Annotated in this window: 46 protein-coding genes (2 of these 46 cut by a window edge); 36 read left to right on the forward strand and 10 right to left on the reverse strand. The window is 50.7% G+C overall.

Annotated features, from left to right (window positions below; all coding sequences use genetic code 11):
• The 3 genes from cydC to MKY64_RS27620 form a co-directional block, all read left to right on the forward strand.
• Positions 1-1331, forward strand: partial view of a thiol reductant ABC exporter subunit CydC gene (cydC, locus tag MKY64_RS27610; RefSeq protein ID WP_036728012.1) — the 3' portion only. 472 nt of this gene lie to the left of the window's left edge; only the last 1331 of its 1803 coding nucleotides appear in the window; the start codon falls outside the window, past its left edge; its stop codon occupies positions 1329-1331.
• Between the two features lie 454 nt (positions 1332-1785).
• Positions 1786-3582 (forward strand): M3 family oligoendopeptidase, encoded by a 1797-nt coding sequence (locus MKY64_RS27615; protein ID WP_340956952.1) that lies wholly within the window; start codon positions 1786-1788, stop codon positions 3580-3582.
• A 102-nt stretch (positions 3583-3684) separates the two neighbouring features.
• Positions 3685-3852: a CxxH/CxxC protein gene (locus MKY64_RS27620; protein ID WP_063829067.1), complete on the forward strand. Its 168-nt coding sequence runs from the start codon at positions 3685-3687 to the stop codon at positions 3850-3852.
• Between the two features lie 89 nt (positions 3853-3941).
• Here the strand turns inward: MKY64_RS27620 and MKY64_RS27625 are convergent, their stop codons facing one another.
• Entirely contained in the window at positions 3942-5354 is a 1413-nt protein-coding gene (locus tag MKY64_RS27625; protein WP_340956954.1) for an MFS transporter, read from the reverse strand.
• Between the two features lie 141 nt (positions 5355-5495).
• On the opposite strand from MKY64_RS27625, the gene MKY64_RS27630 reads away from it, so the two are divergent.
• From MKY64_RS27630 to nikE, 6 genes are all read left to right on the forward strand, one after another.
• Positions 5496-5855, forward strand: coding sequence for an ArsR/SmtB family transcription factor (locus MKY64_RS27630; protein ID WP_036728009.1), 360 nt, complete (start codon positions 5496-5498; stop codon positions 5853-5855).
• Positions 5856-6118: 263 nt separating this feature from the next.
• A complete protein-coding gene (nikA, locus tag MKY64_RS27635) occupies positions 6119-7738 on the forward strand; it encodes a nickel ABC transporter substrate-binding protein (protein ID WP_340956956.1) in 1620 nt (539 codons plus the stop codon).
• Positions 7739-7760: 22 nt separating this feature from the next.
• Complete coding sequence (gene nikB / locus MKY64_RS27640) at positions 7761-8708, forward strand: nickel ABC transporter permease (protein ID WP_036728006.1); 948 nt, start codon at positions 7761-7763, stop codon at positions 8706-8708.
• Positions 8705-9535: a nickel ABC transporter permease subunit NikC gene (nikC, locus tag MKY64_RS27645; protein WP_340956958.1), complete on the forward strand. Its 831-nt coding sequence runs from the start codon at positions 8705-8707 to the stop codon at positions 9533-9535. Before nikB ends, nikC begins: the two co-directional genes overlap by 4 nt.
• Before the next feature lie 19 nt (positions 9536-9554).
• Positions 9555-10379 carry an ABC transporter ATP-binding protein gene (locus MKY64_RS27650; RefSeq protein ID WP_340956960.1) on the forward strand — a complete coding sequence of 275 codons (825 nt, stop codon included), beginning with the start codon at positions 9555-9557 and terminating at the stop codon, positions 10377-10379.
• Between the two features lie 20 nt (positions 10380-10399).
• Positions 10400-11236 (forward strand): nickel import ATP-binding protein NikE, encoded by an 837-nt coding sequence (gene nikE, locus MKY64_RS27655; RefSeq protein WP_051478244.1) that lies wholly within the window; start codon positions 10400-10402, stop codon positions 11234-11236.
• Between the two features lie 435 nt (positions 11237-11671).
• On the opposite strand, the gene MKY64_RS27660 is transcribed toward nikE, so the two are convergent.
• From MKY64_RS27660 to MKY64_RS27675, 4 genes are all read right to left on the reverse strand, one after another.
• Entirely contained in the window at positions 11672-12604 is a 933-nt protein-coding gene (locus MKY64_RS27660) for an IS3 family transposase (RefSeq protein ID WP_340951753.1), read from the reverse strand.
• 5 nt (positions 12605-12609) lie between these two features.
• Positions 12610-12924, reverse strand: coding sequence for a helix-turn-helix domain-containing protein (locus tag MKY64_RS27665; RefSeq protein ID WP_339313306.1), 315 nt, complete (start codon positions 12922-12924; stop codon positions 12610-12612).
• A 178-nt stretch (positions 12925-13102) separates the two neighbouring features.
• Positions 13103-14755: an ABC transporter substrate-binding protein gene (locus MKY64_RS27670; protein WP_340956963.1), complete on the reverse strand. Its 1653-nt coding sequence runs from the start codon at positions 14753-14755 to the stop codon at positions 13103-13105.
• Between the two features lie 12 nt (positions 14756-14767).
• Positions 14768-17128 (reverse strand): helix-turn-helix domain-containing protein, encoded by a 2361-nt coding sequence (locus MKY64_RS27675; RefSeq protein ID WP_340956966.1) that lies wholly within the window; start codon positions 17126-17128, stop codon positions 14768-14770.
• A 208-nt stretch (positions 17129-17336) separates the two neighbouring features.
• Between MKY64_RS27675 and MKY64_RS27680 the strand changes: the two genes are divergently transcribed.
• The 8 genes from MKY64_RS27680 (at position 17337) to MKY64_RS27715 (ending at position 27974) form a co-directional block, all read left to right on the forward strand.
• Entirely contained in the window at positions 17337-19919 is a 2583-nt protein-coding gene (locus MKY64_RS27680) for an S-layer homology domain-containing protein (protein WP_445671709.1), read from the forward strand.
• A gap of 272 nt (positions 19920-20191) precedes the next feature.
• On the forward strand, positions 20192-20599 hold the full coding sequence (locus MKY64_RS27685; RefSeq protein WP_076161349.1) for a BlaI/MecI/CopY family transcriptional regulator: 408 nt from the start codon (positions 20192-20194) through the stop codon (positions 20597-20599).
• A gap of 2 nt (positions 20600-20601) precedes the next feature.
• Positions 20602-22689 (forward strand): M56 family metallopeptidase, encoded by a 2088-nt coding sequence (locus tag MKY64_RS27690; protein WP_340956967.1) that lies wholly within the window; start codon positions 20602-20604, stop codon positions 22687-22689.
• Positions 22690-22731: 42 nt separating this feature from the next.
• On the forward strand, positions 22732-23937 hold the full coding sequence (locus MKY64_RS27695; protein ID WP_340956970.1) for a DUF4179 domain-containing protein: 1206 nt from the start codon (positions 22732-22734) through the stop codon (positions 23935-23937).
• Positions 23938-24096: 159 nt separating this feature from the next.
• A complete protein-coding gene (gene rlmH / locus MKY64_RS27700) occupies positions 24097-24576 on the forward strand; it encodes a 23S rRNA (pseudouridine(1915)-N(3))-methyltransferase RlmH (RefSeq protein WP_340956972.1) in 480 nt (159 codons plus the stop codon).
• A gap of 344 nt (positions 24577-24920) precedes the next feature.
• Complete coding sequence (locus tag MKY64_RS27705; RefSeq protein ID WP_036723044.1) at positions 24921-25850, forward strand: hypothetical protein; 930 nt, start codon at positions 24921-24923, stop codon at positions 25848-25850.
• A gap of 373 nt (positions 25851-26223) precedes the next feature.
• Positions 26224-26949 (forward strand): restriction endonuclease, encoded by a 726-nt coding sequence (locus MKY64_RS27710; RefSeq protein WP_036723043.1) that lies wholly within the window; start codon positions 26224-26226, stop codon positions 26947-26949.
• A gap of 50 nt (positions 26950-26999) precedes the next feature.
• Positions 27000-27974 carry an effector binding domain-containing protein gene (locus MKY64_RS27715; protein WP_268748434.1) on the forward strand — a complete coding sequence of 325 codons (975 nt, stop codon included), beginning with the start codon at positions 27000-27002 and terminating at the stop codon, positions 27972-27974.
• A gap of 61 nt (positions 27975-28035) precedes the next feature.
• On the opposite strand, the gene MKY64_RS27720 is transcribed toward MKY64_RS27715, so the two are convergent.
• Positions 28036-28971 carry an AraC family transcriptional regulator gene (locus MKY64_RS27720; protein WP_036723041.1) on the reverse strand — a complete coding sequence of 312 codons (936 nt, stop codon included), beginning with the start codon at positions 28969-28971 and terminating at the stop codon, positions 28036-28038.
• Positions 28972-29129: 158 nt separating this feature from the next.
• On the opposite strand from MKY64_RS27720, the gene MKY64_RS27725 reads away from it, so the two are divergent.
• A complete protein-coding gene (locus tag MKY64_RS27725) occupies positions 29130-30242 on the forward strand; it encodes a serine hydrolase domain-containing protein (protein ID WP_051477827.1) in 1113 nt (370 codons plus the stop codon).
• Positions 30243-30400: 158 nt separating this feature from the next.
• Here MKY64_RS27725 and MKY64_RS27730 read toward each other — a convergent pair whose 3' ends face one another.
• Entirely contained in the window at positions 30401-30934 is a 534-nt protein-coding gene (locus tag MKY64_RS27730; protein ID WP_036723039.1) for a dihydrofolate reductase family protein, read from the reverse strand.
• A gap of 73 nt (positions 30935-31007) precedes the next feature.
• Here MKY64_RS27730 and MKY64_RS27735 point away from each other — a divergent pair, with 73 nt between their 5' ends.
• From MKY64_RS27735 to MKY64_RS33485, 7 genes are all read left to right on the forward strand, one after another.
• Positions 31008-31913, forward strand: a complete 906-nt coding sequence (locus MKY64_RS27735) for a WYL domain-containing protein (RefSeq protein WP_155991249.1) — start codon at positions 31008-31010, stop codon at positions 31911-31913.
• A gap of 156 nt (positions 31914-32069) precedes the next feature.
• Positions 32070-32615 (forward strand): MarR family winged helix-turn-helix transcriptional regulator, encoded by a 546-nt coding sequence (locus MKY64_RS27740; protein ID WP_340956981.1) that lies wholly within the window; start codon positions 32070-32072, stop codon positions 32613-32615.
• 127 nt (positions 32616-32742) lie between these two features.
• Positions 32743-33252 carry a hypothetical protein gene (locus MKY64_RS27745; RefSeq protein WP_200869511.1) on the forward strand — a complete coding sequence of 170 codons (510 nt, stop codon included), beginning with the start codon at positions 32743-32745 and terminating at the stop codon, positions 33250-33252.
• Positions 33249-34115 (forward strand): SDR family oxidoreductase, encoded by an 867-nt coding sequence (locus MKY64_RS27750; RefSeq protein ID WP_036723035.1) that lies wholly within the window; start codon positions 33249-33251, stop codon positions 34113-34115. Before MKY64_RS27745 ends, MKY64_RS27750 begins: the two co-directional genes overlap by 4 nt.
• Positions 34116-34461: 346 nt before the next feature.
• A complete protein-coding gene (locus MKY64_RS27755) occupies positions 34462-34872 on the forward strand; it encodes a hypothetical protein (protein WP_036723034.1) in 411 nt (136 codons plus the stop codon).
• Between the two features lie 204 nt (positions 34873-35076).
• Positions 35077-35781, forward strand: a complete 705-nt coding sequence (locus tag MKY64_RS27760; RefSeq protein WP_340956985.1) for a hypothetical protein — start codon at positions 35077-35079, stop codon at positions 35779-35781.
• A gap of 11 nt (positions 35782-35792) precedes the next feature.
• A complete protein-coding gene (locus tag MKY64_RS33485; protein WP_063830878.1) occupies positions 35793-36479 on the forward strand; it encodes a CD3324 family protein in 687 nt (228 codons plus the stop codon).
• A gap of 106 nt (positions 36480-36585) precedes the next feature.
• Here MKY64_RS33485 and MKY64_RS27770 read toward each other — a convergent pair whose 3' ends face one another.
• Together MKY64_RS27770 and MKY64_RS27775 are read right to left on the reverse strand one after the other, a co-directional pair.
• Positions 36586-37119: a serine hydrolase domain-containing protein gene (locus tag MKY64_RS27770; RefSeq protein ID WP_340958182.1), complete on the reverse strand. Its 534-nt coding sequence runs from the start codon at positions 37117-37119 to the stop codon at positions 36586-36588.
• Positions 37120-37291: 172 nt separating this feature from the next.
• Entirely contained in the window at positions 37292-38134 is an 843-nt protein-coding gene (locus tag MKY64_RS27775; RefSeq protein WP_340956988.1) for a sialate O-acetylesterase, read from the reverse strand.
• A gap of 689 nt (positions 38135-38823) precedes the next feature.
• Between MKY64_RS27775 and MKY64_RS27780 the strand changes: the two genes are divergently transcribed.
• The 8 genes from MKY64_RS27780 (at position 38824) to MKY64_RS27815 (ending at position 54254) form a co-directional block, all read left to right on the forward strand.
• Positions 38824-44928, forward strand: a complete 6105-nt coding sequence (locus MKY64_RS27780) for an NHL domain-containing protein (protein ID WP_340956990.1) — start codon at positions 38824-38826, stop codon at positions 44926-44928.
• Positions 44929-45271: 343 nt separating this feature from the next.
• Positions 45272-45955, forward strand: coding sequence for a response regulator transcription factor (locus MKY64_RS27785; RefSeq protein WP_340956991.1), 684 nt, complete (start codon positions 45272-45274; stop codon positions 45953-45955).
• Complete coding sequence (locus MKY64_RS27790; protein WP_036723024.1) at positions 45956-46957, forward strand: sensor histidine kinase; 1002 nt, start codon at positions 45956-45958, stop codon at positions 46955-46957. It begins immediately after the preceding gene.
• Between the two features lie 107 nt (positions 46958-47064).
• A complete protein-coding gene (locus MKY64_RS27795; RefSeq protein ID WP_340958185.1) occupies positions 47065-48003 on the forward strand; it encodes a VanZ family protein in 939 nt (312 codons plus the stop codon).
• A 24-nt stretch (positions 48004-48027) separates the two neighbouring features.
• Positions 48028-48711, forward strand: a complete 684-nt coding sequence (locus MKY64_RS27800; RefSeq protein WP_036723022.1) for an ABC transporter ATP-binding protein — start codon at positions 48028-48030, stop codon at positions 48709-48711.
• A complete protein-coding gene (locus tag MKY64_RS27805) occupies positions 48708-51299 on the forward strand; it encodes an FtsX-like permease family protein (RefSeq protein WP_340956993.1) in 2592 nt (863 codons plus the stop codon). The genes MKY64_RS27800 and MKY64_RS27805 overlap by 4 nt, the downstream gene beginning before the upstream one ends.
• Before the next feature lie 171 nt (positions 51300-51470).
• Positions 51471-51842 carry an alpha/beta fold hydrolase gene (locus MKY64_RS27810; RefSeq protein WP_340956995.1) on the forward strand — a complete coding sequence of 124 codons (372 nt, stop codon included), beginning with the start codon at positions 51471-51473 and terminating at the stop codon, positions 51840-51842.
• 168 nt (positions 51843-52010) lie between these two features.
• Complete coding sequence (locus MKY64_RS27815) at positions 52011-54254, forward strand: U32 family peptidase (protein ID WP_340956997.1); 2244 nt, start codon at positions 52011-52013, stop codon at positions 54252-54254.
• A gap of 138 nt (positions 54255-54392) precedes the next feature.
• Here the strand turns inward: MKY64_RS27815 and MKY64_RS27820 are convergent, their stop codons facing one another.
• On the reverse strand, positions 54393-54806 hold the full coding sequence (locus MKY64_RS27820; RefSeq protein WP_340957000.1) for a MerR family transcriptional regulator: 414 nt from the start codon (positions 54804-54806) through the stop codon (positions 54393-54395).
• Positions 54807-54958: 152 nt separating this feature from the next.
• Between MKY64_RS27820 and MKY64_RS27825 the strand changes: the two genes are divergently transcribed.
• The 3 genes from MKY64_RS27825 to MKY64_RS27835 all read left to right on the forward strand — a co-directional run.
• Positions 54959-55903 (forward strand): MBL fold metallo-hydrolase, encoded by a 945-nt coding sequence (locus MKY64_RS27825; RefSeq protein WP_340957002.1) that lies wholly within the window; start codon positions 54959-54961, stop codon positions 55901-55903.
• Positions 55904-56119: 216 nt separating this feature from the next.
• On the forward strand, positions 56120-56899 hold the full coding sequence (locus tag MKY64_RS27830; RefSeq protein WP_036723014.1) for a hypothetical protein: 780 nt from the start codon (positions 56120-56122) through the stop codon (positions 56897-56899).
• Between the two features lie 265 nt (positions 56900-57164).
• Positions 57165-57671, forward strand: the 5' portion of a protein-coding gene (locus MKY64_RS27835) for an APH(3') family aminoglycoside O-phosphotransferase (RefSeq protein ID WP_036723013.1). It continues 291 nt past the right edge of the window; 507 of the gene's 798 nt are visible here — the first part of the coding sequence; its start codon is at positions 57165-57167; the stop codon falls past the right edge of the window.

Raw genomic sequence — 57671 nt, forward strand, 5'->3', positions numbered from 1 at the left:
CCTTTGCTCTGCTTATGGGACTCTATATGCTGGTGCTGGTAGTCGTATTACCGCTGATCTCCCTCTTGTTGACCCAGAAGCGTCAGCGTCAGGTGAAGCAGGAGCGGAACCGGTTGTATCAAAAGCTGACCGATGCTGTCCTCGGCTTAAGCGACTGGGTTATCAGCGGGCGGCAGAGCCAGTTCGTCGATACGTACGAAGCGGACGAGCAGGCGGTTGCCCGCATAGACGGTTCGCTGCGGCGCTGGGCACGGCTGCGTATGTTCATCGGGCAGGCCGTTGTTGGCCTGGCCGTGTTGTCTTTGTTATACTGGGCGGCTGGACAGTATGCTGAAGGGGCGATTGCCGGAACGCTCATTGCGGCGTTCGTGCTGGTGGTCTTCCCGGTGGCAGATGCCTTCCTGCCCGTATCCGAGGCTGTGGAGAAAATTCCGCAATACCGGAATTCACTGGAGCGGCTGGAGGGCGTGGAAGCCGCAGCGGGAGATGCACCGCTTAGCGCGGGAACTGCTGCTGGGAGTACCGGAGCGGAAGCTCAGGCTGCCGCTGCGCTGCAGGCGGCTAAGGCCAGCGGACAGGTTCAGATTGAACTGAAGTCGGCGGGCTACCGCTATGCGGCAGGTGACGACTTCTCTGTTCAGCAATTGGACCTTGCGCTGCCGCAGGGGCGGAAGGTTGCAGTGATCGGCCGCAGCGGAGCCGGTAAATCGACACTGCTCAAGCTGGTGCAGGGCGTGATTGCGCCCACCATCGGCTCCGTGACGATTAACGGGATCGATGCTGCGGCTTACGGTGAGCGGATTCCGCAGCTCATCGCGGTGCTGAACCAGAGCCCGCATCTGTTCGACACCACGGTGGCGAACAATATCCGGCTCGGGGACCCGGGGGCTTCGGAGGCAGCGGTCCAGCAGGCGGCAGCCCTGGCGAAGCTGGATACGCTGATCTCTTCGCTGCCGGAGGGCTATGATACTCCGGTACGCGAGGCGGGGCAGCGCTTCTCCGGCGGAGAGCGCCAGCGGATGGCCTTGGCCCGTATTCTGCTGCAGAATACGCCGGTGGTTGTGCTGGATGAGCCAACCGTTGGCCTCGACCCGCGCACGGAGCGCGAGCTGCTGGCCACGATGTTCGAGGCAATGGCCGGCAAGACGCTGATCTGGGTCACGCATCATCTGGTGGGCGCCGAGCAGATGGACGAGGTCATTTTCATGGAGAACGGCCAAGTGGAGATGCGCGGCACCCATGCCGAGCTGATGGAGCGGCAGCCGCGTTACCGCAAGCTTTATGAGCTGGACCGCCCGGGTCAATATCTGAATGGGGCAGATGGTGTGTAGAGGCTAGGATTAGAGCCGAGGTAAGTGTGTGAGTACAAAGGTAAAAGCTCTTCCTGTCCCGCTGGGGGCAGGAAGAGCTTTTTTTGCACGTGCGCCCAATGTAATCGGAAAACCGATCACATTGGGCGAGTGCTGGGTGTTCGGGCGGGATGTAATCGGAAAACCGATCACATTGGGCGAGTGCTGGGTGTTCGGGCGGGATGTAATCGGAAAACCGATCACATTGGGCGAGTGCTGGGGTGTGCGGGTCGGATGTAATCGGAAAACCGATCACATTGGGCGAAAGTGCTGGGTGTTCTGGCCGGATGTAATCGTGTCCATGCCCGGTGAATAGGACAAACCCCGGAAATTAAGGTACACTTAACTGGATGATCCTGTCAGGTTCAATTAGAACGGGGTGGAAGCATGTGATAACGGAGGGCTCCTGCGATTATAAATAAGGAGAGATTAATCAATGGAATCAACAACATGCGAATTAACATGGAATCTGGACCGGATCTATCCCTCGTTCGAGTCGGAGGGATTTCAGCAGGACCGCCGGCAGGTGGAGAGCCTTGCCGGGGAGCTGAATACATGGTCGGCCTCGCAGCCCGTTAGCGGGCAGGCTCCTGCAGAACTGATGGAAGAGTTCCTTAAACAATATAATGCGTATCAACAGCTATATTTGCGTCTGTTCAGCTACGCGGAGCTGCGATTCAGTGCGGACAGCCAGTGTGAGGAAGCCGTCAATCTGATGGACGAGCTGGAAGAGGTGACCAGCGGGGCGGGTGAAGCTCTGGTCCGCTTCAGCAAATGGCTGGCAGGGGTAAGCGCGGATGAACTGGAGCGGAGTCTCCGTTTCAGCGCTTATCTGGAGCAGCATAGCTTCTATCTGCGCGGATTACAGGGGAAATCGCAGCATATGCTCAGCGCAGAAGGCGAAGCGGTGATTGCCCGGATGCAGAATACAGGCTCCAAAGCGTGGGAGCGGCTGTACATGCAGACGCTGTCTACACTGCGGACCGATCTGGAGCTGGCCGGAGTGACCCGCAGTGTGACACTGGCGGAGCTGCGGAATCTGGTCTACGACCCCGATCCTGCGGTACGGCGGGCGGCGGCTGAAGCAGAGCATGAGGCTTGCCGCAGCGTAGCGGAGCAGAGCGCCGCCTGTATCAATGCTGTCTCCGGTGAGGCGGCAGCCATCTATGAGCTGAGGGGCTATGCTTCCCCGCTGCATAAGGTGCTGGAAGCAGCGCGGATGGATGAGGAGACACTGGAGGTGATGCTTCAGGCCATCCGGGAGAGCCTGCCGGTCTTCCGGGAGTATTATGCCGAGAAGGCTGGGCGGCTGGGGCATTCGGGGGGACAGCTGCCGTTCTGGGATGTTTTTGCGCCCATTGGCACGGAATCTTCAATCCGCGTCACCTATGCTGAGGCCCAGGCGATGATTATCGCAGGGTTCAGCAGATTCAGCCCCGAGCTGGGCGGGTTCGCCCGCAAGGTGTTCGGGGAGCGCTGGATTGATGCCGAGCCGCGCAGCGGGAAAGGCAATTTCGGGATGTGTGTCGATATCGTTCCGATTGGAGAGAGCCGGATCATAACAAGCTTCCACGGCCAATATATAGATGTGAGTGTGCTGGCTCACGAGATTGGGCATGCATATCATACCAGCCGCCTCGCAGGACATACGATGGTCAATATGGATTATCCGGTGCCGATTGCGGAGACGGCGTCGATTTTTTGCGAGAGTCTGATTCATGTTGAACTCCTGAACTCGCTGCCTGCGGAGGAAGCGGATGCGATCCTGGAACGTAGTCTCTCGGATGCGGGGTATTATATTGTCGATTTCTATGCCAGGTACTGCTTCGAGAGCGCGCTCTATGCCCGCCGGTTATCCGGTCCCCTCCCATTAGAGGAACTGAACGCACTGATGCTGGAGTCGATGGCTGCCGCTTACGGGGATAGTGTGCTGCCCGGGTCCATTCACCCTTACCAGTGGATTAGCAAGGCCGGGTATTATATGGCAGGCAATGAGTTCCTGAACTTCCCGTATTCCTTCGGGCTGCTGTTCTCCAAGGGGCTGTATGCCCAGTACCAAAAGCAGGGGCAGGCGTTCGTGAGCCGCTATGAACAGTTCCTCTCAGCGACCAGTACCCGGAGCATCGCAGACGCTGCGAAGCTGATGGATATTGATGTGCATTCCCTGGATTTCTGGCAGGAGGCGCTCGGATTCATTGCCGGGGATGTCCGGAAGTTTGCGGGGCGGGAATAAGAGTGTATTTTGCGCTGCGTGAGGTTCCTTTTTGCAGGGAAGTGTGGTAGAACAGTAGTATAAGTCTACGCCGCAGCGGCACAGAAAGGGATGCTTGATTGAATGTATGTAGTCTGTAAGGAACACGTAGAGCTGGCCATCGACAAATTTGTGGACGAGTACGAGGATGCACCAGATGTAGTCGATCTGAAGGAGACGGAGTTCTCGGACTGGGACCCGCCGGCGAAATGTGCGGAATGTGAACGAAATGCGGAATATCTGGTCGTCTGAGGACGGTTGGAATAAGAAACACCCTGTGGCCGTGAAGGCTGCAGGGTGTTTTGGCGTGCGGTGTATGCGTGAATGGTGCAGTTGCGGATTTAGCAGTCTGCGGCTTTCGCCATCTCGGCCAGCGGGCTGCGCTGACTGCTCCGCAGGTAGATGAAGGCGGAGCCGATCGCCACGATTGCTGCAACTGACAATCCCCAGTAGATGTTGGAGTAAGCGGACTGAAGCGGCAGGCTGCGCTGCCATTCCAGGGCGCTGGCGGCCATCGCGACGCTGAAGGCACCGCTGAAGAACTGCAGCAGCTGGAAGAGCCCCATCCCGGAGCCGATCTGCGAAGCAGGCAGGATACGCGAGATTTCATTCGATACACTGCTCGACAGTACAGTGAATGACAGGCTCATAATCATGTAGACGAGCATGACGGCGATCCAGGATTGTCCGGCGAATAGGGCGAACAATACGGTGGCGGCCAGAACGAGCAGCGGTGCGAAGCGCAGAATTCCGGTGTTGCCGTAGCGGTCGATCATCCGTCCGACCAGGCGGGAGACGAAAATGGCCAGCAGTGAGCCCGGGAAGATGACAAGCCCGGCATGGCTGGCGCTGAAGCCGAAGCGGTGAGTCAGAATCTGCGGCAGCAGGAACAGGGTAGCGAAGCTGCACAGGTAGGAGGCAACCCCGATCAGCGCCAGTACCAGATATGGCCGGTTGCTGAACAGCGCTGGCAGCACGAATGGATCAGGGGTCGTGCGGATACGCCCTACAAATAAGGCAATCGCGGCGACGCCGGCGATCAGCGCGATCCACAGTCCACTGGTCAGGAACAGCAGCAGACCGGTGGTACCCACGCCGAGGAAGATCCCGCCCAGAACGTCGAATGAGCCGCGAGCCGGAACTTCCTTGGGCAGCAGAATCAGGAACAGCGGCACCAGCAGCAGAATGGCGGCAGTGACTGCGAACAGCCAGGTCCAGCCGAGGTATTCCACAATGGAGCCGCCGGCTACCGGACCCAGACCCAGTCCCAGGGAGACGGCCGACATAATCGTCGCCATGGCTTTGCCGCGCCGGGCCTGCGGAATGTAGCGGGTGAACAGGACAAGGGACAGCGACATCACGGCGCCTGCCCCCGAGGCTTGCAGAATACGCACAATCAGCAGGAAAATGAAGCTGGTGCTGAAGAATCCGGCCACAGCAGCAAGCCCTAAGGTGAGCAGCCCGATAACCAGCAGCCGGCGGATCGGCAGGAAGTCCGAGAGCCGGCTGTATGTGATTGAGGCAATAGAGAACATGATGGAATACCCGGTTACAATCCAGGAGGCGGACGCTGCGGTGATGCCGAAGGTCTCGGTTACATCAGGCAGGGCCAGATTGAACATCGCTGTGTTCATAATAACGAGGACGACAGCAACGCTGAATAGCAGAGTTAACAGTCCTTCCCGTGGAAGAGCCGCTTGCGGAGCAGCCATTGAATGCTCTTGATCGCCCTCAGAAGCAGGTGATGAGGTCATGAGAAAGCCACTCCTTCATTCTTTTATTGTATTGTTCGATTACTTACGAACTATTGAAATATAGCATGCGCTAATGTAAAATGCAATTAGGAAATCATCGTGAAAAGAAGTACTATTATATACTCTGAAGGAGTCTTATTCATGAAGCAGCTCCATCATCCGGACCGCAAGGACATTCAGCTCGCCTCGGTGCTCTATGCGCTTAGCGACCCGATCCGTCTATATGTAGTGTCGGAGATCTGTAACCACGGCCCGCAGTCCTGCAACAGCTTCAAGGTGCCGATTGCCAAGTCCACGCTAACCCACCATGCCCGGACGCTGCGCGAAGCGGGTGTCATTCATACCCGGGTGCAGGGTACCCAGCGCATTCTGTCCCTGCGGACGGAAGATCTGGACGAGCGGTTCCCCGGACTGCTGGATTCCGTATTGCAGGCTTACGTCAGACCCGGGCCGGATGAGGGATTCGGGGAGCCGGAAGAGGAAGGGCAAGAGCAGGGATAAACAATCATATACCGTATGACATCATCGCCACTCCAGATTCTGGGGTGGTTTTTTGAAAATATAAGAATGTATATGTTTCACGCTATACATTATCCTTCTATTTCTCGCCGAAACGGTACCGTCCTTTAAAAGGACGGCAAAGCCGTTTCCACTTGTATGTACAGAGCATACAACCGTTACCATTGACAGAATTGTGTCAGGTGCAGTAACATTTTAAATTGTAATGATAATCATTCTCGATTAGAAAAGAGGAAGTCAACGCTATGTTCGCATCTAAAGGTAAGAGGCTGCTGCAAGGCCTGCTCGTATTGTTGGTTATATCCATGGTCGCTGCAGGCTGTTCATCGAATACTACGGAGAAATCATCGGCTGCCGGAGACGCACAAGCTGCGAAGACCCTTACAATGGCGTGGCCCCGGGATATCGGACCGATGAATCCGCATTTATATAATCCGTCCCAGCTGTTAGCCCAGTCTATGATCTATGAGCCGCTTGTCAGTTATCAGGACGGGAAGCTTGTTCCGGCTCTGGCTGAATCCTGGACATTGTCGCAGGATGGCAAGGTATACACGTTCAAGATCCGCAGCAACGTCAAGTTCTCGGACGGAACGGCTTTTACCGCACAGCTGGTGAAGAAGAATATGGATGCGGTCTTACATAATAAGAAGCTGCACACATGGCTGGGCATGATCCCGCTGATTGAGAAGACAGAAGCGGTTGATGACACTACGTTCCGTCTCACACTGACAGAGTCATATTATCCGGCACTGTACGATCTTGCGGTGGTGCGGCCGGTACGCTTCCTTGGCGAGGCGGGCTTCCCCGAGGATGGCGATACGTCCAAGGGCATTCGTAGCCCGATTGGAACCGGACCTTGGGTGCTAAGCGAGTATAAGAAGGATGAATCGGCAACCTTTACACCGAATCCTTACTACTGGGGCGAGAAGCCGAAGGTGGACAAGGTGGTGGTGAAGGTGATCCCGGATGCGGAGACCCGTGTACTGTCTTTTGAAAAAGGGGATCTGGACCTGATCTACGGCGAAGGTCTCATCAGCTATGACGCTTACAAGGAGCTTGAGAGCACCGGGGAGTACGTCACTAAGCTGTCTGAGCCGATCGCAACCCGCAATCTGGTGCTGAATACCATGAACGCGAAGCTCGCTGATCTTAAGGTCCGTCAGGCGCTTAGCATGGGCTTCAATAAGGAAGCGATGGTCGAAGGGGTGACGCTGGGGCTGGAGGAGAAGGCGGACAATATCCTGCCTCCGAATCTGCCTTATGCCAATATCAAGGTGAGCCCGGTGAAATATGATGTGGAGCAGGCGAATGCGCTGCTGGATGAAGCGGGCTGGAAGCTTCCTTCAGGTGTGGGCGTGCGGGAGAAGGATGGACAGAAGCTTGAGCTGGAGCTGATGTATGATAAGGCGGATCTGACGATGAAGTCCATGGCGGAGACTCTGCAAGCTGAATGGGCGGGGATCGGTGTGAATCTGAAAATCACCGGCGTCGAGCTGACCGTCTACATCCAGCGCAGAAAGGCCAATGAGTTCGACATGAATTTCTACTCGACGTTTGGTGCGCCGTATGACCCGCATTCCTTCATGACTGCCGTTGTACAGCCGGGCTACGGGGTCTCGGATACTCTGGCGGCCTTGCCGATGAAGGCTGAGATCGACAAGAAGATTAAGGAAGGTATGGCTACCACAGATGACAAAGCCCGTACCGGGCTGTTCGGCTCTGTGCTCACTACGCTGCAGGAGCAGTCTTCGATCCTTCCGATCTCCTACATCAAGCAGATGGCAGTGTACCGGGACAATGTGGCTGAATTCAAGTTCCCGTCCAACCGGGATGAATACCCGCTTCATGGTATTGAGAAGAAGTAGTAGTCACGCAGGAGGGTTCTAAGTGGGCGTATATATCGGAAAAAGAGTGCTGGCGATCATCCCCATCATTCTGTTCTCCTCATTGCTGATGTTCGTGATGATCCGGGTGGGGCCGGTGGACCCGGCTGAAGCCTATCTGGCAGCGGCCCATATCCAGCCGGATGATGAAGTGCTGGCCGCCAAGCGGCATGAATTCGGGCTGGACCAGCCGCTATTGACGCAATATGTTCAATCGGTAGGCCGGCTGCTCCGGCTGGATTTCGGCCATTCCTACCTGTCCAATATGCCCGTATGGGGAGAGGTTGCCCAGAAGCTGCCCGCAACGCTTCAGCTTGCGTCCGCCAGTATCGTGCTGGCGCTGGTGGTTAGCATCCCGCTTGGGGTGCTAGCGGCGATTTACAAAAACCGGCTGTTGGATCATGTGATCCGGGTATTCGCCTATATCGGCGCCTGTGTTCCGGTCTTCTGGATCGGCTATCTGCTGATGTTCTTCATCTCGGTTAAGCTGGAATGGCTGCCTGTGGAGGGCAGAGGGTCTGTGCAGCACCTGATTCTTCCGTCTATTACCCTGGCACTCTGGCTGATTGCCATCTACGCGCGCCTGCTGCGGACGACCGTTCTGGAGGAGCTGAAGGAGGCTTATGTCCGGTATGCCCGGGCAAGAGGGATTAAGGAACGTGTGATTCTGTATAAATACGTGCTGAGAATTGCCATAGCACCGCTTATTACAGGACTGGGCATCAATCTGGGGAAGCTGCTGACAGGAGCGATTATCGTAGAGCAGGTATTCTCCTGGCCGGGCTTCGGCCGGTACTTCATTGAAGCGATCATTAACCGTGACATTCCGGTGATTCAATGCTATGTCATGCTCTCGGTCTGTGTGATTGCCGGGAGCAATCTGATAGCCGATCTGCTGCAGCTGTTCCTGGACCCGCGAATTGCGCGTAAAGGGAGGGCCAGCCAAGGATGAATAACTTAAGCAGCCGTTTAAAAGGCAAGAGAGTGATCATGATCTGCTGCAGCCTGCTGATCCTGTTTGGTCTTGCTGGCCTGTTGGCCCCGTGGATCTCACCGCATGACCCGATACGGGTGAACCTGGCAGCGAAGCTCAGTCCGCCCTCGTGGGAATATCTTCTGGGGACAGATCAGCTGGGCCGGGACAATCTATCCAGGCTGCTGTATGGAACACGGATCTCGCTGGGCTTTGCCTCGCTTATTTTTGCCGCTTCCTTAGGGGTGGGATTGCTCGCAGGAGTGGTTTCGGGGTACAGCGGCGGGTGGCTGGATGCTGCGCTGATGCGGTTGTGCGATGGCATTATGTCTTTTCCCAGTATGATTCTGGTCTTCGGTCTGATCGGGATCCTGGGGCCGGGCCTGTCTCAATTGGTTATTGCTCTGATGCTGGTGCAGTGGGTGTACTTCGCCCGGATGTTCCGGAATATGATTGTCAGCCTGAAGGAGCGGAATTTCATCACGGCAGCGCGGATCAGCGGCTCTTCCCCCTGGCAGATCATGAGCAGGCACCTTATTCCCAATATTCTGCCGTCGATTGTGGTGATTGGGACACTTGAGATGGGCTGGGCGATTATGGATATCTCCGCGATGTCCTTCCTGGGCCTGGGCGTCCAGGCGCCTACACCGGAATGGGGGGCGATGCTGAACGAAGGGAAATCCTTCATCCGCAATCATCCCGAGCTGATGCTCTATCCGGGCCTGATGATTATTATGGTTGTAGCTTCGTTTAATCTGCTGGGCGAGGCGCTGTCTGAACGGTACGGGATCAAACGAGGCTCCTGAAAGAAGGAATGAGCGAATCATGGAACAAGCGGAATATGTGCTGCAGGTGAAGGATCTGAAGGTATCTGTGGAGACAGCGGCAGGATATCTGCCCCTCATAGAGGATGTTAACCTGGAGCTGAAGCCGGGGCGTGTGCTGGGTCTTGTGGGAGGCAGCGGCAGCGGAAAAACCGTAACATCGCTGGCGCTCCTCCAGATGCTGGACCGGCAGACGAGTGTGATCGAAGGCAGTATCCGGCTGCATACCCGTGAGCTGAACGGACTCCCGGAGAAGGACATGCGTAGGCTTCGCGGCAGTAGTCTTGCCCTGATTATGCAGAATCCGATGACAGCCTTCTCTCCGGTGTACACCATCGGCGTGCAATTCGTGGAGTCGATCCGTACACATGTGAAGCTGGGGAAAAAAGAAGCCAGAGCCTGCGCGATCCGCTCCCTGGCTGATGTGAATCTGCCCGATCCCGCAGCGCTGCTGGGAAAGTATCCGTATGAGCTGAGCGGCGGGATGCTCCAGCGGGTGATGCTGGCGCTCACCTTGTGCCTGAAGCCCTCCGTGATCATTGCCGATGAGCCTACTACGGCTCTGGATGTGACCAATCAGCTCCAGGTGCTGCGGCAGCTGGATCGGATGCGGCAGGAGCATGGGACCGCTATTCTGCTGATCTCCCATGATCTCGGCGTCATTGCGGAGCTGGCTGATGAAGTTGCGGTTATGCACCACGGGCGGATTGTTGAGACCGCCGATGTATTCGAATTATTCGATCATCCCCGGCATGAATACACCCGGGAGCTGCTGGCAGCAAGGCCGCTGCTTCAGCTTAGTCCGCAGTTAGGGGGCCAGCTATGACTGGAATAGCGGCAGAATACATGCTTGAGGTCAGGGAAGTTACCCATACCTATGCTGCATCCCGCCGGTGGAGGCGTCCTGCGAAGCAGGATAATGTGTTGTCCGGCGTGTCTCTTCATATAGAGGAGGGAACCTGCCTGGGGCTGCTGGGATCAAGCGGAGCCGGTAAAAGCACACTGGGCCGGGTTATTCTCGGGCTGGAGCCGCCCCGCGCGGGCCAAGTTCTGATTCAGGGACAGGATCTGTATAAGCTGAGCCCGCAGGCGCGCAGGACCATCCGCCGCGATCTGCAGGTGGTCTTCCAGGATTGTTATTCTGCCGTGAACCCCCGGATGACAGCAGAGCAGATTATTGGTGAGCCGCTGTCCAATTACGAGTCCTTGAGCGTTCAGGAGCAGAAGCGGGCGGTAGGTGAGCTGCTGGAGTGTGTCGGACTAAGCGCGGAAGACATGCAGAAGCAGCCCTACCAGTTCAGCGGAGGACAGCTGCAGCGGATCAATATCGCCAGAGCGATTGCGCTGAAGCCGAAGCTCATCGTATTGGACGAGGCGGTTAGTAGTTTAGATATGATTAACCAGGCGAATATTTTGCGGCTGCTGGGGGAGCTGCGGGTTGCGTTCGGTCTGTCATATCTGTTCATCACCCATGATATTAAGGCCGCCTGTATGATCTCAGACGCACTGGCTGTCATGGATCAGGGCAAGATAGTGGAATATAACGACAGCAAGGAGCAGTTCCTGCAGTCCTCTCATCCTGCGGTTCGGGGCTTACTCGATTCCATGCTTGCGGAGCATCCGCGGAACCGGCACAGGGAGCTGCCCGGTCTGTCGGATCTGTCAGGAGACTCTGCACAATAAGAATCCAAGTCCGGTGAGCAACAGAGGAGACTACAGTCTCGCCTCTTGCTCACCTTTTTGTTCAAATATAGAATTTATATGCTGCACGCTATACATGATCCTTCTATTTAGAATGATTCGTCGTTGCTGAATGTGGCTGACGGATCGCCGGGAGGAGCAGGAGTGTATCTGATTTCACCAGTTAAAGGCAGAATGTATGTGAAAAACAGCATACATTGTGCTGACTCGCAGGCGCATGGCCCGAATGTATGTGAAAAACAGCATACATTGTGCTCGCACGCAGGCGCATGGCCCGAATGTATGTGGAAAACAGCATATAAAGTGCTCACGCGCAGGCGTATGGCCCGAATGTATGTGGAAAACAGCATACATCGGTGCGACCCCCTTATCCCGGAGTCCTCCGTATAAAATCAGCACTTGTCGTAGACATGCTCTTTATTTCGCTTTTTTTCTCGGCCAGAAGAAGCGGGAGCGGTCTTCTAGAGTCTGGACCCACTCCGCAAAGGTAGCTGGCGGCATGTTCCGAAGGCTCGTATGCATTCTGCGATTGTTGTAAAAGTCCATGTACCGGTCCACTGCTTCATAGGCCTCTTCGAACGTGTCGAAGGCCTCTTTGCGGAACAAATCCCGATCGATATTACTATGGAACGATTCAATAAAAGCATTTAAATCCGGCGTTCGAGGCGGAATGCGTTCATGGGTCATTTCCCAGCTTTCACACATGTCGCCAAACAGATGGCTGACGAACTGTGGGCCGTTGTCGGTTCGGATCACCGGGCGCGTGCTGCCAGGGGCACAGTGTTGCTCCATGGCGCGTCCCAGCGTCTGGCAGGCGTGCTTCGCTTCACAGGACGATCCGCGGTGGTAGCCCACGATGACCCGGGTAAACACATCGATAATGCTCAGGACAAAGAAATGCCGGTCCCGGCCTGCCACGTACCCGTATTTAATGTCCATCTGCCAGAGCTGGCCCGGCCCGGTAATGACCCGGTTCTCGGGCAGTTTCCGGGGATGCTTAAAGTGTTTCTGACGCTGGGGCTGCAAGATGTCCAGCGCCTGACACAGCCGGTAGCTTTTCTTGTGATTGAGCCTCAGCCCGTGCTGGTTCCACAAGCACTTGGCCAGCAGTTTGTACCCGTACACGTGCTCCTCTCCAGCGATTAATTCCAGCAGCCATTCCTGGATTTCCTCGTCGCTAATCTTCTCTCCAGACTCGGTCAGGGAATAGCCGGGTACGGGTCTTCCGCGCCCCTGGGGTACGGCCTGTGCATCCTGCTTCTTGCGTTTCTTACGGTCGTAATACGTAGACTCTGCTAGACCCACGAGACGTAGTACCAACGCTGCGGTATTCCCCTGCTTAATGAACATGTCGGCTACCTCGATTTTTTCGGATAAGCAGGGGTTGGCTTTTTTAGCAGTTCACGCAGAATCTCGATCTCTAACTCCTTTTCGCCGAGGATCTTGACGGCCTTCTCGTATTTCTGCTCCACGTCCAGGAGGCGCTTCAGTTCCTCCACCTGCTCCTGGGGATACGGATGATCTTGTTCCCCATGGGCCTCTCGGTAGTCCCTCACCCACTGATTCACCGTCGATGGGGTCACCCCATACTTTCGGGCAACCACCGCTGCCTTAATGCCAGACAACACCTCTTGCGCTGCCTTCTCTCTTGTTCCTGTTAAGTGTCCCATACCGTTCATCCTCCTCCTATATCTAGTCTACATTTTTGTGGGGGAGGACTCCAACTTCTTTAGGGGGCTGTGGAGACATTGTGCTGACTCGCAGGCGCATGGCCCGAATGTATGTGGAAAACAGCATACATTGTGCTCGCGCGAAGGTAATTCTATTCATCCCGGTAGGAAGATTTTGTTATGGATCAAGCTTCTTATAGGACTCATTTGCTTCCGCCAGTACCTCCGCTCCGCCCGCCGCCAGGAACTCCTCGACGAACTCCCCGAATTCCTCAAGCGGACGCTCCCCGGTGATGAAGGCAATATACGCCTGGTCTCTTAGGTTAATTAGCCCAGGGCTGTTCCTGATCAGAGAGGGCGTAGCTACCTCCAGAGCATTATAGATGCCGTCGTGATCCAGCCCCAGGGTTGCCGCCCACTGCTCACTCCGGCCGGCAGGAAGGATAGGGAGGGTCATGCCGATTCCCGCGCCGATCGTATTCTGGTAGCTGTACATATGGTTATACGGCGGCAGCAGGATGATGTCCTTCTTGTCCGTTCCGGCCCAGTCCCAGTGTGTCCCCTGAATACCATACTGCAGAGATGCCGCCTCATCGGGGTCAGGATTTGCGCTGACGTAGTCCAGCAGCTGGAGGATCTTCTCCAGCTTGCCCGGCTCCTGGGTAGCATCCGCGCCAATGGCGGTGAAGCTCATCAGCATATCGTAGGCTTTGGAGCCGCGTCTGCCGTCCGGACCGCTGAAGGGCCGCCCGAAAGCGATCTTAGCCAGCGGATGCTTCGCGGTTAACTCCTTGACGTTAAACATTGCTTCTACCGGAACCAGCCTGGCTGCCTTCTGGTCATCCAGTCTCCAGTCTGTATAATCCCCTGCCTGTGTCCAGTGATAATAATTGCCCATGGAGGTCATGCCGATCCGTCCGTTAATGAAGGCGTGCGACAGATGCTTGTAGCCTCCGCTATTCTCCCCGGTGATGAACTCGGGATCAATGACCCCGTCCCGGTACCATTTGCGGAGATAACGCAGCGCTTCCTGCATATCCGGCTCCAGAGCGCCAATAACCAGTCCCTGATCCTTCCGGCTGAAGTAGAGCTGATCCGTGAAGACCATCTGCCCGAACGCGCCGAAGACAACATTCATGCCCTCCTGCGACAAGCCGTAGGTGTCCCGGATACCGTTGCCGTCGGGGTCTTCGTTCGTAGCCGCATAGATGAATTTCTCGAAATCGGCCAAGGTATCCGGCACCTTAAGGCCGAGCTTGTCCAGCCAATCCTGCCGGTAGACCACAGGGACCCGATAGATGTTGGTAGGATTAATGACCGGAATGCCATAATAGGACCCGTTAATGCGGCCATATTGCTGATAGGCGGGTGCATTCTCACGGATGGCCTTAAGAATATTGGGAGCGTAGGTGTTCAGCAGTTCCTCAGGAATAGGGGCGAGCACGCCTTGCTGCTGGTACTTCAGCAGATCCTGGGTCTGCCGGACCCGGAACAGGTCGGGAATGCTGCCTTGCACCAGCCTCTGGTCGAGCAGGGATTCATATTTGTTATTCGGCAGATTCCAGAATTCCAGATCTACCTTGAACTTCTGCTCCAGCTCCCGCACCATTACGGCATCCTCCGCAACCGGCAGATTCTGATGCATGGTCCAGGAGATTTTGAGCTTCGGGGCAGAGGAAGAGGGAACAACAGAATCAGCAGAATCAGAAGCGGAAACGGATGGATCCAGCAGCTCTTGTCCAGGCGCAGACGAGAGGGAAGCCGGCTGCCCGCTGCAGCCGCAGATCAGCCCCAGGAGGGGCAAGAGCATTAATCTTTTATACATATACATAAGGCACCCTCCTTATCCCATGCTAATCTCCGCCTGCGGCGGCAGTGTATTCACGGTTCGCAGATAATTCCCCGGCGTACAGCCGTAGATCTCCTTGAAGCGCTTGATGAAGTAGGGAGTCGTTCCATAACCGACCGTACCGGCAATCTGTTCGATCGACATGTTATTGTTCTCAATCAGCCGCCGGGCCTCTTCCATCCGTATGCCGGTAATATAGTCGGTGTAGGTGATCCCCAGCTCTTCCTTGAACAGCTTGCTTAGATACTTGGGACTGATGAAGACCTTGGCAGATACGGCATCCAGCGATAGATCCTCGGACAGATGCTCCCCGATATAGGCCTTGGCCGCTTCAATGGTCGAGAGTGCACGGTCACTGTTCCGCTTCTGCGTCTCCATAATGAAGGTGCCGATGGAGGCGGCGAACCACTCCTGCAAATGCCGGATATCCGGCAGGGCAATATATTCGTTATACAGATCCAGAGGCCCGTGGGCGGAAGGGGTGTAGCGGATGCTTTTCAGATAATCCGAGTACATAAATACGGTGTTCGCCAGCACGAAGTGGCAATAATCCGCCGGGTAGCTGCCTTCCCGCATGACGGCTATCAGCTGCTCCAGCGCGGCCAGAGTCTCATCCAGCTGACGCGTCTGCAGCTTATCCTTGAATCTCATCAGCACCGGCTGCGGGATTTCGTCAAGACTCTGCTCCTTCTTCAGCAGCTCCCGCTCCTTCAAGACCCTGCTCTCCGGCAGAAAATAAGCATATTTCATTAAGGTCTGCGCTTCAGCGTAGCTTGTGTGGAGAAGGCTGATGGCATCCACCCAGCTGCCCTGCGAGAGCTGAATATTCAGCTGGAAATGCTGCTCCGCCGCTGCTGTAATCCGGTCCGAGAGCTGTTCGAGCAGCGTCCCGGAGGCTTCGCGCGCGCTGATAATGACAACCGTCTGCTTGTCCGGCAGCTCCTCGGCCAGAATGCGGATTCCGTGAAGCCGGATCGTCTCAAGCGTCCCGGTCATCCCGCTCATGGCTGCCTGCAAGCCGCTTAGACTCATGCGGGCGTAGGCTCCACGGGTGTTGAGGAGCAGGCAGCAGTAATGACGGTGGTCCGGAGAGAGTCCCAGGAATCGCGGATCTACGGTTACGCTGCCTTGCGCAGGGCTGTCCTGAAGGAGATTCAGGATCATGTTCTGCCGGATATGCGGACTGCTGGCCTCAAGCGTTCCCTCCAGTGTGGTCACTTTGTCGTTCAGACGGTTGAAGGCGGAATCGATAATGCCGAATTCGTTAAGGGCTTGTCCCCGCACTCCTGGCACCTCAGGCCCCGGGCCGTAGAGGTCCTTAATAGTCCGAAGCAGCCGCTTAAGCGGACTGTAATTCAATTTGGCCAGAATGCCGGACAGACAGATTCCTACCAATAGAGCAAGCAGACACAGGGAGAGGATGACCCTCTGGACAACGAGCCATTTCTCATAGAACAGGTTCGCCGGAGCCGCACTGAAGAGCTTCCACCCGGTGGTCGGCAGGTCCTGATAGGAGATGACGTAGGTGCTGCCCCCGATTTCCTGGCTCATGTTCCCGGATGTCTCAGGAGAGGCTAGTGCATTCGAGATACTGGCAGCATAGGAGTCGGCCTGAGCCGCAGCATCCGGATTCGAGCCGGCTACAATCCCGCCAGAGGGTGTAGCAATGAAGCTGCTCTGATAGCGGGCAGGCATCATATTCTGCAGAATGGCACGCAGCGCACTCTCCTTCAGATCAATGGCAATCAGCAGCTCACTGGCTGCCCCGGGGGACTGGAACGGATAGCTGTGCACATAGGTGATCAGCTGGCTGCCGCTGCCGCCGGGGATGCTGGAGACGATATCGTCCGGCACGAACCGGGCCTCCGTCCAGAGGCTGTTACGGGAATTAAGGTTCATGCCGTTCACCCAATCCATCCAGTAGGCAGCACCCGCCTGCTGGTCCGCACGGAATTTCAGCCCATACAGCGAGGACAGCAGGAGATGCTGCCTGGGAGCATATAGATGTACGGCTTGTATCAGGTCCGAATGATTGGATACCTGCATGTTTAGCGACTCCTGGAGACTGCTCACCTTGCTGAGATTCGTTGGAAGTGAAGCATCTGGCAGCATACGGAGCGCAGCCCGCTGGTTCAGAGAGACTTCCAGATAGATCTGCTGGACCCGCTGAAGCACGGAGGCTTCAAGGGTACGGGCGGTATTGTCAAGGATGAGCCGGTTGCGGCCCTGAAGCTCTTCCTTATAATGATTCGAGAAATACAGATAGAAGGCAGAGCAGAGTAAGAGGACAATGACTAACACAACAGAGATGTATGAAGCGGCAAGGGCGGCAAAGGCAGAGTTCCATTTTCGCAAGATGTATTCTCCTCCCAGGCGGATTATACACTAGCCCCTCACCAATCTGTTCGGGATTCATGTTAAATCCATGTAAAATGGCCGGAAAAAAGCTGAATTGTTCCCAAAATCATAGAATTGCGAAATTGTGTTATTGAGCGGCGATGGAGGCAGGTGCTATATTGAGTCCGATTCAGGCAATCAAAATAACAAGATAGGGGCTGACACATTGAACTTGAAGTCGAAAAGAAAGCTGTTGTCTGTTACGGCAGGTCTGGTACTCCTCACGAATTCTATCGCGGTACATCCTGCAGAGGCGGCCACGGGTAATTCATTAACTGAGCTGCCAGCTGCTCCGGCTTGGGGACATTTCGTAGATACTTATAAGAATAACACACCTGTGAATATGGCGGTGTATTCCAACCCCTCGATCGGAGTTCTCTCCGGCTTCCTGGATCTCTGGACACCTGGCGCCACTTGGGATACCGGGACGAAGCTGAACAGCAGTGTGCTGGATTACAACATTCAATATGTGGCGGATCTGTCTAAGACCCGTACTCCGGCAGAGGAGGAGGCAGCGTATTACGATGACCGGCGGAACCAGACTTATGGAGCGGCTGACGGCCTTGGACCTTTGTCTGAGTTGTACCGTTCGATGTCAGGAACTTACACGACCATTAACAGCATCCCAGATGATGCGACTTCCGTGAAATACAATGATGGCAATGACAGTAACAAGGCAGGCGATTCCAATTCCAGCTTGGGCAAAATGGTGGACCTGATCGGAATCATCCGCGGTGATTATGCTTCAACGAGCCAGGCCAAGAAATTCTACAGCTACATGCGTCCATTCCGCTGGAAGGATACCTCAGTCATTGTGCCGACGCTGGTGCCGGCGAGAAGCAGTACACCTGCCACAGACGGCGGCTTCCCGAGCGGACATACCAACGCTTCCTATCTGGCAGCCCTGGCTCTGGCGTATTCCGTACCTGAGCGCTTCCAGGAGCTGATGACCCGGGCCTCGGAGATGGGCAACAACCGTGTCGTCGCCGGGATGCACTCACCGCTGGATGTTATGGGCGGACGAGTGACGGCCATGGCCTTCGCAGCAGGTGCGCTGACAGACCCGGACAATGCGGCATTGAAGCAGGCGGCCTATACTCAGGCTCATGAAGTGCTGCTCACACAGACGGGTACCGCAGAAGACCGGTTCACGGATTATGCGAAGAATAAGGCCCAGTATACCCAGCGACTGACCTACGGCTTCCCGCAGATTCACTCCACGACTGAGCCTGCTGTTGCTCCTAAGGGAGCAGAGGTCTTGCTGGAGTCCCGCCTGCCTTACCTGAGTGCGGACCAGCGTAGAGTAGTTCTCGTAACAACTGCACTTCCATCCGGTTATCCACTGTTGGATGATCCCGAAGGCTGGGGACGATTGAACCTGTTCGCCGCTGCCGACGGGTACGGTGCATTTGCTGAGCATGTAATGGTAGCTATGGACGCTGCGAAAGGCGGCTTCCACGCCGCAGACCGCTGGCGCAATGATATCTCCGGGATGGGCGGACTGACCAAGGAGGGTACAGGCACGCTTAAGCTGGCAGGCAGCAACACGTATTCCGGCGGTACTGAAGTGAACGCGGGTGTCCTGGAAGGAGACTCGGCAACAGCCTTCGGCAAAGGGAATGTAACGAATACCGGCGGTTCTGTAGTTGAGAACGTCTACGGTAAAATGGTAATCGGCGGCAGCTTCACCCAGGCCTCCGAAGGTACGCTTGTACTGGGCCTTACTGGAGCAAACGATATCCTTGAGGTTGAGGGCGCGGTGAAGGCTGACGGGAAGCTGAAGGTGAACTTCGCGAACAGCTACGTTCCAGGCAGCGGCCTGATTCCGCTCATTACGCATGGCGTCAGCCAGCGCAGCGGGCAGTTTGCTTCCGTGCAGGTTGAAGGATTGCCAAGCAAATATAAAGCCCAGGTCGTCTACCTGAGCGATCAGATTGCGCTTAGTATTACAGATACGACAAGCGGCGGAACTGGCGGTGGCAATCCGGGCGGAACGCCGGGTACTCCGGCTGGAAATACCGGAACGGTACCAGGGACCACCGGCACAACACCAGGGAACGGCAGCACTACTCCTGCTGAACCGGAGAAACAGCCACAGGGCGGAGTTAATCCGTTCCAATCCGGGGTGGTGAGCCGCGAGACAGTATACAAGACCGTGACTGAAGCCATTGCGGCTTCGAAGAATGAGAGCATCAGCTTCAAGGATACCGCAGGCCACTGGGGCAGCAGCACCATCGCTACAGCCGTGAAGCTGCAGATCATCAGCGGCTATGCGGACGGCTCCTTCCGTCCGGACGCACCGGTGACCAGAGCTGAATTCGCAGCGATGATCGCCCGTTCCTTCGGGCTGGGTACCACTTCTGCTGCCTCTAAATTTGGGGATACTGCCTCCAATTGGGCGGCTGGCTATATCGGTGCATTGGCCGATAAAGGCATCGTAACCGGCTACGCAGACGGCAGCTTCAAGCCAGGGGCGACCATTACCCGAGCTGAGATGGTCACGATTATCGGCCGTGTGCTGAATCTCGGTGCGCTTCAGACTGGCACCCCGGCGAGCTTCACCGATGTCAGCAGCAGCTACTGGGCAGCTGACGCCATCCGCCAGGCCGCTTCGGCTAATCTGGTGAAGGGCATCTCTGCTTCAGCATTCGCGCCAAAGAGTCAGGCTACCCGCGCCGAAGCGGTGGCCGTGATTATCCGCGCGCTGGAGAGCGACAGCTCGGTTAAGGCTTTGATTGCGGGCTTGTAGGCAGCGGGGTTGTTAACTGCAAGTGAGTGAGAGGTAGGCTGTAAGTAAGTATTCTTATGGATAGAAAGCAGGAAGTACAAGCCGCTGGCTTGTGCTTTTTGCTATGGTTACAGTCACTTAGCCACTTTGGGTGTCGTTTTGCGTGCATTCATCACAATGCGGGACAATAAGGGCATATTTGACAAATTAAATCTACAAGTGTAATGTATAGAACAGAGCTTGTATTTACACTTGTAGATTGAATGCCGCCGCCACAGAATGGAGCTGTTATGATGAGTACAACGCCGAAGATTTCGGAAGCTGAATGGGAAATTATGAAGATTATCTGGGAGCATCATCCGCTGACCTCGGAACAAATCACCCGGCTCCTGCCTGCATCTGTGGAATGGAGCGAGCAGACGGTGCGCACCTTCGTCACCCGGCTGCTTAAGAAGAACGCGATAGCGTATGAGAAATCCGGCCGGAGCTATCTCTATTATCCGCTGGTGTCAGAGAATGAGTGTGTCCGGGCCGAGAGCCGCTCCTTCCTGAAGCGCGTATTTGGCGGGGCTACCCAGTTAATGGTGACCAGCTTCCTGGAGGATGTCGAGCTGTCCAAGCAGGAGATTGAACAACTCGAACAGCTGCTGAGGGAGAAGAAGTCGCAGGGTACCAGCGGCAACTCAGGTAAGCAGGAATGAATATGGTCTACGGATGGTTTGCCGGTATCGCAGAACAGACACTGGCGGCAAGCATGGTGATTCTGGCTGTGTTGTTCATTCAATATGTTCTGCGGCGATTCATCAACGCCCGGGTGCGTTACCTCCTGTGGCTGCTTGTTATCGCCCGACTGTTATTGCCTGCTGTACCGGACAGCCCTGTCAGCATGTTGCATATTCTCGGCAATAGTAAGCATTTGTTAACAACTATCCTGGACAAGGGGTCGGACATCGGGGCTTCTCAGGGTGAGTATCAGGAGCTTCCGCCGGGAGGGGGAGATAAGGTTACATATCCGGCTAATAACACCGCTCTGAATGTACAGGGGCAGACAGACACAGCCCGGCAGGAGGATGGAGCGGCAGCCGTTAACCGCAGCTCTACGCAAGCCGCAGGCTATCCGCTCTGGATGAAGATAGGCACCGTGATCTGGCTACTGGGTGCTGCGTTTATGATGTTGAATGGACTCCTGTACATCCGGCGGATGCACCGCGAACGCAGGCAGCTTAGACGAGTGAAGGCCCCGGAGATTCTTCAGGTGGTTCTTGACACCAGACGCCAGTTTGGAATAAGGAGGGCGATACCTATCTATACCGGAGGTTCCGCTAACAACCCATATCTGTCAGGACTCCTGCGTCCATGGATCTTTGTCCCGGAGCAAGCTCTGCGGGAACTGGATGCTTCCCGGCTGCGGCACATCCTCGCGCATGAGCTTGCCCACTACAAGCGGAGGGATATGTTGTGGAACCTGCTAGGGAGCCTAGCCGCAACGATACATTGGTTCAATCCCCTGATGTGGCTGGCGATCCGGCGGATGAAGATCGATAGAGAGGTTGCGTGCGACGCCTATGTGCTGGAGGTATTGGGAGAAGAGGAGGCAATTGATTACGGGCTTACTCTGGTAGAGTTCCTGAAGCGCTTCTCACGAGTCCGGGAGCGGAGGGGGCATCTTTATTTCTCTAACCCGCAGCAGCGGCAACAGATTAGAAGAAGAATCAGTATGATTCAATCCTTCAAAAAAGGCTCCTACCGCGTCTCCGCAGCAGCTGTAATTCTGGTCGCTCTGCTTAGCATCGTGACGCTTACGGGTGCCTCTAGGGAGCCTGTTAAATCTGCTACCACGGGTACTAAGGCCAATCCCGCTGGCACGCATGCAGAAGTCGTTGCTGCGGGGGAACGCGTAGAAACGGCAACGGAGCAAGGGGAGACACTGGTGCCGTTAACGAGCATAGATGAACAACAGACGGAGTATGCCATCAGGCATAATCTTCTGGTGCCGATGAATGTGGAGATTGAGCAAGACGGTTACCAGGTCACAGTGACAGGCTTCATGGCAGACAAGAACCAATTCCTTATCTTCTATACTGCGAAAGTGGACGGCGGTAGGTCACTATTCTCCGGTGATCCTCGTTTTGTAGAATGCATCATTACGGATGGTATTACCGGCAAGGTGATCAACGGCCGGACCCACGCGCTGGTCAGCAGCAGCAGCCCGGAGCCGCATATTGCATATGCGGTTGCCAGACTTAAGTTCGCGACTCCTTTGACGGACCTGCCCTCAAGGATTAAGGTGGAGTTCCATTTGCGCACACTGGCAGCCAATGAGTCCAACATTCAGGAGTCTCCGGCACTCCAGACAACCTTTGATGTGAGGGCAAATTACTGGAAGCAAGAGACGCATACCATCACATCGCCAGAAACGCTTAATGTAGGCGGACACAAGATCAGAGTGAAATTACAATTGACACCCTTAACAACCATAGCCACTTTTTATTCAGATGAACCTTTGTTTAAGAATAAGGAATTTATGAAATCATTCCATGAGAAGTACGGTTCTCCATTCCTGTGGTGGAGCAAGACTGGAACGGGAGACTATAGGCAGCAGCCAGGCACTTCATCAATTACGTTTACAGACTATGAAATGAAGATGGTTACAGAAAGCTATTATTTGTTGGATAAGCTGCAATCTCTGCGGCTGGAATTCATGAAGAGTCCGGCGAAACTTACTGGAATGAAGGATCTTGAGCATACATACCAGATGACCTTTGATGTCCCCGGACAGGATCAGAGCTGATCCGGATGAAACAACCAACTTGTATTGAAGGAGAGTGCAACAATGATTAGTATGAAGCGGAATGAACTGGAGATCTCACATACGGCGCAGATGCATCCAGGACAGGAACAAAAACAAGGGTCGGCACCAAATAAACGGCGGTCCTCCAGGAACCGGCTATCTACCGCCATCGTCGCAGTCATGACAACCGCAGCGCTGGTGCTTAGCCCTTTTGCCGTGACAGGTCAAGCTTTGGCCGCCTCGGCAACCGCTGCGAAACCGTCAGCAGCACTTGCCCCCTTCGTAAATCCCGAGATTCAGGGTTATCGACAGGTTGAGTATGCCATCAAACACAATCTGGTGCAGCCGCTGAACACAGTCGTTAAAAAAGACGGTTACCAGTTGACGGTAAACGGTTTTATCGCAGACAAATATGAGCTGATCATCCTTTTTACAGCCCAAGCCGACAGTAAGAGAGCATTCGTGTTCATGCCGCCAAAGGGTCATAGTCTCCAATTGTCCGATGCGATTACAGGCAAGGTCATCAGTGGCAAGAAATTCAATGATGCTCTAGTCATAGGCGCAAGTCCGGCAAAGAAAGATCATATTCTATATGGAATTGCTAAAATCCGGTTAAGCAGTCCATTGACCACGCCTCCCAAAAAAGTAGCTGCTGAGTTTCAGCTAGGCACCTTAACCGCCATTGAGCTGAATCAGTTAAAGGCGCTGGATGCCGAAATGCTCGCTGCCACCGAAAAGGCCCATGCGGACGACCCGGACCAGACCTCATCGTTCAGCTACAGTCCTGAACTGCTGAAGAAGTATGATGCAATCAAGTCCAACGTGAAGTATAGCCCTGTGCTGAAGGTGGCCTTTGATATCAACCCCAAGGTCTGGAAGCAGGAGACCCGGACACTGACGCCGGAGGAAACGATTGATGTGGCAGGGCACAAGATTAAAGTAAAGCTGGAATTGACACCGTTCACGACAGTAACCACACTATCCTCAGACGAAGCTTTGTTTAAAAACAGAGAGTTTATGGAGACCTTCTATATGGAATACAATCCATCGCTATTGGTCAAGAACGGAACCGGTGATTATAAATCGCAAGAGGGAGCTTCTGTCTATACCTATGCAGACCATGAGATGAAAATCGTGTCAGAGAGCTATTTCTTCTTGAATAAACCGCAGTCGCTTCGCCTGGATTTCACCAATATGAAAGACCGTAAGATTACACAGCAGCTGATTGTTGATATGTCTAAGCAGTAAATTACAGGCTATCTGAAGTATCTTAGGGCCATCCGTGAAGGGTGGCTCTTCTTTTGTCGGGTACAGGGTGTGCGGGGAATGTCTTCTAAGCAGGGCATGTTAAGGGCAGGGATGTGATAAAATACAGGGACATGACAAGATCAGACCGATGGAGGAATTATGTTAATTCAACTGATAAGCGTAGGCAAATTGAAGGAAAAGTATCTGACGCTCGGCATCGCGGAATATGCCAAACGGCTCACGCCCTACCTCAAGTTCCAGATGATTGAGGTGGCGGATGAGAAAGCCCCTGATAACCTCAGCGACGCAGAGATTATTCAGGTGAAGGTGCGTGAGGGCGAGCGTATCCTCGCGCAGATTAAGAGCGAGGCGCATGTCATTGCGCTCGCGATTGACGGCAAGCTCTGGAGCTCCGAGGAGCTTGCCGCCGAGATCGACCGGCTCGGCACCTACGGGACGAGCCATGTCGTCTTCGTCATCGGAGGCAGCCACGGCCTCTCCGATGAGGTGATGCGCCGCGCCCAGCAGCGCATGAGCTTCGGCCGCATGACGCTGCCCCACCAGCTCATGCGGCTGGTGCTGGTGGAGCAGGTTTACCGGGCGGTGAAGATTAATCGGGGGGAGCCGTATCACAAGTGACGGCGAAAAATCGAGGTGTTGGCGAGGGTTATAGAAACTGTTGGATTGGTGGGGAGGAATACTATTGAAGTATGTTTATCCCTCTATAGATGGGCACTAGGGGATTTTTTGTGCGACCACATACAACAATGTTTTCCAATTTCGTGGTACAATTATAGTGCGTATAGAGTCGAAGAGAACTTACGGATATGGACTAAAATTAAACACTTTCGACGAGTGGCTACTCGTTACGACAAGTTAGCCAAGTCATTCCTTGCGTTTATTTATGTAGCGTCCATCTTCAAACTAACTCAATAATGAGTTTTCAGACACGTTCTAGATAAATTGTTTGAATAGGTGATGTAATGAAGGTACGTGCTTATACAAAAAGAGAGAATAGAAGTCGTGCAGATTTAGTAACGGCATGGGAGATATATCACTTCAAGAAAAGCAACCCAAAAGAATATAAAGGTAGAACATATTACAGTACTCATTACAACCAAGAAAATATTAGAGAAATGATTCACGTTAATGGACGAGGTAATAAAGTGAATCCGTTTTTTCAATACAAGAATGCTGATCCCGAAGACCCCGATGGGGGAGAGGGAATTACACATCAATATGTAAAAGAAATAATCGCAGAAATAAAAGTATTAAATTTTGTGATAAATAATAAACCAATAATAATTCATGTGAGAGAGTCAAACTTAGAATTTAGATTTAATACTGATAATGGAATATTTCAGGTAGATATATTTGTTGAATTTGAAAAATCTCACCCAACTAACTATTTAGATAAGTGGATGGGTGTACTTGCAATCGAAATTTATGATAGTCACAAGACAGGAAGAGAGAAAAGCTCAGCATTGGAGAAACATGGAATTCCAGTTGTTGAAGTTAAAATCCCTGACTATCTTGATTTATCAAAAATATATGAAAACGAGAGACTTCTGGAGAAAAAGTTAGGTGAGATTAGAAGGATGTACGAGAACAAAATATATGGACAATTGTTATCAGATCCTGAGTCTGAATACTACAAGCTCAAGAAACAAAATAATATACTTTTAAATGAGATTTCAAATACTAAGCAAAAATTATCAATGTATAGTGAAGAGAACAGTTTACTACAAAGTAAATGCAGTAAATTAAGTGAAAGAATTATAAGTACTCAAGAAGAAAGAAATAACTTACGCACTCAATTAGAATATGCACAAAGGAAAATAAAAGAGCTCGAACAAAAGAAGCAAGAGAATTGGTGGAAAAAAATTTTTAAGCCTGCCAAGAAGTTTATGTAAAATGCTTTTTAGTAATTCTGGTTTTCACATGATTCAGGCTAGAGTTGGATGAGAGATCACCCTTTCAAGTATATTTGTTCAAATTGCTGGGGAACTAAAAAGATGTAAGTAAGATGCACAGTCTCACACAAGCTCCACCAAGCCAATGACAAAGGAGAACGTCCATCACAGGCGCTCTCCTTTTCGTTACGCATGATCTTTCACGGCTTCCCTGACCTGCTGCGCACAGGCTTCACAAGGCTGATGTCATTAAAAACAAACGCACAAGCCACTTGCTTGTGCGTTTTGCTGTAGCTTAAGTATAGTTCTTATTTTATGATTAATGTTGAAATTTGGTTTTCTAATAATTTTATTAATTTACTGAGGAGCAGCCATGACATCATTTATCGGATTTATAGTAGTTATTATCGTATTATCCATCTTAACTGGGATGATGCAGGGGACTAAGAAGAGAGGACGCAGTACTGGCAAGCGGAAACCCGCTGTTAAGAAAAGCAATAATAAAAGTGCGAAAATAACCTTTAACCGTTCTTCAACAACGTGCAGACCTGACGATGTGCTTTTAAGAACACCTTTGGACAGAATCAACGGTGCTGAGTTTGAGCGGTTGTTGTCTCTGTACTTCAGGGATCAAGGCTATAGTGTTAAAGAAGTAGGCGTAGGAGGCAAGGACGGTGGTGTAGACCTGGTCATTGTCGATAAACGCGGCGAGAAAACTGCGGTTCAAGCCAAATGTTATGCTGAACACAATAAAGTCCAGGTAATGACTGTCCGCGAGCTGGTAGGTGCTAAAAGAAATCATGACTGCATCCTGTCTTTGCTGGTCACTACGTCCGATCTTACAGCCGATGCGAAGCGGGAGGCGGAGCAATTCAAGGTTGATTACTGGCATGGTGGTCTTGTCGAGAACAAGCTGCGGTCTTGGGGGAAATGGCAACCTGTTAAAACTAAAGCCAAACCGAAAAGGGCCGTTAATTCTACAGTCAAAGATGTAACCTGCGCATGCGGCGCTCCAATGGTTCAGCGTAAAAACAAGGAAGGCGCAGCATTCTGGGGCTGCAGTAATTATCCGAGCTGCCGTAAGACCAAGGCTATCTAGGCGTAACAAAATAAATATCTTTAATAAAGAAATTTGTCGCTGTAACTACCATTAGCGAGGTTACCAAAAACTATCCGGTTTCCACAAGAATGCTTCGATACTATGAGCAGATCGGGCTGCTTAAAAGTGTGAAGAAGGAGGGATATGCTTACCGCACGTATGAGGAGAGTTCATTGGTAAGATTAGAACAGATTTTAGTTCTAAGAAAGCTGAGAATTCCGTTGAAGGAAATTCAAAGGATTCTGCAGAGTGATGAGTCCAGGATCGCACTTGCTGTGTTCCAAGAAAAGATCTATGAACTATCCAGCGAAATGACGGCATTGTCTGTCATTCACAATGTACTGCAAAACTTGGTAGATCAACTCAAGCTCCATGCCGAAGTGAAGCTGAACCCGGGAGTCTGGATGGATAAAACTCTGCTACAGATCGTTGAAGCCCTTCCGTTATCCAAAAGTAATCTCAAGGAGGACCTATCCATGAACGATTTGATCAAGGCAGATCAACATTTATCCACGCTTAAGGATGTACGGATTGTTTACCTTCCGCCTTCACCAGTGGCTTCGATCCAAGTAATTGGAAAATCACCGGAGTATGAAACGGGGATGGAGTTGCAAAAGTTTATGATGGACACGAAGCTGGCCCAACTCAAGCCTGATCTGCGGCATTATGGATTTAATCATCCGAATGGAGTCCAACCGGATGGATCGGACCATGGGTACGAGAGATGGGTAACGATACCTGATGATCTAGAGGTACGTGAACCGTTCGTGAAGAAGCATTTTACCGGTGGCTTATACGCAGCTCACATGATTCCCATGGGCAACTTCGAGGAATGGGGATGGTTGACCGAGTGGGTCGAGCACCATGAGGAGTATGAACCGAACTGGGGAGATCCCGATTGTATGTATGGTTCAAAGGAAGAGCATTTGAATTACATCAACCAGTATCATTTAAGCAATGAGGAAATCGACAAGGTGGTACAATTGGATTTACTACTTCCGATAAAGTCAAAGTTGAACCGGTAAATGATACAAGGCCATCCCGTACAGGATGGCCTTAAAACTTTTGAAGAGAGAGGGCGTTCAGCTACCAGAAGCTTGCTTCATTTAGTTTGATCGGGATGCCGAATTCCATTTCGCACTGTCCATCCGGATGGTGAAGGGAGTTCGGGAAGTGAATCTCCAGGGCCGGACGTGAAACGTCCCATATATACGGGCTTAGGGGAAGCCACTCGATGGAGACCAGGTGCAGCAAATCTTTCGCTATATCCTGTCTGTCTGTTAAAATCCGCACCATGGCGTACTTGCCTCCAGGAATCGTCCGGATGCCCAGATCGCCAGTCGGCGTCATCTGTTGCTCCGTTGTAATGCAGGCATCATACCTGTGTCTGCCATCCGGCGTGATGAAAGGGTCGTCGAGGATGAGTCCGACCGTCAAACATCCTTTTTTCAGTGCTTCTCTCGCGTCCAACCACGAGGCTAACCGCTCAAAGAGCCCTTTAATCTCCGAATTGATTTCTCCTTCATTGATGGTTCCCCTATACCGGGCGTAGATAGCATTCATTGGAGTAAGGTTCCGAATCTCAATCGGGAGATCCGCCAGCTTGCGGGACAGTTCGGTGGACTTTTCAAAGGTTAATCGGGCCCTGAACCGTTCCGCAATCGTCTGGAGAGGAAACCTGTCCCGGCATTCGGAAGCGCTCAGCCCGGTATGCTCACGGAACACTCTGCAAAAGTGGGCCGGGGTTTGCAGACCACAATCCAAGGCGATATCAGTTATGCTCCGGTTTGGGTGGAACAACAGTAGCTTGATTGCCTTCTCGATGCGGATCCGCCGGGTAAACCCGTGCACGTTCTCGCCCATCACCACTTTGAACACCCGATGGAAGTGAAAGGGGGAGAAGGCGGCCACGTCCGACACTTCTTTAAGGGTTAAAGGCTCCGTAAGATGCTCCTCCATGTAGTTGACGACATGGTTGACCCGGTATCGGTATTCCAATTCCAACGCTTTAGCTACCACCATCCGTTTCACCGTCCCCCCTTATTTTCATTATTGATTCAATCCTATCTCTAGTATAGCAAGAATTGTTAATCGGGTAGCAAGAAATTGGAAGATGCTACGCGCCCATTACACTACCATAAGGGAAGCAAGAATAATAACCTTAAAGGGTGTGTTAATGTATGACCGAATTATTCCGTTATGCCAAGCTGGCCATGTTGGCAGGGGCAGCTAGCCTGATCCTTACCATGTCCGCTTGCTCTTCCGAAAAGTCCTTAGCCCCTGTGATGTCCCCCGGCAACTCCAAGGTGATCAACTTGCCCAACGGGGAGTGGCCGATCGGCACTCCAGAGCAGGTTGAGATGGATCCCAAGGAAGTCGAAGCAGTGATGAAATATGCCAAGGAATCGCCGGTTCTCTCCATGCTAGTTGTTAAGGACGGCACAATTGTCTCCGAGTATTACAAGGATGGCATGTCGGATTCCAAGCTGGCTATAAACTCGATCACCAAGAGCGTGACATCGCTCTTGATCGGGATAGCTATCGACAAAGGTTATCTGAAAGGAATAAATGAGCCGATAGAGTCATTTTTCCCCGAATATAAGGAGTTGTTCGATTCACCCGATAAGAGATCCATTACATTAGAGCACTTGCTCAGCATGACAAGTGGCTTGCATTTCCCGGAATGGACTGATTGGAATTATATGATCCAGCCTATGACGGAGACCAAGGACTGGAACCAATTTGTACTCAGCCAACCGATGGATTCTAGGCCAGGTGAAATATGGAACTACAATACAGGCGGTTCCCAATTAATGGCGGCGATTCTCAGGAAAACGACTGGGCAATCCGAACTCGATTTTGCCAAGGAGCATCTGTTGGGTCCTCTCGGAATTGATAGCGTGAAGTGGCCCCGTTCACCGGACGATTCGAATTCAGGGGGCTTCGGCCTGAAGATGAAGCCAAGGGATCTGGCCAAGATTGGCCAATTGGTGCTTAACCGTGGCGTATGGGATGGCAAGCGCATCGTCTCGGAAGCATGGATCCGGGAATCGACCTCTCGGCATTCGGAGGGGAATGTGTCTTTCGGCGAATATGGCCACCATTGGTGGATGAATCAGTACCGCGGGCACAAGGCAGTTTTCGGTATGGGTTATGCCGGCCAATATCTGACCCTCGTACCCGACCTGAATCTAGTGATCGTCGTGAACTCGGCTGCTACCGGGAATCCCCAGGATACCCTCCTTCCTATCCAGTTTATCGAGAGCTTGGTTAAAGCGGTGAAGAACAAATAGAGGACATAGTCCTAGCCTGCCGCTGTTTTATTGAACTCCAACCAACGTTGAAATTCGAATTTATACGACAATTAAAGGGCACCCACACGAATGCTCTTTAATTTCGCTGTTAGAGTGTTACGGTGAACCGTATCATAACTACCCCTCGATCATGGAGATTATGACCGAAGTGTTTGATAATGAAGCATCACGATCTGACCCATTCGCTCGGAATGGGTTAAAGTTAGATTCTCTGGCGCTGTTCCGGCAGGGAATAAGGGGATGCCTTCTCCCAGAAGGGTGGGAATAAGCGCAATTTGGAGCTCATCCAGCAATTGCAGCTTCAGGACGCTCTGGACAAGCAATCCACCGCCTACCATCCAGACCTTGCCTTCTGAGGTTTGCTGTAACCGGGGGATAAGCCGGTCAATGGATTCGCCTGTAAAAACAACATGTGGCGCAGGGGGGTGCCCGGAACGCGTAAGGACAAAAGCCGGTTTATCTGCATAGGGGAATTCATCGGCTAGCTTCAGCACCTCTTCATAAGTATTTCGCCCCATCACTACGCTTCCCACAGTTCCATAGAATTCACTATACCCGTTATCCCCTCCATTTCCTTCGATCTCATACAGCCAATCGACAGAGCCATCGGGTCTTGCAATGTAACCATCCAGACTCATAGCGATGTACAGCACAACTTTATGTTTTGACATTGTTAATCGCTCCCTTCTAGATTTAATGATACACTAGAACTATGACAAAATATGACGTAGTTAGGTGAAGCCATTGATTAATCGAAGACTGGAAATTATGCGGACATTGGATTCAAGGACCAAATTTACGGCCCGCCAGCTGGCGGAACGATTCGGAGTATCGCTAAGGACGATCCAACGTGATCTGGATTATCTGCAGCAGATGGGGCTTCCTCTGTATTCGGAGGTAGGCATACACGGGGGGTACCGGGTGCTGCCGAACCGGATTTTGCCGCCCCTTCAATTAACACAGCACGAGGCGTTGGGATTGTTCCTGATGATTGAATATTTGGAGCATATTCCGGACTTTCCCTATGGAATCATCCGGGCTCAACTGGCAGATCAGTATTATTCCGGATTGCCGGATGATGTGCGGGATCTGATTAGGCGTTCGAAGCAGCATCTTGCCGTTCTTCAGCACTCTTCGATACGCCCAGCGCCGTTAACGACCCAGGTGTTAGGTGCAGCCGTGGAGAAGAGAGAGATTACATTTGCTTATCATTCCCGCAGCGGCAAGAAGAATGTGCAGGTCTATCCGCTCGGGATTTATTATGAACAAGGGTATTGGTATATGCCCGCCAGCAAGCAGGGTGAGATTCGCCTGTATCGGGTTGATCGGATGGAGCAGCTGGAGGAAGGGCCTCACCGAATAGAGGATTCACTTCCGACGCTCGCAGCATGGATGAAGGCCGGGGAGACCAGGGATAGCACCGAAGTCATATTACATTTTACGGATATGGGCGTAAGGATGGCGGAGTCGGACCGGTTATTCGCTTCAGTTCTGGACAGGGAATGGCGCGGCTATATTCCTGTGGAAGAGTTCCCGTTCACGGCGCAGAAGCTGCTTGCATACGGACCGGAAGTAAAGGTGGTCTCTCCAAGGGAATTGCAGGAATCCGTCAGAGGGTTGCTGGAGAAGACTATAAGTCAGTATTCATAAAATACTCAATATCCATTTTCCAGGGGTGTTGACAGTGATGCTGATGCGATCATTCCTGTCGAGATCAGTGGTCAAAAAGCGCATGAGCGGATTGCAGACGACATGAATTAAAGATAGCTGGTTGACACAAAAGTAATTAGGTGCCATACTACATCTATGAACAACGATAGAAAAATAAATGACATGGAGGCTATTCCCTCCCTTGTACAATCCCAGCGTCAGATTGATCGCTATAACCTAGACATAGACGCACAGGCTATACTCGTCGCATCTAGGCTAATGGCAGCGGGAGCCCAGCTTGGTCAGGCCTCGGAGATTCATTTCTCCAGATTCGGCTTATCAACAGGCCGATATCGTGTATTGGCAGATCTTGAGGATAACGAAGGAGAAGAGTTGCCTTCGCAATTAGCAGAGCATCTAGGCGTTACACGTGCTACAGTGACTGGTCTGATCGACATTCTTGAACGAGATGGCCTAGTATCTAGGCGGTTAAGCTCAAAGGATGGCCGCCAGAGATCGGTTATTTTGACGGAAGAAGGAGCGAAGAAGCTACGTGAAATGGCTCCGGAGCATTTCGCTTGGCTGGAGGCCACGGTGGGCTTACTCAGTATAGACGAGCGCAGCGTATTCCTCGACTTGCTGGGCCGGGTTACACAAGGCATCTCTGCACTTACGGAGGAACCAGGCTCGAAGCCAAAGTGAAACATCAGTAATGAGTAGAATGGGCTAGTAATGCTAGCCTATTTTTACTCCTATATAGTTAGGTACCTAATTATATCTCGCTGAAAGCACTCGACTGAATGATCTCAGAGAAAGAAGGGGCAACGAAATGAACCAGATGAAATACCCGAATCCAACAGATGATGCTTACGGTATCAAGACTGTGGGTTCCAGGAAAAAGCCCTTTGCACTATGGCGTGAAGTTGTAATGGCCTATGCTGCTCCTGCCATCATGGCAGGTATTGGGGGATTGGTTACTTCTGATAGGGGGCTTCAAATCGGAGCATTAACCACAATCGGCGGTGCATCGGCCTTGATGGCCTTGATAATTGGCCTTTTGTTGCGCAGCCGAGTGGGCCATATGCGATGGGTCACAGGTGCACCTCGCTTGGTTGTGGTAGGAGGGTTCGCAATAGCCGGGTCCTTGTTTGGCCTATGCGCGGCATGGGTGACATCTGGTGTACTAGAACTTATGATACCGGGCCATCACATGGCCTGGGTCGATCGCGCCTGGATCGATTTCCCGTTGTCTGGATTCATAGCCAGCACGATAGTGACATGGCGGTGGCGTCTTGCCGCCACAACCCATTTGACATCCAAAAGGAGAAGAAAAAAATGATAGTTATTGTGGGAGCAACAGGTACGATAGGCAGTGCGCTGGTGGAACGTTTGGCTGATCTTGGCGTGCCCGTCAGGGCTCTGAGCAGAGAGCCAGAGAAGTTGCGTAAGCAGATCGGAGAAAAGGGGTCGTGGGCTATCGAGGTCGTATGGGCAGATGCTACTGACCCCGAATCGCTGCGCCGCGCCTTTACAGGTGCCAGCCAGCTCTTCCTCGCTATGTCCAACAGTCCAAGACAAATCGAATTGGAAACTTCAATCATTCAGATTGCAGGCGAATCTGGAATCAAACACATCGTGAAAATATCCAGCCCTGCCTTTGAGCAGAGCTCTCCAGTAGCAGTGGCGGGCTGGCATCAAGAAATTGAGAAAGTGCTAAGGGAATCAGGTCTTACCTCCACCGTGTTGCGCCCATATGCATTCATGCAAAATCTAATGCGCTTTGCACCAACGATTACAACTCAAAATGTTTTCTTCGGCTCCATGGGCCATTCACCGTGTAACTTCATTGACTGCCGTGATATCGCAGATGTTGCCGCAGAAGCTCTAACTAACCCTGAGGTCACAGGCCAAATATATACGCTTACGGGTGCAGAGCTTTTCAGCTATCCTCAGATCGCGGAACGACTATCCGCCTTGCTCAATCGGCCAATAAGTTACATCAATATGGAACCCGAAGAACTACTCCGTAATCTTATCGAGCACGGGCATATGCCTCCTTGGCTGGCGAACCACGTTGTGGAGATTCAATCCATGTCTATGGTGGTTCCAGAACGTCCAAATGACACGGTGAGTCGCCTGCTCGGCAGAGAGCCGCGTAAGCTGGAAGCCTTTCTGCATGAGAGTGTAGACAATTTCCGGTAGAGGTATCTTAGTTTAAGGAACATTTCGGTGAACCGTATCATAAGTAGGGGCAAGTTTTTCGGAAAATCCCGCAGCAGGCTTGGAACGGAGCCTTGAAGGACTTGGGTTGAGGCGGGGTCACGCGTAGCAGCGAAGATGGAGCAAACGGACTTTTGCGAGCTTTTTGGAATTACAAAATAATGGAGGATTTTAAATAAAGTAATTTTACGGAGTATTATCTTTTTTGGGTTCATATACACTTGGAGAAAAACATTCTAAAATAACATCAAAGGTGGGAACGGAAACATGGTTAAACGAATCCGTTTAAAATGTTCGGTATTTCTTTAACGTCAGGAGGTGAATAATAATGGACAGCCAATTAGTTGATCCCTACGAGTTACAGTTACGCAAAGCGCTTGACAAAGTACTCCCGGATGCCTATGAAAGTCTAAAAACCCTCGACCAAATGCCAATTGAAATTGGAATGAAAGTGCTGGGGGTTCTTGTTAATTATGCTTGCGAGAGTCAGAACATAACTGTAATTACTTTAGCAAGAGATGCTATTAAGAAAATACCACTCAAGTGGTTGACACAATACTATCCTGAAGTTGTTAATAGAAGTATTGATTGGGCGGACGAATGGCAATACATTAGATTACTAGAAGTGACACGAGAGGTAGCTCCAGAATTATTAAAAGTATTTATTGATCGAGGATTATTCTCAGAAAATGATGAAATTCATGAAACAGCAGAGTATTTTAGGAGCAAGCAGAGCTGAAGCTGAATGCATAATTGCAAAGGCTGCCGATTTACTTCGGCGGCCTTCAGTACATATTATAAGTAGGGGCAAGTCTTTAACCTGTGTAAAGTCGCTTTAAGCCATTGATTGCCTATTCCCTAAATCTATCCAATGCTATGATTTTACATATCAGATGCGCACCTGATGGCAGTGAGTTGTGAATCAAGTTAAGGAGATGAGAAGATGAGTAAAGATGATTTTTTGCGGTCCATGCTATCCGATAAGGTTAATATGACCCCAAATGGGTTCGTGGCCGATCAATTAAGCCCCGAACAATTCAAGGATTGTCACGAGCTGATATTTGACACTCTATTTGAAATTCATAGTTCTGACATATCGGGAATAGGGGGCTACGGACGGTTCAACGAGGATGGCACACCGGAATATGAGAGTGGCAGAGCTTTTCTAACCGACACGTTTGCTGAAGACAAAGAAGGGTATTGGTATAATTGGAGGGAGATGTTCGGAACGACGGTTTTGCAACGGGATTTCTTTGAGCAGTACTACAAAGAGATGGAGGCTCGAATTCCTTATTGCGAGGGCAGACGTTATTTAGTAAATAACTTTACGTTTTTCATCAACATGATTACGGATGGAAAAACCACGGTGGGGTTTCCCGACTGGAGCTACTCTGGCATTGGAGACTGCCTGATCGATTTTGCAATCATGGACTTAAACAAGCCTTATCTGCGAATACCGGAGCTTCTCATGGAGTACTGCAAGAATCGGAAAATCATCATTCCCGACTTCAAGGAAAGGTTCTTATGTATGGCGTATTATAAAGGGATAGATGGATTGCGCTGGCACGCATCGATCGACGATACAGAATCGTGTACAAGTATGATGAAATCTATCAGCGAACTAAAAGATCGAATTTACGCTTTGTAGACGGTGATAACATGAAATATGAGAATGGCAGTGACATCCTTCCAGAGGAACTATTGAGAGAAGTTCAAAAGTACGCCTCAGGTAAACTTATTTACATCCCCGCTGGAGAAGAAAAGAAAGCTTGGGGTGCAGCCTCCGGTTACCGGGAGCAGTTGCAGAGAAGAAATCGTATGATTCGCAACAAGTACGCTCATGGACGTACCGTGTCGGAGCTTGCTGACGAATACTTCTTATCTTTGGATTCAATTAAAAAAATCCTTTACTCGAAGAAACAGGCTGACTACGCAGCATATGCCCCGACTATTGAGTCAGCTGTGGAATATGCGAATGGCGGGATACTTGAAGAGTGGATGTACTGCTACTGGCAGCTTTCTAAAAACGCATCTGTCCATACAGAAAATGCCGTTGTAGACCGAATCTATTTTGGGGTCGTAAAGTTTCCATTGCGTCTTATTCAAAGGGATGAATTCGATATCAGTAACTCCCATGTGAATGTAACCGAAGATCATTCCGCTCTACCGCCTCTTATCATTGAGTATCATCAAGGGAAGTTTTACTGTACCGAACAGAAGGAGATATTGGCGGGACTGATCCAACGCAAGGTTAATTCATACCCGACCATTATCGTGTTGCGGGAGGTTACCGATTATAAGAGGTTTACGAATCATTTTGGAACTGTATTATTTTTCGTCAAATAAAGCATGAAATGGGTCATCCCGCCAAGGATGGCCCTAAAACTTGCCGTTACAGACAGCGCGGGGAACCGTATCATAAGTAGTGCCAAAGCAACAGAGGAATTAATGATTAATTCAAAGAACACGATAAAACTTTGTCTCCAAAAGCTTTAATATCCTCCAAGTAGTCGTACCCCGGTGGATTTGGACCTACTTGGTTATACATTCTAACCGCGACTAGCCGATGTTCAGGAATAACCAAACAGGCACAGCCAGTTAGTCCTAGCATTTGGTAGGACCCTGGTGGGAGTGTATTTCCTATTTCAGAAATAGCTCTAGGCGTATCCTGAATCCACCAAGCGAAGCCATTCCTAGGCAATGTATCTTCAAGATTTGCCGGGCTCTGATTGGTTGTAGCTTGTTCTATAACCTCTTTTGGAACAAGCTGTTGTCCATTAACGAGTCCACGGTTCAGGTGAAGATAGCCCCAAAAAGCCAATTCACGGGCACTTACAAAAAGATTGGCTTCCCCCCCTTGGTCATCAGCATATTCTTCATTTAACCATACTAAATTGTCATCTCTATTCTTACACCAACCTGTCTCAATGAAATTGCATGGTTTGAAAACATATTGTTGCATTGAATTTACATAAGATTGCAGAATCGCTTGAAGTGAATATTATTCAGTTGTAAGGTACGTGTGGCAAAAAATGTACTGAAGGAATTACTATAAAGAATCATTATGAATCAAGCCTATCTATTCATAGTATAAACAACAGTGGCGGCCTTCCAGGCCGCCCTTTGTTTTCGCCGATAGACCCTTTAAGCGAAAGGGATCAGGGCTGCATAACCTTCATCATCTGCGCCTCGAATTCGGCGTAAGTAATTTTACCCAAAGCCAAATCCATGCTATGAAGGTAGATCTGTTCTGTTTTCGAATAGTCGCGCTCTACTTTCAGCGATAACTCCTCGCCCGGGAGGGGCTCCAGGAGATGACACTTGTTCGAAAAAGCTTCGAAATAGCGGTAGCCGAATTTGCGTTGCGAAACTGCGTTTATATGAATTCCATCAGGATTCGCGGTTAACTCTGCCGCTGTTACAAAATAACAATTTGGCTGTTCGTTAGCGAAGCGCTGCAATTGTTCATTTACCTGCAAATACTCTGTTGCTTGCTGTCCAAAACCAGTCTTCCCAAGGAAATCACCAAGTCCGCCAATGATCAACGGCACCTCATCAAGCTTCAATTCGTTTCTTAAGGTCTCGATGATAAGGGTTAATTTCTCGTAATACGTTTCATGCAGCGATTGATAACTGTCGCTCTCACCCTGGTGCCAAAGAATTCCGCAGATTTGACTGGACCGCAAGGCGAAGCGGGCTTCGGACAAAGCATGCTGAAAAAGGATGCCCTCCGGATGCCAATCATTCAAAGAACTGCCGCCTTCTGCACAAGGAATCAAACCAATTTCTTCATTAGGATTGGCGTTCGACCAGGCATCGGCGAAAGACGCCGCCAGGCTTACACCTGAGACCGGACGGTCATAATTAATCGGCTCTGTCATCATCTGCCACTGTCCATTACGCAGCATTTTGATTTTTTCATTATATATAGGGTCGACTTCATGCAAGAATCCACGGCCTGCCATATTAGATTGACCTAACATTAAAAATGATTTTATCATTTAATCCTCATTCCTTTACCTAACTATATATAGACTAATTGGATCATTGTATAGTCTGACTAGACAAAAATCAATTAATGATCGACCAGCAATAATCGGATACCGAACAACGCGGTGAATAGACCAAAATATAATGGAGCCCTGTCTTTTCGTCGCAGGATGAACAACAGCAGATGATACACACCAACTTTAAAGGAATCTCACGGACATGAACCTGCGTTAAATCCAGAATGCCTTCTTTATTTTCGAATTTTGGGGAGTCCGGTGCAGATGCATTGGTGCGAACCTAACTTAAAGTTTTCTTTAAGTTTCATTAACGGGCTAATCTATCATGATAAAATACAACGAGGAAAATCACTATAATCTATCTTACTTCATGGGGAAAACTCTATGAAAAGGCGAATGGTCCGTTTGTTGATATTATTGCTGCTGGGCTTGCCCCTCCCTGCTGCTTACGCGGCAAGCGAGGGTACATATTCAGACGCTCATGGGCACTGGGCGGAGAAACAAAACCAATGATGGATTGGACCGGAAAGGATAAAGGGATGGCACGATGAGAACGGGCAATAAGGTCACACGGATATATACCGGTTATGACCATGATACGATTGGATACGTTTAAATCATGCCCGCGCCGAGATGATCATCATGCTTTTATCGGGGAAGTGTCTTACGAAGGAGGAAAAAGAATGCGTAAAAAGATAAAACAGCTTATGGCCTGCGTTCTAGTTTTTTTGTTAATAACGTCACTGCTGCCTGAATGGCTCGGGGAGAAAGCCTATGCTGCAGATCATTATATAATCAGCAGGGTAGCGGGTACGGGTACTAACGGTTATTCAGGAGACGGGGGAGCGGCGACGTCGGCCCAATTGTATCGTCCGTATGGAGTGGCTGTAGATAGCAGCGGGAATGTGTATATAGCGGATACTGATACCCATCGAATTCGGAAAGTAGATACGACGGGGAACATTAACACGTTGGCGGGTACGGGTACTGGCGGCTATTTAGGAGACGGGGGAGCGGCGACGTCGGCCCGATTGAAAAACCCGTATGGAGTGGCTGTAGACAGCAGCGGGAATGTGTATATCGCGGATACTTTTAACCATCGAATTCGGAAACTAGATAGGACGGGAACCATCAGTACGTTGGCGGGTACGGGTACTGGCGGCTATTCAGGAGACGGGGGAGCGGCGACGTCGGCAAGATTGAACTACCCGTATGAAGTGGCTGTAGACAGCAGCGGGAATGTGTATATCGCGGATACTTTTAACCATCGAATTCGAAAAGTAGATACGACGGGAAACATCAGCACGTTGTCGGGTACAGGTACTGAGGGTTATTCAGGAGACGGAGGAGCGGCGACGTCGGCCCAATTGAATAAGCCGTATGGAGTGGCTGTAGACAGCAGCGGGAATGTGTATATCGCAGATACTATTAACCACCGAATTCGGAAAGTGGATAAGACGGGGAACATCAGCACGTTGTCGGGTACGGGTACTGAGGGTTATTCAGGAGACGGAGGAGCGGCGACGTCGGCCCAATTGAATAAGCCGTATGGAGTGGCTGTAGACAGCAGTGGGAATGTGTATATCGCAGATACTATTAACCATCGAATTCGGAAAGTGTATACCACGGGGAACATTAGCACATTGGCGGGTACGGGTATTGGCGGCTATTCAGGAGACGGAGGAGTGGCAACGTCGGCCAGCTTGAACTACCCGTATAGAGTGGTTGTAGACAGCAGCGGGAATGTGTATATCGCGGATTATGGTAACTCTATGATCCGGAAGCTGGCGGCTCCTGCACCAGCGCACACGGTCAGCGTATCCGCAGCGGCTCTTACTCACGGAGTCGGTGTAGAGGATGCGATCACGCTGACCGTGAAGGACGAGCTGGGGACTACGAATACAGCGTTCAGCGGAGCGCATAATGTGACGATATCCGGTTACGTGCAAGCGCCGGACGGGTCGTATGGCAGCTTCAACAGGACAGCCTTGACCGCGTCACCGAATACGATCAGCGTGACGTTTGCGAACGGGGTAGCCACGGCGAAACTGAAGCTGACCAAGGCGGCAGCGCAAACCATCGGCCTGAGCGTGGCCGGTGTGGCTACGCCGGCGGCGAATACGTTGAGCATCACGCCAGTGGCGGGAAGCACGGCTTCGATGGTGCTGACCACGGAGGTTACGGCGCCAGCCGGCAACGGAGGTGCGTTCGCGCAGCAGCCGGTCGTGACGCTTCGCGATGCTTACGGCAATACGAGCGTGAGCGACAGCACAACGGTTGTGACCGTATCGAAGAAGGATACAGGAACGTGGATGCTGACGGGAACGGCGACGGCAACGGCAAGCGAGGGAGTCGCGACCTTTAGCGCTCTTGGCGCAACGAACGCATCCGGAGTAACGGGAGCCCAGCTCGCTTTCGATGCGAGCGGCCTGGCGCAGATTACGAGCGCGGCCGTCACGCTTCCGGCTCCGACGCCAGCGCAAACGGTCAGCGCAGCTGCAGCGGCTCCCGCTCCCGAAGTCGGTGTAGACGATGCAATCACGTTGACCGTGAAGGACGCGCTGGAGAACACGGATACGACGTTCAGCGGAGCGTATGATGTGACGATATCCGGTTACGTGCAAGCGCCGGACGGCTCGTATGGCAGCTTCAACGGGACAGCTTTGACCGCGTCACCGAACACGATCAGTGTGACGTTTGCGAACGGGGTAGCCACGGCGAATCTGAAGCTGAACAAGGCGGCAGCGCAAACCATCGGCCTGAGCGCAGCAGGCGTAGCCACGCCAGCAGCGAATACGCTGAGCATTACGCCAGTAGCGGGAAGCACGGCTTCGATGGCGCTGACCACGGACGTTACGGCACCAGCCGGCAACGGAGGTGCGTTCACGCGGCAGCCGGTCGTGACGCTTCGTGATGCTTACGGCAATACGAGCGTGAGCGACAGCACAACGGTTGTGACCGTATTGAAGAAAGATACGGGGATGTGGACGCTGACAGGAACGGCGACGGCGACGGCAAGCGCGGGCGTCGCGACCTTTAGCGGTCTTGGCGCAACGAACGCATCGGGGATAACGGGAGCGCAGCTCGCTTTCGATGCGAGCGGTCTGGCGCAGATTACGAGCGCGGCCGTCACGCTTCCGGCTCCGACGCCAGCGCAGACGGTCATTGCAGCCGCAGCGGCTTCCGCTCCCGGAGTCGGGGTGGATGATGGGATTACGCTGACCGTGAAGAATGCGCTGGAGAACACGGATACGACGTTCAGCGGAGCGTATGATGTGACGATATCCGGTTACGTGCAAGCGCCGGATGGGTCGTATGGCAGCTTCAACGGGACGGCCTTGACCGCGTCACCGAACACGATCAGTGTTACGTTTGTGAACGGGGTAGCCACGGCGAATCTGAAGCTGAACAAGGCAGCAGCGCAAACCATCGGCCTGAGCGTGGCAGGCGTGGCCACGCCGGCGGCGAATACGCTGAGCATCACGCCAGTAGTGGGAAGCACGGCTTCGATGGCGCTGACCACGGATGTTGCGGCACCAGCCGGCAACGGAGGCGCGTTCACGCAGCAGCCTGTCGTGACGCTTCGCGATGCTTACGGCAATACGAGCGTGAGCGACAATAGCACCATCGTGACCGTATCAAAGAAGGATACAGGAACGTGGACGCTGACAGGAACGGCGACGGCGACGGCAAGCGAGGGCGTCGCGACCTTTAGCGTTCTTGGCGCAACGAACGCAGCCGGGGTAACGGGAGCGCAGCTCGCCTTCGATGCGAGCGGCCTGGCGCAGATTACGAGCGCGGCCGTCACGCTTCCGGCTCCGACGCCAGCGCAAACGGTCAGCGCAGCTGCAGCGGCTCCCGCTCCCGAAGTCGGTGTAGACGATGCGATCACGCTGAGCGTGAAGAACGCACTGGAGAACACGGATACGACGTTCAGCGGAGACCATAATGTGACGATATCCGGTTACGTGCAAGCGCCGGACGGCTCGTATGGCAGCTTTAACGGGACGGCCTTGACCGCGTCGCCGAACACGATCAGCGTGACGTTTGCGAACGGGGTAGCCACGGCGAATCTGAAGCTGAACAAGGCGGCAGCGCAAACCATCGGCCTGAGCGTGGCAGACGTGGCCACGCCGGCGGCGAATACGCTGAGCATTACGCCAGTAGCGGGAAGCGCGTCTTCAATGGAGCTGACCACGGACGTTGCGGCACCAGCCGGTAACGGAGGCGCGTTCGCGCAGCAGCCGGTCGTGACACTTCGTGATGCTTACGGCAATATGAGCGTGGGCGACAGCACAACGGTTGTGACCGTATCGAAGAAGGATACAGGAACGTGGACGCTGACAGGAACGGCGACGGCAACGGCAAGCGAGGGCGTCGCGACCTTTAGCGGTCTTGGCGCAACGAACGCAGCCGGGGTAACCGGAGCGCGGCTCGCCTTCGATGCGAGCGGCCTGGCGCAGATTACGAGCGCGGCCGTCACGCTTCCGGCTCCGACGCCAGCGCAAACGGTCAGCGCAGCTGCAGCGGCTCCCGCTCCCGAAGTCGGTGTAGACGATGCGATCATGCTGAGCGTGAAGAACGCACTGGAGAACACGGATACGACGTTCAGCGGAGCGCATAATGTGACGATATCCGGTTACGTGCAAGCGCCGGACGGCTCGTATGGCAGCTTCAACGGGACGGCCTTGACCGCGTCACCGAACACGATCAGTGTGACGTTTGTGAACGGGGTAGCCACGGCGAATCTGAAGCTGAACAAGGCAGCAGCGCAAACCATCGGCTTGAGCGTGGCAGGCGTGGCCACGCCAGCGGCGAATACGCTGAGCATCACGCCAGTAGCGGGAAGCACGGCTTCGATGGCGCTGACCACGGACGTTACGGCACCAGCCGGCAACGGAGGTGCGTTCGCGCAGCAGCCGGTCGTGACGCTTCGTGATGCTTACGGCAATACGAGCGTGAGCGACAGCACAACGGTTGTGACCGTATCGAAGAAGGATACAGGAACGTGGACGCTGACAGGAATGGCGACGGCAACGGCAAGCGCGGGCGTCGCGAGCTTTAGCGGTCTTGGCGTAACGAACGCAGCCGGGGTAACGGGAGCGCGGCTCGCCTTCGATGCGAGCGGTCTGGCTCAGATTACGAGCCAGTCTGTGACACTCCCCTGGCCTGGAGTAGCTGCGCCGAGAGTGGAATCTGTTACAACGGGAGCCAGTCACGTGCTTTTGACTTGGAGCGAAGTATATGGGTCAGTCAGCTACGCTGTGTACCAGGGGACAGCTTCCGGCACTTATGGAGATGCGGTCGCTACAGTGACCGGATTAACGTATGATGTCACGGGATTAACCAATGGGACAACATATTATTTTGTCGTGAAAGCCGTGAATCCATCCGGAATCAGCGCAGCTTCTGATGAAGTGAGCGCAACGCCGCAAGTTCCAGCGCCTGGAGTACCGGTACTGGGGCCTGCTACTCCGGGAGATGCTCGAATAAGCCTAACGTGGGATCCGGTGATCGGTTCCACGGGGTACAAAATATTCAAAAGTACAACCTCCGGCGCTTATGGATCAGAGGAAGCTTCGGTAAGCGGTTCGGTATACGGCTATGATGTAATGGGATTAACGAACGGTACATCGTACTATTTTGTCATCCGAGCTACGAACCCGGGAGGGGACAGCACTTTTTCCAATGAAGTGAGCACAACGCCGCGAACGGTTCCATCGGCTCCAACGGGCGTAACCGCAGTAGCTGGCGATGGACAAGCAACGGTAAGCTTCACTACCCCAGCCAATGGCGGAAGTGACATCACTTACTACGAGGTCACCGCTATGCCGGGAAATATTACGGTAAAAGGAGCGGGCAGCCCAATCACGGTAACAGGGCTATCCAATGAAGTGACGTATACGTTTACGGTGCAAGCTGTCAATAGCGCGGGCAGCAGCGTAGCTTCCGATACCTCTAATGCCGTGACGCCGAGACAACCATCCGGCGGCACGGATACATCGACGCCATCGACGCCATCGACACCAACGACGCCATCGACGCCATCGACGCCATCGACACCAACGACGCCATCGACACCATCGACATCATCGACACCTAATCCGGCACCGACTCCTGGTTCTCCAGAGCCTACGGTTGATGTATTTAACAGTAGCATTGTTAATGAAACCAATTTAGTAAAGACGATTGAATCCAAAGTAGCGGAAGCAAACGCAACAATTGATTTTACTGACACGCAAGGGCACTGGGCTGAAAAGACAATTAATATCTTCGTCCAATTGAAACTGATAAATGGCTATGACGATGGTACGGTTAGGCCGAATAATCCGATCACCCGCGCGGAGTTCGCCGCGATGCTGAATCGCGTGTTCAATATCCAAGCTGGTAACAATACGAATGTTGTATTGAAGGACATAGATGATCACTGGGCGAAAGAAGCGGTTGAGAACCTAGTAGCGGTAGGGGTAATCAATGGCTACACGGACGGTACGTTCAAGCCGAATCAGACGATTACACGAGAAGAAATGGTAGTCATGCTGTCCCATATCGTAGACTTAAATAACGTGGCGAAAGATACAATAAAGGGCAACTTCAATGATTTGAATGGTGCTTATGCAGCTAGCGAGATTATAGCAGCAGCGCAAGCAGGTATTGTTAGCGGTAAAGGGAATGGAAGATTCGATCCCAAGAACAATGCCACACGTGCAGAAGCGTTGCAGATCATCTTGAATGTGTTGGAGCTTAATCCCCAGTTGAAAACGTTGTTGGATTCGCTAAATAGATGATACGCTGAACCGCATCATAATAGTGGTAAAACGACGAATGGAATTAATGATTACAAATAAGGCCGTTAGAAACAAAAGCGCAAGCCATTGGCTTGTGCTTTTTGCCGTAGCTTCAGCTGTAAGTGCCTACGTATGTGGCTAGGCGAAGCCATTAATAATCTTGCGTGAGCTGTGGAATTAAGGAAATCTATTTTGAGAATGTGGTTAGAAGAAATCATTATGATTATAATGAGCAAGAAGGGCAGCTGCTAATCGGAGGATATGGCGGCATTTATCACTATAAAGAAACGAATCCGTGGAATTCATTAAATGCTCTAAAATCAATCATAAGGATGACCTTCAGATGAAAATATTATTAGTTGAAGATGATAAGACGATCGCGTCGGGACTGGAATATTCACTGCAGCAAGAGGGTTATTCGACTGTTCTCTGCCAAAATGCTGCTTCAGCCCGAAAGGTGCTCGCCGAAGACATCGATCAATTCACTTTGTGTCTGTTCGATTTACAGCTTCCAGACGGGACTGGGTATGAATTATGTAAGATGGTGAAGGAACGGCGGGATATTCCGGTCATTTTCTTAACGGTGATTGATGATGAGGTCAATGTCGTGATGGGGCTCGATATGGGAGCCGATGATTACATTACCAAGCCTTTTCGGGTTCGCGAGCTTCTCTCCAGGATCAAATCCGTCTTGCGGAGATACCAGAAGCTGTCCCACGCCGGAGCGGTCATCGACATTGACAATGTGCGCATCCATACGCTGGAGGGCAAAGTATATAAAAACAGTGACGAAATTTCGCTAACCGCCTTGGAATACCGCTTATTGCTGATCTTTGGCAACCATGTTGGACAGGTCCTCACCAGGAATCAGCTCTTGGAGCAAATCTGGGACGTGGCGGGCGACTTCGTGAATGACAACACGTTAACGGTCTATATCAAAAGGCTAAGGGAAAAGCTGGAGGATAATCCGGAGCAGCCGGCTCTGATCAAAACGGTACGCGGTTTAGGCTATAAGGTTGGTGATTAGATGCTGCGCAATCGGGAAAATCTATTGTTATTGCTCGTCATGGGCTCAATCAGCTTATCGGCGATCGTCATTGCTGCTTTCATTTCGTCTGCCGCCGCAGCCCTGGTTATTATTGTATCCGTGCTGCTTACCGGCACCGCTGTATTATTCACAAAACGGAGATATTACGAGCTAGAGAAGCTGTCCGTCTATTTGCGGGAGATTAGCAGCGGCCAGGCCTCCCTTGACCCTCGCGATAATCAAGAAGGGGAGCTTAGCATCTTAAAGAATGATATTTACAAGGTGACACGCATGCTCTCCGAGCATCGTTCGCTATTGCAGCAGGATAAGCTTCAACTGACCGATGCCATCTCCGATATTTCACATCAACTCAAAACACCGATCACCTCTATGACAGTCATGGCAGATCTGTTAAGCGCCCCTGATCTGCCTCCACTCAAAAGAACGGAGTTCACCCATCATATTCGCATTCAGCTTGAACGGATTGATTGGCTTGTTTCATCCTTATTAAAGCTAGCGAAAATGGATGCGGGAACTATCCCGTTCAAAAAAGATCGAATACACATGAAAACCCTAATCCAAAAGGCACTGGAGCCGGTTATGATTCCGATGGATATTAAGGGCCAGACCGTTTCCATCATAGGGGATGATAACGTCTCTTTTGACGGCGATTTCCATTGGACTGCTGAAGCGGTTATCAATATTTTGAAGAATGGAGTGGAGCATACACCTGAGGGCGGTGCGATTACCATCACATTTTCCGACAACGTGCTATTTACGGAAATCGTTATTGCTGACAACGGAGGGGGCATTCCGAAAGAGGATTTGCCTTATATATTCAAACGTTTTTATAAAGGAAAGAATGCTAATGAAGGAAGCATCGGTATAGGGCTTGCGATGGCCCACAGCATCATTGCAAGCCAGAATGGCGTGATTGATGTAACGAGCGACAGCGGGACCGGTACAGAGTTTCGGATCAAATTTTATAAGCATGTCATTTAACAGCACTCCGTAAGTGACTGAACTGTCACCTCCAAAGTCACTGTAAAGTCATTTTAGACAGATAAAATGATATTCATCAGATGAACGATGGAGGTACAACCATGCAAATGCAAATGAAGCAGCAGCGCAAGATTACTTTTTTTATCACGATAGGCTACACCCTGATTATTCTTTATTTTATGTTTTTTGCTTTCGGCAGAGCGGATACTGTAGATCAAACCAGTCAGTACACCTTTATTTTTTTGCCGGACGACTTTTTTAGGGTGCCGGGTCTTTCCGATCTCCTGCATCCGACACTGATGGACTTGGTGGGTATTGGAAATATTGCAGCCTTCATACCTTTTGGCATACTGTTTCCGTTGTTATACCGCACCAGCTTTGTTCGCTTCATGACAGGGTTTATCCTGTCCATTCTTGTGGTGGAGACCATCCAGGCCCTAACATTCCTCGGCAGCTTTGACATGAACGACGTCATAACGAACTCAGTGGGCGCTGCTATTGGATTCGGGGGCTACAAGATTGGCTTCCGTACAAAAAACTACTGGAGAAATATCACTGCTACGGGAATTGCCAGTGCTGTATTAATGCTCGGCGTGTGGGGGGTCTTCGGAGTAGTTGATCAAGTGTTCACCAAAGAGTTGGCCCCTTTTGTAGCGATCAACGACTGGAAAGATAGCACCGGAAATCGATTAACGGGAATCAAACAGGACAGTCTTAAGATTGGCGGTCAAGACGTGACACCCAATTATAATGTGTATGGCACCGAAGGTAAAAAGACGGAAACCTATACGTATTCGCTAGGCAATAAGGGAGAGCTGTATCTTAGCTTGAATTATGGAATTCCTGATCATAAGGATTTTCAGGGCAGCCTTAAGGTTACCGTTGACGGGAATGAGCTCCTGTCTGTATCTGCAAAAGATCAGCTCCATGAGCCGGATAATAGGATCCTTCATCTCACCGGGGCTAATGAGCTTAAGATAACCATTGAGGGGAATGAAACCCTGTGGGATGTTGGATATAGAGAGATGGTGTATTCCTGGAATTGAGCATCTGGGGAAGGAGGGATAGGAATGGAGATTTTAACCATTGAAAATTTGTCCAAAATATACGGCACGGGCGAATCGGCGGTGAAGGCACTTGATGATGTTTCCTTTTCGGTCCAAAAAGGTGAATTCGTCGCAATTATCGGACCTTCCGGATCGGGGAAATCGACACTCCTTCATATGCTGGGCGGTGTGGATCGACCGACTGGCGGGAAAGTGTATGTTCAGGATACGGATATGTATACCTTGGACGAAACGCAGCTGGCTATCTTCAGACGCAGGCAAATCGGGCTGATCTACCAGTTTTTCAATCTGATTCCCGTCCTGACGGTGGAAGAGAATATTACGCTGCCCCTCTTGCTGGATCAACAAAAGGTAGATCAAAAGCAATTGGCTGATCTTGTGAATACGCTGAATTTGCAGCATCGGTTAAACCATCTGCCGAATCAGCTATCCGGTGGACAGCAGCAGCGTGTCTCGATTGGCAGGGCGATCATCGGCAATCCTGCGATCATGCTGGCCGACGAACCCACCGGAAATCTGGACAGCAGGAATAGCAGCGAGATCATCGTTTTATTGAAAATGCTGAATAAGACGTATCATCAGACACTGATCGTAATCACGCATGACGAACGGATTGCCCTGCAAGCCGACAGAATCATTTCGATTGAAGATGGGAGGATTGCCAAAAACGAGGTGATCAGGCGATGAATATTGTCAACACATTAACCATCCGGCATCTGAAGCAGAACAAGAGACGAACACTTGTGACTATTTTTGGCGTAATTATTTCGGTATCCATGATGACCGCTGTCATTACGCTTATTTTTTCCTTTGCAGATTTAATGATCAGACAAACGATCACAGATACAGGGGAGTGGCATGTTCAGTATCAGGATATAACCAAGAAACAGCTTGCAGCGATACAGGGCGATGATGCAACCAAGACGGTTGCCATCACAAGAGACCTTGGGTATGCCCCATTAGAAGGGGGACAAAATTCCAATAAGCCGTACTTGTTCATTAAGGAATATGATGTGCAAGGGTTCACACAATTTCAGATTGAAATAAGCAAGGGACGTCTTCCGCACACGGACAAGGAGGTTGTGATCTCCGAGTCTGTTGCAACAAATGGCAAAGTGAAGTACGAAATCGGTGACCGTCTAACGCTTCACGTCGGCGACCGATTCGAACAAGGGGGCGATCATCCCCTGGATCAGACGGCACCGCTGCGCAGGAAAGACGGCACATTGACCGAGACATTACAGCATAGCGTAATTAGGGATTATACGGTGGTAGGTTTCATTAAACGTCCGGTGTCGGAAACGGCTTGGGCCCCGGCTTATACGATCATTAGCTATGTCGATGATCAAATCATCGGGGGAGAGGATCGGGTCGATGCGTCGGTGGTCTTGAAGCAGGTCAATCCGTTCTTGTTCGCACATGCGGAGAAGCTGGCTGAGACAAACCAAATTCACACTGTCCAATATAATAACGATTTGCTTCATTATTATGGCTTGTCCAGCAGCGGAGCCTCATCCAGCATGATGTTCTCATTATCGGCAATCCTTATGGGGACCATCATCATTGGCTCGGTTGGACTCATCTATAACGCCTTTGCGATATCCGTCTCGGAACGTTCCCGCTATTTAGGGATGCTCGCGAGCGTGGGGGCGACGAAAAGGCAGAAGCGAAATTCCGTATTCTTTGAAGGGATCGTCATTGGTTTGATCAGCATTCCTATTGGCATCTTATGCGGTCTTGCCGGCATCGGAATCACCTTCTCGTTCATGAACACAATGATTGAAGGGGCATTATGGACCAGTGAAAAGCTGAGGCTGATCGTCACGCCGTTATTGCTCTTGATGACTTGTCTTGTTTCGATGCTGACGATTTTCGTTTCGGCGTATCTCCCGGCGGTTAAAGCATCCAGGGTATCTCCCATGGACGCGATTCGCCAAACCACTGACGTAAAGCTTACGGGCAAAGCAGTGAAGACGCCCGAGATCATTCGTAAGCTCTTCGGAATCGAAGCCGAAATCGGGCTGAAAAACTTAAAAAGGAACAAACGAAGACATCATGTTATTCTTTTTTCGCTTGTCATCAGCATCGTTTTGTTTTTGACGATATCGTTTTTCACGGCTGGCCTGACACAATCTCTGGCATTGTCGCTGCAAGGCATCGATTACGATATTGAAGTGTCGTCCAGTAATGGCGAAAGACTAGATGACCGGTTGATGCAATCGCTTGTATCTCTGGATGGCGTCACGGAATACAGCGTCAGTCATGAGTTAGTCAGGAACGCTTGGGTCGATGCAGCAAGCATCGCCGACGAATTGCAGGAGAAGGTTAAGCAGGATAGGAGTATGCTGCAAGACGGGAAATACCCTTACGAAATTAAGCTCTATGCACTGAATGATTCGAGCCTGCAAGCCTATGCCAGAGCGGCTCACGCAGATTACGAACAGCTTACGGATCTGGATCATCCCGCCGCAATCGTGATGGATACGATTCATTACAAAGATATAGATACGGGGAAATATATTCAGACGAAGTCCATATATGCGAATATCGGACAACCTATCGAGCTAACGAGTTTTTTTAAAGCGAGCGGGGAAGAAGCGAAGACAAATCAAGTGATAATTGCCGCATTGACGGATAAGGCACCGATGGGGATGAGCCCGTTAGGCGTAGGCGGGTTAAATATGATCGTGTCGGAACGCGTCATGAAGCGGCTGGCAGACGGCGAGGAGCTGGCTAACGCTCCGATGTACCTCCATTTGAAGAGCACGGAACCGGTGAAAACGCAGCAGGAAATTGAAGCGATGAACGAGACCCATCTGAATGTCTACAATGCATATCAATTCAGAATAAGAGAAGAACAACAGATTCTGCTGATGAACGTCTTTTCTTACGGATTTATCGTATTAATCTCTGTGATTTCCGTTGCGAACATCTTTAATACGATCTCAACAGGGCTGGCTCTTCGCAAACGGGAATTTGCGATGCTGAAATCCGTAGGCGCGACGCCAAAGGGGTTTGCCAAAATGCTGAACTATGAGAGTGTTTATTATGGGGTCAAGTCGCTCTTGTATGGGCTTCCTGTCAGTTTCGCCGTGATGGTTCTGATCTATAAAGCATTTGCGAACAAATTCAGCTATGGGTTCACCCTGCCCTGGATGAGCATTCTGTCTGTCATTGTGTGTGTATTTGTCATTGTCAGCTCTGCGGTTGTTTATTCCGGAGCTAAAATAAAAAAGGAGAATATTATTGATGCATTAAAGCAAGAGAATATATGATTTACTTGGGATACAGCAACCATCTTAAAAATACCCTGCAATGCTTGCCTAAGTTTGCAGGACTATGCGTGAGGACAATGATCGTTATCATCGCGTTGGTGATGTTACTGCGCACTATTGGTGTTGACGTATGCGTCCTTATATCCCAATCAAGTGGCAGGGGTGGTCACGGTGGCGGGCGGGATGTATAAGGAAGGGTATCCGGCTGAAAAGGGAGATCTCCTCTCCCGGTTGGTGATGATGCCTGTTGTGGGACATGGGATGATGAACATTTTGCTCCCCTTGGTGGGCAAAATCATGGTGCGGAGCATAATGAAGGCCACCTTTGCGCCGGAGCCCGTTCCGGCGGATTACGAGGACGAGGTCTATGCCTTATGTAGCTTTAAGCTTAACCGCGCACTACCTCATGCTGAGCTTAAGGTACTGCCCACAGCGGCGCATATGATTCCGCACCATCAGCCAGAAGAGGTAATGAAGGCCGTAGATACACTCATGGAGAAGTTGAAAAAAGCGAAGTTTACTGAGATTTATCCTACACCGTAACTATTGTAGAGAGCGATCATATGGCCATCCCGATTCCGCACCATATATCCGTAACAAGCTGCAAACCATTGGCTTGTGCTATTTGCCGTAGCTTAAGGTGTAGTTCTTATTTTATGATCAATGGTGCTAAGTTTGAGCGGTTAAAGAAGCAGGAGGTAAGGATCATTTATGACTGAATTATTAGCGCCGGCAGGAAGTATGGAAGCTCTAAAAGCTGCAATATCTAATGGTTGTGATGCAGTGTACTTAGGCATGCAAAAATTTGGTGCACGCGCGTACTCCTCTAATTTTGACTTGGAAACGTTAAAAGAGGCGGTTACGTATGCGCACCTGAGGGATGTTAAAATCTATGTTGCCATGAATACCATCGTGTTCGAAAACGAAGTGGAAGAGATGAAAGAGCAGATCCGCGAATTAAATGAAATCGGTGTGGATGGCATCATCGTACAGGACCTGACGGCTTTCGATTATATCGTTAAAAACTTTCAGGATATGGAAGCACATTGTTCCACTCAGATGGGAATAGACGATGTAGACGGAACTTTATTATTCAAAGAGCTTGGTGCGAAAAGAGTGGTTCTCTCCCGTGAGGTTAAGGTTGAAACCGTCAAAGAGATCAAAAGAGTAGCCGACATTCCTTTAGAAATTTTCGTTCACGGTGCGTTATGTGTATCTTATTCAGGAAATTGTCTAATGTCAGGATTAAGCGGCTTTCGGTGCGCAAATCGCGGAAGATGTGTGGGTTCCTGCCGTAAGGAATACGATCTGATAGATAAGACAACAGATACATCTTTAGGGACAAGCTATATTTTATCCACTAAGGACTTGAACACAATCGATTATGTCCAGGATCTAAAAGAAATCGATTCTTTAAAAATAGAAGGCCGAATGAAAGTGCCTACGTATGTGGCTAATGTGGTATCCAAATATCGCATGGCCTTAGATCATAAAATCACCGAAGCAGATAAAGAAAATCTGAAAAAAACATTCAATCGCACCTTTACTAAAGGATATTTGTTCCACGAGGACCGGAGGAATATTACAAACATCGCAAGACCTAATCACTTTGGTTATGAGATTGGAACCATCAGCAGGGTTGAGAAGGACAGGTATGAAATCACACTTACCCGTACTTTAAATCAAAACGATACCATCCGGATAAATCATGACAATGAAGATGTTAATCTGACGGTTGCCAAACTGTACAATAAAGAAGGTGACTTAATCAACACAGCAGATCATGTCTGCTATATTAAAGTCAAAGAAAAGATGTCTGCGGGAGATATAGTCTATAAAACGAAGGATTATTTATACCACAAAGAACTGGAAGCATCCCTGGAAAAAGAATTTAAACGGTTCAAACTAGATATTAGTGTATATGCATATCCAGGTTCAAAGCTTGTCATAGAGGCGGAGGGGTTAGGCTTTAACTATTCCTATGAAAGCGAGGAAATACTAGGCGAAGCCATCACTAATCCAACAACCAAAGACCAGGTCATCAAGCAATTCTCCAGATTAAATGATACAATATTCGAGCTTCATCAAGTCGATTATGAGGAAGGCAATGCGTTTATTCCAGCCAAACTTTTAAATGCCGCAAGAAGAGATATTGTCCTGGGCTTATATGACTTAAAGCTTAACAGCCAGCAGAGAAGAACCAAGACTGCGTCTGCAAAAGAAAAAATAAGCTTTGCCCCTGTACAGCCCTACCTCACGGCTTCTGTAACGACTAAGGAACAGTATGATGCTTGCGTGAGCTGTGGAATTAAGGAGATCTATTTTGACAATGTGGTTAGAAGAAATCAGAATGATTATCAGGAACAAGAAGGGCAGCTGCTGATCGGAGGATATGGCGGAATTCATCACTACCGAGGAACGAATCCGTTCGTTACGGACTATTCTCTAAATGTTATTAATGCTACTAGCTGCTATGAACTATATAAATTAGGTGCGAAACGGGTCACTTTATCTTATGAAATGAATAAGAGCCAAATTGAAGATTTGATGAATGCCTATTATAAGGAAAATGACGGCTATCCTGCGCTGGAAATGATTGTGTATGGCAAGGCTCCGTTGATGTTCACCAAATATTGTCCGATGAGAAAAATGAATCAATGCAGAGTTTGCAGAACGAAGAGCTATGAGTTAAAAGATGAGCAGGGAACGTTCCCTATCCTTTCCCATGAGGATTGTACAGCGACTATTCTTAATGGGAAGACGCTTAATCTGCTAGATGAGCTGCCGAACATCACAGGAATCGAGGCGCTCCGGTTAAACTTCACCGTTGAATCGAAAGAGCAGGTAGTAAACGTCATTCATATGGCCGCAGGCAAATTAAATGGCTCAATGAATCACGCGGTCTTCAATCAGGAGACGGATACGAGAGGACATTTTAATAAAGAGATTGTGTAGGCAGGTTAAAAGACGGTCATTCGATGACAAGCTCGCAGGAGCCTATATTTACAGCATATCGAAGATAGGAGCAGGGTAGTGACACTCCGGTCGGAACGATGCGTAAACGGGCTTCTGCGGGTTTATTTGTATTGGCGATTATCTAGTATTCACTATGTCTTCTTTCGTAAGTTCTTGGTATAGGGTAAGTTTCTCTGCGGCGAGAGAGATCATGTAATCAATTTCTTGTCGCTTGGATTCCAGTTCCATCAGATGCTGCTCAAGGATTTCAATTCGCTTTTTTAAAGTAGGACTATAGGTAGAAGGCTTCTCTCCCTGTTGAATCTTATCCATGACACAGCCCTCACGAGTAAATTCCGTAATCTCCTCAAGCGATAAACCCAATTTTTTTAGTTTATTTAGACATTGAATGTAGGAGACCTCGCTTTCCTGGTAGACACGTGCCCCTCCACTGCTACGCATGGGTTCATGTAGTACGCCGATTTTCTCATAATAACGAATGGTATACGGAGTTAGTCCTGTTTGTTCTGACACTTGACTGATGGTGAGCATCCGATTTCTGTTCCTCCTTTATAAAAGCTGATATTGAAAGATATTATACAGCCTTTAGTTAGCTGAATAAACTCTTGACTTCCAGTTGACTCTAACTTGTAAGTTAACGTTACTCAATCGAATACAGGAACAAACACTAAAGGGGTGTCACAATGAACAACGAATATTTCACGATTCAACAAGCATCGGAGGGGATCTGGGGAGCTATTTCGGTTCCCGGCAGCGGCTCTCTGGGGAATGCAGCAATTATTGATCTTGGGGATTTAACCGTAGTTGTGGATACAACCAACCTGCCGCATTCTGGTGCTTTATTACGTCATACTGCCGAACAATTAACGAACAAACCGGTCAAATACGTAGTGAATACACATTTCCATGGAGATCATGTCAACGGCAATCAGGAATTTATGAGCAGCGAATTGATATCTACTGTGTGGACAAGAGATTTGCTTGCTGATCTGGGGGAAGTAAATATTGATGCCATGCAACAAAACATTCGCAAGTTAATAACTAGCCTAAATCACATGCGTTCACAGGAAATAGATCCTCATATGCTCACTGAAATCGACTATGATCTTTCCGTGCAGCGAGCGCTGTATGATACGATCCCTTCCCTTCGCAGGGTGATCCCCGCGATAACCTTTGACGATAAACTCGTGATTCGGGGAACAAAGCGAACCATCGAAGTGTTGTCTTACGGAGGCGGCCATTCTTTAAGTGATGCCGTGGTGTACGTTCCAGAGGAGCGAACCTTGATTGCAGGTGATTTGGTATCGGCTAAGACCATTCCGGTCATCCCCTACGGTAATCCGTACGCCTGGATACGCATCCTTAAACGCATGCAACAAGATCTCAAGATCGATACTGTTGTTCCTGGACACGGAGATGTATCTAATTCAGATCGAATCACAGATGTCATACACTTTTTGGAGAAAATGATCGCTTATGTTGCTGGAGCTGTAAAAAGCGGGCAATCAGAGTCTTACTGGCTGGAACAAGGGATATTCAAAGGGTATGAGGATTGGCATCTGCCCCAGTATTTCAGATGGAACTTTCGCTGGCTTTTTAACAGTATGCTTGTTCAGAACAACAGATGAGACAACCAGCAACTCTACAGTTCCTGTTTCGATCACAGCGATTTAGAGACCTAAAACCGGGGGCATTTCGCGATACGTAATGCCACTTGACACCCAGCCCCAACCAATGCTATTTTTACTCTAGAATATCAAAGGCAATGCAACCTTAGGGTTCAACCTCGCTGAGAAGTGTGGGTTGGGCCTTTTTTGCATTCCGATATAGGGAGGAGTATTAGCATGCTGCGGACAGAGTTACTTTTACAAAGACTGGATGAGATTGGGGGGACGCTCGGACGTAAGGGCGGGGCGCTTCTGCTGCTGGGTGTGGGGTCGGTGGGGGTGGAGCTGGAGCGGATGGATGAGTATTCAGATTTGGATTTTTTTGTTATTGTTGAAGCAGGGCAGAAGAAGAGGTATATTGACCGTCTGGATTGGCTGGAGGAGACGTATCCATTGGCCTATGCTTTTAAAAACTCTGATATGGGCTGCAAAATCTTGTTTGAGGATGGAATTTACGGCGAATATGCGATATTTGAGGAGCGAGAGCTGGCCGATGTGTCTTATACGGAGGGCCGGGTGGTGTGGAAGGCTCCGCTGTACAGCAATACGGCTATAGCCAAACCGCGCAGAGCGCTGCCGAGTCAAAAGTGTGATTCCTTAGACTTTCCGCTGAACGAAGCGTTAACCAATCTGTACGTGGGGCTGGGCCGTTATGCCAGGGGAGAGCGCCTGTCTGCGGCACGGTTTATTCAGGGCCATGCGATCGACCGGATTTTGTCAGTGCTTCATCTGCTGGAGCCGGAGGTGGATTACTTCCCTGATCCCTTCGGAAATGAGCGCCGTTTAGAGAAGCGGTATCCCAGTTTTGCCGACAAGCTTGGCGGTATGCTGCAGGGATATGATCGTGTACCCGGGTCGGCCCTATGCATTCTAGAGTTCATTGAAGCCGTCTATCCGGCCAACCCAAGACTAAGTACAGAGATACGAGACCTGGTTCATAAGCTTACTGCCGGATAAACCCGGATGAGCTTTGTCTCCAAATGCTTTAATATCCTCCAAGTACTTCGTGATCGGAATATACACACTGGCACTTTGGATTTTCTTAAGACATGTCTATCGGCTTTTGAAGAAATCCATTTGATTGTGCTGTCGCCCACAATTGTGGAACAGTATTAAAGGATACAGCAGATATCATTGAAATACCCTGCAATGCTTGCCTAAGTTTGCAGGACTATGCTATGTATTTTGAAACGATATTGATTGAGCGATAGAGGTGGAAATTATGAGTTTTGGAGAAAAAGATGCAGTACCCTTTGAATTCCTTGAGTTAGTTGGAGATGACGTGGCTTCATTGATTTGGATGAATACAGCGAAGACTTATTATATTCAGGGTAAAAGTGGAGTAAATAAATATTTGAAAATCCAGGTGGCAGGCCATGCTGAATCTTTAGAAAGACAAGCCCAAAGGTTATTGTGGTTATACAATAAGTTACCTGTTCCGGAGGTTATTGATTTCGGTGTGATCGGGAATTATGAGTATTTATTAACACTTGAATTGCCAGGCGTCGAAGCTTCCAACAAGCAATTTGCTTCAAATACTGAAGAAATGGTCTCTATATTGGCACAAGGTCTTCGGAGAATTCATGAAGTGTCAATTGAAGATTGTCCTTTTGATTATTCATTTGAACAGCTAATGAGCACTATTCATTATAAGTTGAGTAGAGGGATTAAATTTGATCCAGCGGAGCTGCACAGAAGATTTGGTGAGGATAATGTTGAAAAGTTGCTG

The sequence above is a fragment of the Paenibacillus sp. FSL R7-0210 genome (genome assembly GCF_038009085.1).
GTDB classification, from domain to species: Bacteria; Bacillota; Bacilli; order Paenibacillales; family Paenibacillaceae; genus Paenibacillus_AQ; species Paenibacillus_AQ silagei.

Coding starts and splice junctions, on each gene's coding strand:
- MKY64_RS27615 (WP_340956952.1), top strand. CDS start 1,786: ATGGAATCAACAACATGCGAATTAACATGGAATCTGGACCGGATCTAT.
- MKY64_RS27620 (WP_063829067.1), top strand. CDS start 3,685: ATGTATGTAGTCTGTAAGGAACACGTAGAGCTGGCCATCGACAAATTT.
- MKY64_RS27625 (WP_340956954.1), bottom strand. CDS start 5,354: ATGACCTCATCACCTGCTTCTGAGGGCGATCAAGAGCATTCAATGGCT.
- MKY64_RS27630 (WP_036728009.1), top strand. CDS start 5,496: ATGAAGCAGCTCCATCATCCGGACCGCAAGGACATTCAGCTCGCCTCG.
- nikA (WP_340956956.1), top strand. CDS start 6,119: ATGTTCGCATCTAAAGGTAAGAGGCTGCTGCAAGGCCTGCTCGTATTG.
- nikC (WP_340956958.1), top strand. CDS start 8,705: ATGAATAACTTAAGCAGCCGTTTAAAAGGCAAGAGAGTGATCATGATC.
- MKY64_RS27650 (WP_340956960.1), top strand. CDS start 9,555: ATGGAACAAGCGGAATATGTGCTGCAGGTGAAGGATCTGAAGGTATCT.
- nikE (WP_051478244.1), top strand. CDS start 10,400: ATGCTTGAGGTCAGGGAAGTTACCCATACCTATGCTGCATCCCGCCGG.
- MKY64_RS27660 (WP_340951753.1), bottom strand. CDS start 12,604: ATGTTCATTAAGCAGGGGAATACCGCAGCGTTGGTACTACGTCTCGTG.
- MKY64_RS27665 (WP_339313306.1), bottom strand. CDS start 12,924: ATGGGACACTTAACAGGAACAAGAGAGAAGGCAGCGCAAGAGGTGTTG.
- MKY64_RS27670 (WP_340956963.1), bottom strand. CDS start 14,755: ATGTATATGTATAAAAGATTAATGCTCTTGCCCCTCCTGGGGCTGATC.
- MKY64_RS27685 (WP_076161349.1), top strand. CDS start 20,192: ATGAGTACAACGCCGAAGATTTCGGAAGCTGAATGGGAAATTATGAAG.
- MKY64_RS27690 (WP_340956967.1), top strand. CDS start 20,602: ATGGTCTACGGATGGTTTGCCGGTATCGCAGAACAGACACTGGCGGCA.
- MKY64_RS27695 (WP_340956970.1), top strand. CDS start 22,732: ATGATTAGTATGAAGCGGAATGAACTGGAGATCTCACATACGGCGCAG.
- rlmH (WP_340956972.1), top strand. CDS start 24,097: ATGTTAATTCAACTGATAAGCGTAGGCAAATTGAAGGAAAAGTATCTG.
- MKY64_RS27705 (WP_036723044.1), top strand. CDS start 24,921: ATGAAGGTACGTGCTTATACAAAAAGAGAGAATAGAAGTCGTGCAGAT.
- MKY64_RS27710 (WP_036723043.1), top strand. CDS start 26,224: ATGACATCATTTATCGGATTTATAGTAGTTATTATCGTATTATCCATC.
- MKY64_RS27720 (WP_036723041.1), bottom strand. CDS start 28,971: ATGGTGGTAGCTAAAGCGTTGGAATTGGAATACCGATACCGGGTCAAC.
- MKY64_RS27725 (WP_051477827.1), top strand. CDS start 29,130: ATGACCGAATTATTCCGTTATGCCAAGCTGGCCATGTTGGCAGGGGCA.
- MKY64_RS27730 (WP_036723039.1), bottom strand. CDS start 30,934: ATGTCAAAACATAAAGTTGTGCTGTACATCGCTATGAGTCTGGATGGT.
- MKY64_RS27740 (WP_340956981.1), top strand. CDS start 32,070: ATGAACAACGATAGAAAAATAAATGACATGGAGGCTATTCCCTCCCTT.
- MKY64_RS27745 (WP_200869511.1), top strand. CDS start 32,743: ATGAACCAGATGAAATACCCGAATCCAACAGATGATGCTTACGGTATC.
- MKY64_RS27750 (WP_036723035.1), top strand. CDS start 33,249: ATGATAGTTATTGTGGGAGCAACAGGTACGATAGGCAGTGCGCTGGTG.
- MKY64_RS27755 (WP_036723034.1), top strand. CDS start 34,462: ATGGACAGCCAATTAGTTGATCCCTACGAGTTACAGTTACGCAAAGCG.
- MKY64_RS27760 (WP_340956985.1), top strand. CDS start 35,077: ATGAGTAAAGATGATTTTTTGCGGTCCATGCTATCCGATAAGGTTAAT.
- MKY64_RS33485 (WP_063830878.1), top strand. CDS start 35,793: ATGAAATATGAGAATGGCAGTGACATCCTTCCAGAGGAACTATTGAGA.
- MKY64_RS27775 (WP_340956988.1), bottom strand. CDS start 38,134: ATGATAAAATCATTTTTAATGTTAGGTCAATCTAATATGGCAGGCCGT.
- MKY64_RS27780 (WP_340956990.1), top strand. CDS start 38,824: ATGCGTAAAAAGATAAAACAGCTTATGGCCTGCGTTCTAGTTTTTTTG.
- MKY64_RS27785 (WP_340956991.1), top strand. CDS start 45,272: ATGAAAATATTATTAGTTGAAGATGATAAGACGATCGCGTCGGGACTG.
- MKY64_RS27790 (WP_036723024.1), top strand. CDS start 45,956: ATGCTGCGCAATCGGGAAAATCTATTGTTATTGCTCGTCATGGGCTCA.
- MKY64_RS27795 (WP_340958185.1), top strand. CDS start 47,065: ATGCAAATGAAGCAGCAGCGCAAGATTACTTTTTTTATCACGATAGGC.
- MKY64_RS27800 (WP_036723022.1), top strand. CDS start 48,028: ATGGAGATTTTAACCATTGAAAATTTGTCCAAAATATACGGCACGGGC.
- MKY64_RS27805 (WP_340956993.1), top strand. CDS start 48,708: ATGAATATTGTCAACACATTAACCATCCGGCATCTGAAGCAGAACAAG.
- MKY64_RS27815 (WP_340956997.1), top strand. CDS start 52,011: ATGACTGAATTATTAGCGCCGGCAGGAAGTATGGAAGCTCTAAAAGCT.
- MKY64_RS27820 (WP_340957000.1), bottom strand. CDS start 54,806: ATGCTCACCATCAGTCAAGTGTCAGAACAAACAGGACTAACTCCGTAT.
- MKY64_RS27825 (WP_340957002.1), top strand. CDS start 54,959: ATGAACAACGAATATTTCACGATTCAACAAGCATCGGAGGGGATCTGG.
- MKY64_RS27830 (WP_036723014.1), top strand. CDS start 56,120: ATGCTGCGGACAGAGTTACTTTTACAAAGACTGGATGAGATTGGGGGG.